Origin of the sequence: Nocardia sp. XZ_19_385, assembly GCF_015355755.1 — a bacterium.
Classification (GTDB): domain Bacteria; phylum Actinomycetota; class Actinomycetes; order Mycobacteriales; family Mycobacteriaceae; genus Nocardia.
In genome coordinates this window covers 1,080,632-1,137,788 of record NZ_JACVEE010000001.1, presented here as the reverse complement: position 1 = coordinate 1,137,788, position 57,157 = coordinate 1,080,632, and the positions used below count along the sequence as shown (strand labels likewise).

Annotated in this window: 53 protein-coding genes (2 of these 53 cut by a window edge); 31 read left to right on the top strand and 22 right to left on the bottom strand. The window is 66.3% G+C overall.

Annotated features, from left to right (window positions below):
* The 6 genes in view from IBX22_RS05290 to IBX22_RS05270 are tightly spaced (at most 25 nt apart) and all read right to left on the bottom strand, a layout consistent with a single transcriptional unit that may run on beyond the window.
* Window positions 1-504: the 5' portion of a DUF4157 domain-containing protein gene (locus tag IBX22_RS05290; RefSeq protein WP_194814237.1), read on the bottom strand. 360 nt of this gene lie to the left of the window's left edge; 504 of the gene's 864 nt are visible here — the first part of the coding sequence; the start codon lies at window positions 502-504; its stop codon lies beyond the left edge, outside the window.
* 25 nt (window positions 505-529) lie between these two features.
* Entirely contained in the window at window positions 530-730 is a 201-nt protein-coding gene (locus tag IBX22_RS38475) for a DUF6760 family protein (protein WP_375540202.1), read from the bottom strand.
* Window positions 673-1,038, bottom strand: coding sequence for a phage tail assembly protein (locus IBX22_RS05285; protein WP_194814236.1), 366 nt, complete (start codon window positions 1,036-1,038; stop codon window positions 673-675). The genes IBX22_RS38475 and IBX22_RS05285 overlap by 58 nt, the downstream gene beginning before the upstream one ends.
* A 3-nt stretch (window positions 1,039-1,041) precedes the next feature.
* Window positions 1,042-1,512, bottom strand: coding sequence for a phage tail protein (locus IBX22_RS05280; RefSeq protein WP_194814235.1), 471 nt, complete (start codon window positions 1,510-1,512; stop codon window positions 1,042-1,044).
* Between the two features lie 8 nt (window positions 1,513-1,520).
* On the bottom strand, window positions 1,521-2,657 hold the full coding sequence (locus tag IBX22_RS05275) for a phage tail sheath subtilisin-like domain-containing protein (protein WP_194814234.1): 1,137 nt from the start codon (window positions 2,655-2,657) through the stop codon (window positions 1,521-1,523).
* A 24-nt stretch (window positions 2,658-2,681) separates the two neighbouring features.
* Window positions 2,682-3,500 (bottom strand): Pvc16 family protein, encoded by an 819-nt coding sequence (locus IBX22_RS05270; RefSeq protein ID WP_194814233.1) that lies wholly within the window; start codon window positions 3,498-3,500, stop codon window positions 2,682-2,684.
* A gap of 234 nt (window positions 3,501-3,734) precedes the next feature.
* Between IBX22_RS05270 and IBX22_RS05265 the strand changes: the two genes are divergently transcribed.
* The 5 genes from IBX22_RS05265 to IBX22_RS05245 all read left to right on the top strand — a co-directional run bounded on the left by IBX22_RS05265 (window position 3,735) and on the right by IBX22_RS05245 (window position 11,665).
* Window positions 3,735-5,837, top strand: a complete 2,103-nt coding sequence (locus tag IBX22_RS05265; RefSeq protein ID WP_228538204.1) for an ATP-binding protein — start codon at window positions 3,735-3,737, stop codon at window positions 5,835-5,837.
* Window positions 5,834-8,746 carry a DUF4157 domain-containing protein gene (locus IBX22_RS37300; protein ID WP_228538203.1) on the top strand — a complete coding sequence of 971 codons (2,913 nt, stop codon included), beginning with the start codon at window positions 5,834-5,836 and terminating at the stop codon, window positions 8,744-8,746. Before IBX22_RS05265 ends, IBX22_RS37300 begins: the two co-directional genes overlap by 4 nt.
* Before the next feature lie 15 nt (window positions 8,747-8,761).
* On the top strand, window positions 8,762-9,121 hold the full coding sequence (locus IBX22_RS05255) for a hypothetical protein (protein WP_194814231.1): 360 nt from the start codon (window positions 8,762-8,764) through the stop codon (window positions 9,119-9,121).
* Between the two features lie 310 nt (window positions 9,122-9,431).
* Entirely contained in the window at window positions 9,432-11,051 is a 1,620-nt protein-coding gene (locus tag IBX22_RS05250) for an FAD-binding oxidoreductase (protein WP_194814230.1), read from the top strand.
* A complete protein-coding gene (locus IBX22_RS05245; protein WP_194814229.1) occupies window positions 11,048-11,665 on the top strand; it encodes a TetR/AcrR family transcriptional regulator in 618 nt (205 codons plus the stop codon). Before IBX22_RS05250 ends, IBX22_RS05245 begins: the two co-directional genes overlap by 4 nt.
* Window positions 11,666-11,674: 9 nt before the next feature.
* Here the strand turns inward: IBX22_RS05245 and IBX22_RS05240 are convergent, their stop codons facing one another.
* Window positions 11,675-12,469 (bottom strand): alpha/beta fold hydrolase, encoded by a 795-nt coding sequence (locus tag IBX22_RS05240; protein ID WP_228538202.1) that lies wholly within the window; start codon window positions 12,467-12,469, stop codon window positions 11,675-11,677.
* A gap of 239 nt (window positions 12,470-12,708) precedes the next feature.
* Here IBX22_RS05240 and IBX22_RS05235 point away from each other — a divergent pair, with 239 nt between their 5' ends.
* Complete coding sequence (locus tag IBX22_RS05235) at window positions 12,709-14,037, top strand: MFS transporter (RefSeq protein ID WP_309234575.1); 1,329 nt, start codon at window positions 12,709-12,711, stop codon at window positions 14,035-14,037.
* Here the strand turns inward: IBX22_RS05235 and IBX22_RS05230 are convergent.
* From IBX22_RS05230 to IBX22_RS05220, 3 genes are read right to left on the bottom strand one after another with little or no spacing between them, the layout of a single operon-like run.
* Window positions 14,034-15,005, bottom strand: a complete 972-nt coding sequence (locus IBX22_RS05230) for an alpha/beta hydrolase family protein (RefSeq protein ID WP_194814227.1) — start codon at window positions 15,003-15,005, stop codon at window positions 14,034-14,036. The genes IBX22_RS05235 and IBX22_RS05230 overlap by 4 nt on opposite strands.
* A gap of 38 nt (window positions 15,006-15,043) precedes the next feature.
* Complete coding sequence (locus IBX22_RS05225; RefSeq protein ID WP_194814226.1) at window positions 15,044-15,742, bottom strand: DUF6875 domain-containing protein; 699 nt, start codon at window positions 15,740-15,742, stop codon at window positions 15,044-15,046.
* Window positions 15,739-19,695, bottom strand: a complete 3,957-nt coding sequence (locus IBX22_RS05220; RefSeq protein WP_228538201.1) for a non-ribosomal peptide synthetase — start codon at window positions 19,693-19,695, stop codon at window positions 15,739-15,741. Before IBX22_RS05220 ends, IBX22_RS05225 begins: the two co-directional genes overlap by 4 nt.
* A 235-nt stretch (window positions 19,696-19,930) precedes the next feature.
* Here IBX22_RS05220 and IBX22_RS05215 point away from each other — a divergent pair, with 235 nt between their 5' ends.
* Entirely contained in the window at window positions 19,931-20,653 is a 723-nt protein-coding gene (locus tag IBX22_RS05215) for an ABC transporter permease (RefSeq protein ID WP_228538507.1), read from the top strand.
* A 71-nt stretch (window positions 20,654-20,724) separates the two neighbouring features.
* Here IBX22_RS05215 and IBX22_RS05210 read toward each other — a convergent pair whose 3' ends face one another.
* A complete protein-coding gene (locus IBX22_RS05210; RefSeq protein WP_194814224.1) occupies window positions 20,725-21,369 on the bottom strand; it encodes a TetR/AcrR family transcriptional regulator in 645 nt (214 codons plus the stop codon).
* Window positions 21,370-21,462: 93 nt separating this feature from the next.
* On the opposite strand from IBX22_RS05210, the gene IBX22_RS05205 reads away from it, so the two are divergent.
* Genes IBX22_RS05205 through IBX22_RS05190 form a run of 4 tightly spaced genes read left to right on the top strand, consistent with a single transcriptional unit; the run spans window position 21,463 to window position 24,961 of the window.
* Window positions 21,463-21,954 (top strand): VOC family protein, encoded by a 492-nt coding sequence (locus tag IBX22_RS05205; RefSeq protein ID WP_309234430.1) that lies wholly within the window; start codon window positions 21,463-21,465, stop codon window positions 21,952-21,954.
* Window positions 21,945-23,345 (top strand): FAD-binding protein, encoded by a 1,401-nt coding sequence (locus tag IBX22_RS05200; protein WP_194814222.1) that lies wholly within the window; start codon window positions 21,945-21,947, stop codon window positions 23,343-23,345. The genes IBX22_RS05205 and IBX22_RS05200 overlap by 10 nt, the downstream gene beginning before the upstream one ends.
* Window positions 23,342-24,460 carry a Rieske 2Fe-2S domain-containing protein gene (locus IBX22_RS05195; protein ID WP_228538200.1) on the top strand — a complete coding sequence of 373 codons (1,119 nt, stop codon included), beginning with the start codon at window positions 23,342-23,344 and terminating at the stop codon, window positions 24,458-24,460. The genes IBX22_RS05200 and IBX22_RS05195 overlap by 4 nt, the downstream gene beginning before the upstream one ends.
* A 9-nt stretch (window positions 24,461-24,469) precedes the next feature.
* Window positions 24,470-24,961 carry a nuclear transport factor 2 family protein gene (locus tag IBX22_RS05190; RefSeq protein ID WP_194814220.1) on the top strand — a complete coding sequence of 164 codons (492 nt, stop codon included), beginning with the start codon at window positions 24,470-24,472 and terminating at the stop codon, window positions 24,959-24,961.
* 2 nt (window positions 24,962-24,963) lie between these two features.
* Here the strand turns inward: IBX22_RS05190 and IBX22_RS05185 are convergent, their stop codons facing one another.
* The gene (locus tag IBX22_RS05185) at window positions 24,964-27,516 is read right to left on the bottom strand and encodes an ABC transporter permease (RefSeq protein ID WP_194814219.1); all 2,553 of its coding nucleotides are present in this window, start codon (window positions 27,514-27,516) and stop codon (window positions 24,964-24,966) included.
* A gap of 3 nt (window positions 27,517-27,519) precedes the next feature.
* A complete protein-coding gene (locus IBX22_RS05180; RefSeq protein ID WP_194814218.1) occupies window positions 27,520-28,278 on the bottom strand; it encodes an ABC transporter ATP-binding protein in 759 nt (252 codons plus the stop codon).
* Window positions 28,279-28,450: 172 nt separating this feature from the next.
* Between IBX22_RS05180 and IBX22_RS05175 the strand changes: the two genes are divergently transcribed.
* Window positions 28,451-28,990, top strand: a complete 540-nt coding sequence (locus tag IBX22_RS05175; protein ID WP_194814217.1) for a hypothetical protein — start codon at window positions 28,451-28,453, stop codon at window positions 28,988-28,990.
* A gap of 122 nt (window positions 28,991-29,112) precedes the next feature.
* Here IBX22_RS05175 and IBX22_RS05170 read toward each other — a convergent pair whose 3' ends face one another.
* Complete coding sequence (locus IBX22_RS05170) at window positions 29,113-29,814, bottom strand: GntR family transcriptional regulator (protein ID WP_194814216.1); 702 nt, start codon at window positions 29,812-29,814, stop codon at window positions 29,113-29,115.
* Between the two features lie 75 nt (window positions 29,815-29,889).
* Here IBX22_RS05170 and IBX22_RS05165 point away from each other — a divergent pair, with 75 nt between their 5' ends.
* From IBX22_RS05165 to IBX22_RS05115, 11 genes are all read left to right on the top strand, one after another.
* Complete coding sequence (locus tag IBX22_RS05165) at window positions 29,890-30,321, top strand: VOC family protein (protein ID WP_194814215.1); 432 nt, start codon at window positions 29,890-29,892, stop codon at window positions 30,319-30,321.
* Between the two features lie 154 nt (window positions 30,322-30,475).
* Window positions 30,476-30,829 carry a PadR family transcriptional regulator gene (locus IBX22_RS05160; protein ID WP_194814214.1) on the top strand — a complete coding sequence of 118 codons (354 nt, stop codon included), beginning with the start codon at window positions 30,476-30,478 and terminating at the stop codon, window positions 30,827-30,829.
* A 177-nt stretch (window positions 30,830-31,006) separates the two neighbouring features.
* Entirely contained in the window at window positions 31,007-32,218 is a 1,212-nt protein-coding gene (locus IBX22_RS05155) for a hypothetical protein (protein WP_194814213.1), read from the top strand.
* The gene (locus IBX22_RS05150) at window positions 32,218-33,444 is read left to right on the top strand and encodes an MFS transporter (protein WP_194814212.1); all 1,227 of its coding nucleotides are present in this window, start codon (window positions 32,218-32,220) and stop codon (window positions 33,442-33,444) included. The genes IBX22_RS05155 and IBX22_RS05150 overlap by 1 nt, the downstream gene beginning before the upstream one ends.
* Window positions 33,441-33,761: a ferredoxin gene (fdxA, locus tag IBX22_RS05145; protein WP_194814211.1), complete on the top strand. Its 321-nt coding sequence runs from the start codon at window positions 33,441-33,443 to the stop codon at window positions 33,759-33,761. The genes IBX22_RS05150 and fdxA overlap by 4 nt, the downstream gene beginning before the upstream one ends.
* Before the next feature lie 127 nt (window positions 33,762-33,888).
* Window positions 33,889-34,629: a class I SAM-dependent methyltransferase gene (locus IBX22_RS05140; protein ID WP_309234429.1), complete on the top strand. Its 741-nt coding sequence runs from the start codon at window positions 33,889-33,891 to the stop codon at window positions 34,627-34,629.
* Between the two features lie 90 nt (window positions 34,630-34,719).
* Complete coding sequence (locus tag IBX22_RS05135) at window positions 34,720-35,814, top strand: serine hydrolase (protein WP_194814209.1); 1,095 nt, start codon at window positions 34,720-34,722, stop codon at window positions 35,812-35,814.
* A gap of 49 nt (window positions 35,815-35,863) precedes the next feature.
* The gene (locus tag IBX22_RS05130) at window positions 35,864-37,519 is read left to right on the top strand and encodes a bifunctional 3'-5' exonuclease/DNA polymerase (protein WP_194814208.1); all 1,656 of its coding nucleotides are present in this window, start codon (window positions 35,864-35,866) and stop codon (window positions 37,517-37,519) included.
* Window positions 37,520-37,622: 103 nt separating this feature from the next.
* Window positions 37,623-38,594: a DMT family transporter gene (locus IBX22_RS05125; protein ID WP_194814207.1), complete on the top strand. Its 972-nt coding sequence runs from the start codon at window positions 37,623-37,625 to the stop codon at window positions 38,592-38,594.
* Between the two features lie 115 nt (window positions 38,595-38,709).
* Complete coding sequence (locus IBX22_RS05120) at window positions 38,710-39,318, top strand: hypothetical protein (protein ID WP_194814206.1); 609 nt, start codon at window positions 38,710-38,712, stop codon at window positions 39,316-39,318.
* A gap of 71 nt (window positions 39,319-39,389) precedes the next feature.
* Entirely contained in the window at window positions 39,390-40,526 is a 1,137-nt protein-coding gene (locus tag IBX22_RS05115) for a serine hydrolase (RefSeq protein WP_194814205.1), read from the top strand.
* 8 nt (window positions 40,527-40,534) lie between these two features.
* Here IBX22_RS05115 and IBX22_RS05110 read toward each other — a convergent pair whose 3' ends face one another.
* Window positions 40,535-41,155, bottom strand: coding sequence for a response regulator transcription factor (locus tag IBX22_RS05110; protein ID WP_228538199.1), 621 nt, complete (start codon window positions 41,153-41,155; stop codon window positions 40,535-40,537).
* Window positions 41,155-41,751 carry a TetR/AcrR family transcriptional regulator gene (locus IBX22_RS05105; protein ID WP_194814204.1) on the bottom strand — a complete coding sequence of 199 codons (597 nt, stop codon included), beginning with the start codon at window positions 41,749-41,751 and terminating at the stop codon, window positions 41,155-41,157. The genes IBX22_RS05110 and IBX22_RS05105 overlap by 1 nt, the downstream gene beginning before the upstream one ends.
* A gap of 89 nt (window positions 41,752-41,840) precedes the next feature.
* Between IBX22_RS05105 and IBX22_RS05100 the strand changes: the two genes are divergently transcribed.
* Together IBX22_RS05100 and IBX22_RS05095 are read left to right on the top strand one after the other, a co-directional pair.
* On the top strand, window positions 41,841-43,310 hold the full coding sequence (locus tag IBX22_RS05100) for an alpha/beta hydrolase (protein ID WP_194814203.1): 1,470 nt from the start codon (window positions 41,841-41,843) through the stop codon (window positions 43,308-43,310).
* A 114-nt stretch (window positions 43,311-43,424) separates the two neighbouring features.
* Window positions 43,425-44,888, top strand: coding sequence for a glyceraldehyde-3-phosphate dehydrogenase (locus IBX22_RS05095; protein ID WP_194814202.1), 1,464 nt, complete (start codon window positions 43,425-43,427; stop codon window positions 44,886-44,888).
* 55 nt (window positions 44,889-44,943) lie between these two features.
* Here IBX22_RS05095 and IBX22_RS05090 read toward each other — a convergent pair whose 3' ends face one another.
* Window positions 44,944-45,753 carry a class I SAM-dependent methyltransferase gene (locus tag IBX22_RS05090; RefSeq protein ID WP_194814201.1) on the bottom strand — a complete coding sequence of 270 codons (810 nt, stop codon included), beginning with the start codon at window positions 45,751-45,753 and terminating at the stop codon, window positions 44,944-44,946.
* A gap of 143 nt (window positions 45,754-45,896) precedes the next feature.
* On the opposite strand from IBX22_RS05090, the gene IBX22_RS38210 reads away from it, so the two are divergent.
* The gene (locus tag IBX22_RS38210) at window positions 45,897-46,664 is read left to right on the top strand and encodes a cutinase family protein (RefSeq protein WP_309234428.1); all 768 of its coding nucleotides are present in this window, start codon (window positions 45,897-45,899) and stop codon (window positions 46,662-46,664) included.
* Between the two features lie 18 nt (window positions 46,665-46,682).
* Here the strand turns inward: IBX22_RS38210 and IBX22_RS05080 are convergent, their stop codons facing one another.
* Complete coding sequence (locus IBX22_RS05080) at window positions 46,683-47,183, bottom strand: hypothetical protein (protein ID WP_194814200.1); 501 nt, start codon at window positions 47,181-47,183, stop codon at window positions 46,683-46,685.
* 157 nt (window positions 47,184-47,340) lie between these two features.
* Between IBX22_RS05080 and IBX22_RS05075 the strand changes: the two genes are divergently transcribed.
* Both IBX22_RS05075 and IBX22_RS05070 read left to right on the top strand, forming a co-directional pair.
* Complete coding sequence (locus IBX22_RS05075) at window positions 47,341-49,083, top strand: amidohydrolase family protein (RefSeq protein WP_194814199.1); 1,743 nt, start codon at window positions 47,341-47,343, stop codon at window positions 49,081-49,083.
* The gene (locus IBX22_RS05070; RefSeq protein ID WP_194814198.1) at window positions 49,084-49,701 is read left to right on the top strand and encodes a TetR/AcrR family transcriptional regulator; all 618 of its coding nucleotides are present in this window, start codon (window positions 49,084-49,086) and stop codon (window positions 49,699-49,701) included. It abuts the gene before it with no gap.
* Here the strand turns inward: IBX22_RS05070 and IBX22_RS05065 are convergent.
* The 3 genes from IBX22_RS05065 to rox form a co-directional block, all read right to left on the bottom strand.
* The gene (locus IBX22_RS05065) at window positions 49,682-50,824 is read right to left on the bottom strand and encodes an acyl-CoA dehydrogenase family protein (protein ID WP_194814197.1); all 1,143 of its coding nucleotides are present in this window, start codon (window positions 50,822-50,824) and stop codon (window positions 49,682-49,684) included. The genes IBX22_RS05070 and IBX22_RS05065 overlap by 20 nt on opposite strands.
* Window positions 50,825-50,928: 104 nt before the next feature.
* Window positions 50,929-51,939: an AraC family transcriptional regulator gene (locus IBX22_RS05060; RefSeq protein WP_194814196.1), complete on the bottom strand. Its 1,011-nt coding sequence runs from the start codon at window positions 51,937-51,939 to the stop codon at window positions 50,929-50,931.
* A 29-nt stretch (window positions 51,940-51,968) separates the two neighbouring features.
* The gene (gene rox / locus IBX22_RS05055; RefSeq protein WP_194814195.1) at window positions 51,969-53,390 is read right to left on the bottom strand and encodes a rifampin monooxygenase; all 1,422 of its coding nucleotides are present in this window, start codon (window positions 53,388-53,390) and stop codon (window positions 51,969-51,971) included.
* 324 nt (window positions 53,391-53,714) lie between these two features.
* Between rox and IBX22_RS05050 the strand changes: the two genes are divergently transcribed.
* Complete coding sequence (locus IBX22_RS05050) at window positions 53,715-54,911, top strand: glycosyltransferase family 4 protein (RefSeq protein ID WP_228538198.1); 1,197 nt, start codon at window positions 53,715-53,717, stop codon at window positions 54,909-54,911.
* A 76-nt stretch (window positions 54,912-54,987) separates the two neighbouring features.
* Here IBX22_RS05050 and IBX22_RS05045 read toward each other — a convergent pair whose 3' ends face one another.
* A complete protein-coding gene (locus IBX22_RS05045) occupies window positions 54,988-55,911 on the bottom strand; it encodes a cation diffusion facilitator family transporter (RefSeq protein ID WP_194814194.1) in 924 nt (307 codons plus the stop codon).
* Between the two features lie 106 nt (window positions 55,912-56,017).
* On the opposite strand from IBX22_RS05045, the gene IBX22_RS05040 reads away from it, so the two are divergent.
* A complete protein-coding gene (locus IBX22_RS05040; protein ID WP_194814193.1) occupies window positions 56,018-56,524 on the top strand; it encodes an HXXEE domain-containing protein in 507 nt (168 codons plus the stop codon).
* Window positions 56,525-56,623: 99 nt separating this feature from the next.
* Window positions 56,624-57,157, top strand: partial view of a DUF1963 domain-containing protein gene (locus IBX22_RS05035; protein ID WP_194814192.1) — the 5' portion only. Its footprint extends 252 nt past the window's final position; 534 of the gene's 786 nt are visible here — the first part of the coding sequence; it begins with the start codon at window positions 56,624-56,626; its stop codon lies off the right edge, out of view.

The window sequence follows — 57,157 nt, the reverse complement described above, 5'->3', positions numbered from 1 at the left end:
GGAGCCGGTGGCGCGCTGCCACGCCACTCCCGGCGTGAGCATCTCGGCGACATGGGTCGCTTCGTGGGCGAGCAGGGCGAAGCCCTCCGGTCGATGCGGCTCGTATCGGCCCTTGCGGAAGTACACGTCGCGCCCGTAGGTGACCGCGTCCGAGCGGTGCGCGTGTGCGAGCAGGTCGGCGTGAGTGTCGTTGTGCACGCGGATCTTCGCGACATCGGTGCCGGTCACCGGCCGCAGGCGGGCTTGGGTTTCGCTGTCCAGCGCGGTGCCCGCGATGCTGCGGGCCGGAGCGTGCTCGGGCGGGATCGGGAGGGGGACAGCGCCGGTCGTCTCGATGCGTTCGAACCGCGACGCCAGCGGTTCGGGCAGCGCGGCGACATGCTCGAGCAAGTCGCGCAGCGGCTGCAGCCACGAAAACTGGGGTGCCCGCGCCGAGATCAAGGCTCGCGCGTACCTGTCGAGGCGCAGGCCGAGAGTGTCCGGTGCGGGCGGTTCCGTAGTCACGGATCTCCTTGGGCGGAATTGCGATTCATGCCTGTTGCGTCTGTGCGAGGACCTCGTCGACCCAGCGCAGGCGTTCGGCGTGGTCGAGGGTCAGCACCTCGGTGAGGGTCCAGTGGGCGTGGCGGCCCAGAATGGCTACTTCCTGATAGACCCGATCGACGGGGTAGCCTAAAATCCCCCCAACGGCGGCACCTCCACCTCGTGATCGCGCTCGCAATGCGGACATCGGGTGTGGATCACGTGGCTGCTCAACCCGTTGACCCGGTTGTACATGTCCTGCAAATAGGTCAGGTCTTCGGAGAACAGGCCCTCGATGACCCCGGCGTTGACTTCGGTGAGCCCGCCGAGTTTCGTCACCACCCGTGCCAGCAGCAGCACGATGAGGTAGGCGGGCCAGTTCTGCACCCGCGGATCCTTCAAGGGGTAGATCTCGTCGGCCGCGGTCGCCAGGCGCATCACACCCTTCGAGTGCAGCGTGCCTTCGGGATCCACGTACCCCTTGGGTAGCTGGAAGTCGAATTCCGTTACCAGCACGGCTCATACCTTCGTTGTGGTGAAGCTCGTCAGTCCCTCATGCGCCAAAACCAGGGTGGCGATGGCGATGTCGCCCTTCTGGCTGAGGGCGGGACCCTCCCACTTCGACGGCCACGCGTTGACGAAGTTCCAGCGCGCCACCTCGGTGTGGTTGTCCAGGTCGAACACCACGATGGAACCGTTGCGGCGCACCACTTTTCCGTTCACGATCTGCTGACGCCAGTCCCACAGTTCGGTCGAGTCGGTGACGCCCCACTTCAGGGTGATGTCGGTGAAGGTCGTCTTGCCGGGTAGCCGGGTGAGGCCGCCGCTGCCGCCGCCGGCGCCGCCGATCGCGCGCGGGCCGTCGATGACTTCCGTCGTCGAACCCAGCCCGCTGCACTCGGTGAAGCTCACCGGTTCCTTCAAACCGATGACGGTGACGATGAAATTGAATGCGCGATACGGGTCTACCCGCCGCCCTGTCTGAGCCATGCCGATTCCTAACCTTCGGTGATCTGTGCGCCGCCATCCCACATGCCGACGCGGAAGATGACGTATTCGGCCGGATGTACCGGCGCGACCCCGATTTCGCCGAAGAGCTGGCCCTGCGCCTGGATATCGGGCGGGTTCAGTTCCTGGTCGATCTTGACGTAGAAGGCCTCCGCCGCGGTCGCACCGAAGAGCGCACCGGATTGCCAGACCCGGGTGAGGAACTCGGTGATGGACAGCTCGAGCCGCTTCCACAACGCGATGTTGTTCGGTTCGAACACGGCCCAATTCGTGCCCGCCACGATCGAGTCCTCGATGAACGACATCAGCCGCCGCACGTTGAGGTTGCGCCAGGCGGTGTTGTCCTTGGGTGCGGTGGTTCGCGCACCCCACACCATCGGCGGGCGGCCCGGAAACGTGCGCAGCCCATTGATGTTCAGGTTGTTGAGCACGCCGTGCGTGGTGTTGTCGAGCAGGAAATCCAGCGCCACCGCGCCGCGGATCACCTCGTTGGCCGGCGCTTTGTGCACACCGCGTTCGGTATCGCTGCGGGCGATGATTCCGGCGATGTGCCCCGACGGCGGGATTGCGAGCAGCTCACCGGGCTTCTTCGGATCGATGACCTTGATCCACGGCCAGTACAGTGCCGCGAAGCCGGACTTCGACTCCAGCAGCCCGCGCTGGGTCTGTAATGCCCCATCGGCTTTCAGGGGCGTGGGGTCGGCCGCGCCGTCCAGAATCGCCACACGGTCGGCCAAGGTCTCACACTCGGTGATCACTTTGCGCTGCAGGCTACCGTCGACGACGCCGGGCAGACAGACCAGGCTGATGTCCTGCAGCGGCCGCAATGCGGCCAGCGCCGTGTCCAGATCGCCGGTGTCCTTGTAAGCGACCACGTAGGCCAGCGTGCCGCCGTTTTCGAAGAAGCCGCGCACGGCGAAGGGCAGTGTTTTCGTCTTGTCGTAGTCGCCGAACTGCTCGACGAAGGTAGTCCAATTCGTCACCGCGGCCGGTGTGTTGAGCACCGCATTGGCTTTCGAGACGGTGCCGATGAAGGCCGCGGTACTGGTTCCGGTGCCCGCGATCGGCCCGGTCGGCGTGATCTCGTCGATGTACACACCCGGTGGTGTTTTCGTCACGTCGATCATCGGTGCTCCGTCCGAGAGAAGGTTTCAAGAAAGGAAGATGGGATGGATCTGGGCGGTTTCCCGATACGTGACCGGGTGCGTGACCTCGGGCCGGCCCGGCACCTGGACGCGCAGTGTGTAATCGCCGAAAGGCAACTCGCGGAAGCGAAATCGGCCTGCCGCGTCGGTGCTGGTATCGAGGTTTCGGTCGAGCACTGAGACGGTCGCACCCGGCACTGCCGCCAAACCGGCGTCGAATACTCGGCCGGTGAGTTCGGGGTGGGTGCGGGACATGCCCTCGATATCGATCTTCTCGACGCGGCCGATCGGTTCGAGTGGGCCAGGAGCCTGGATGCCGATGGTGATGGTGAGGGTGAGGGTCGGACGCGGTGTCGTGCCGAGCGCGCTCCACAGGTGCGCCAGGCTCTCCTCGGGCGTCGTCATCGCCAGTGCGGTCGGCACCGGATAGCGCTGCGGCGGTTCCTTCAACGATCCCACCAGGGCGGTATCGGGAATGACCCGGAATGTACTCAGCCACAACAGGGTTGCGCCGAGAAGTTTGTGTTCCGTGGCGATCTTCACTTCGCCGGATTGGTTCGACCACGCGGTGATCAAATAGGTGCAGTCGACTCGCATGGGTGGGGCGCCGGGAAGAAAATGATCATCGACGCGGTCCATAATCGGCACGCTGCTTCGTAGCTCACGGTTCTCTGAAATGGCGTGCAGGAATAGGTTGACCGTCGGTGGCGTCGGAGTGAAGTCTTTGTCGGGTGTCCGGAAACTGATCTCGGCAGCCCGCAGTTCGGCAGGCGCCGCGGCATTCGACAATAGCCCGGCGAGGGTGGCGTCCAAGTCGTGAAACATAAACCACGCCTTAGGAATTCGGGGAAACCGTGATCATCTCCGAAGCTGCCTTTCACATGATCTTGTGGCTACCAGCAGGTGCGGAGCGCCGAGGTGTACTCACTCACACGGTTTTTCCGAGACCCCCGAGATCTCGACTCCACTTGATCGAAAACGCGCAGCTCCAAGTTTACGACATCGTTGCCCCGTTTGGCTCTACAATGAGCACACTTGTCCGCGGACCGATGTGCGGAGATGCCGGTGTCCGAAAAGGCGACATATCGTGAGACTGTCGGTGCCGCCGACACCGGCTCGGCGGAGCTCGGCGCCGCCCTGCGCCGGCTGAATAGAATTCTCGCCCAGGCCTTGGCGACAGCCCGTGAATCGTTCGGCCTGGAAATGGCGGGCGATCCGTTCCGCGGCCTTTATATCGATGCCGAGGCGGCGCAGCGGGCGTTGCGCGATGCCGGGGAAGTCCACGGCGGCGGGGACATCGAGCCGGCCTGGCAGCACATCCTCGCCGAGGACGCCGGGTGGGTGTGGCTGGCGCAGACCTACGGGCTCACCGAATTCGAGCTCGATGTCGTATTGATCGCGCTGGCGCCGGAGGTCGATCTGCGCTATGGGCGGGTGTTCGGGTACCTGCACGACGATATCGGCCAGCGGCAACCCACCGTGGATCTCGCGCTGAACGTGCTGACCCGTTCGCAGCCGGAGAAGCTGGCTCGCCGCACCGTGTTCGGGACGGCCGCGCCGCTGTCGCGCGGCCGAATCCTCACCCTGACCGCGGAGGGCAGGCTGCCGATGTCGGCGCAGACGCTGCACCTCGATCCGCAGATCGTCGACGTGTTGCTCGGCCAGAACGGGCTCGATCGACGGCTCGCGGGTTGCTGCCGGTTGAGTCATCCGCGACCGGGCGCTGAGGAAGTACCGGTCGGGGAGTCGCTGCTGCGATCCGTGCGTGCGGCGTGGCGAACACGCCCGCTCACAGCCTATTTCGAGGGTCCGGCGGGCACTGGGAAAGGTGCGTCGGCTCGTGCACTGGCGGCCGAACTCGGGGTGCCCATGCTGGTCGTCCGGGCCGGATCGCTGCCGCGTGACGAGACCTTCGCCGACATTCTCGCCGTGGTGCTGCGGGAGGCATTGCTGCACGGGGCGTTGCTGGTCCTCGAGGAATTCGACGAACTTCGCGGTGCGGACGAAATGAGCAGGCGCGCAACACTGGCCGATCAGCTGCGGGCACATTCGGGCGTCACCGTTATCACCGGCAGTGGGTCGTGGATTCCGTTGAGCGCCGACGAATTCGACGTGGTCGTGGTGCCTTTCGCGGTGCCGGACTCGACGCGCCGTCGTCAGATGTGGGCCGCCGCGCTGCGGCAGGCCGAGGTGCGCGTCGAAGCCGCGGATATCAGCACGCTGGCCGGCCGCTTCCGGCTGAGCGACAGCCAGATCCGGGACGCCGTTCGGAGCGCGGTGCTGAGTGCTTCGGACCGCGCGCCGACGGTAGCCGAATTGTTCGCCGCCGCACGGGCGCACTCCGGGAGTGAATTGGCGTTGGCGGCGCGCAAGATCACCCCGATATACGGCTGGGACGACATCGTGTTGCCCAGCCATGCCGCCGGGCAATTGCGGGAGATCTGCCGCCGCGTCGTCTATCAGGATCAGGTGATGGGGGAGTGGGGCTTCGGCCGCAGCATGTCCCACGGGCGAGGAATCAGCGCGCTGTTCGTCGGCCCCCCGGGGACCGGGAAGACGATGGCCGCCGAGGTGGTCGCGCATGAGCTCGGCGTCGATTTGTACAAGATCGATTTGTCCACCGTGGTGAGCAAGTACATCGGGGAAACCGAGAAGAATCTGGAGCGTATTTTCACCGTGGCCCCACGGGCGAATGCCTGCCTACTGTTCGACGAGGCGGACGCGATATTCGGAAAGCGTTCCGCGGTACACGATTCGCACGACCGCTACGCCAATATGGAGATCTCCTACCTGCTGCAGCGGATGGAGCAGTACGACGGATTGGCGATCCTCACCACCAATATGCGAGACAACGTGGACGAGGCGTTCGTGCGGCGGTTGCAGTTCATCGTGGAGTTCCCGCTCCCGAGTGAGTCCGATCGGGCGCGCATCTGGCGGACGCGGCTTCCGGCGGGTGCGCCGCGCGAGACAATCGACTTCGACCGTATGGCAAGGGATTTCGCGTTGTCCGGGGCGAGTATCAACAATATTCTGCTCGGTGCCGCCTTCTGCGCGGCCGCCGAGGAGGTGCCGATCGGTACCGGCCACTTGCTGACCGCTGTCGCCAGTGAGTACCGGAAGATGGGCAAGGTTGTTCCCGACGCGGCAGGGGGACCGGCATGAAGTCGTCGAAAATGGCACCGGAGGGCCAGCGCGGGAAGGCCGAGAAGAACGGTTCCGCGCGCCGCGCGCGCGAATCCCGGTCCGGGTTACTCGATTTCGCGCATGCGGCGGGCAATCAGGCGATGGGCAGTCGGCTCAGTCCGGCGGTGGCTGAGTCGATGCGAGAAGCGTTCGGGCACAACTTCTCCGACGTCACCATTCACACCCATGCGGCCGCGGCGGCGAGCGCCGACGCCATGGGTGCGAGCGCCTACACAGTGGGGCGGGACGTGGTCTTCGGGTCCGGGCAGTTCGAGCCCGGCACGCCCGAGGGGCGAATGCTGATCGCGCATGAGCTGACTCACGTTGTCCAGCAGCGTGATTCGACTGCGAAGGGTGGTGGCCGTAACGACGCCGCCGAAGCCGAGGCCGATGCTGCCGCGGCGCGCGTCGCCCTGGGTGGCGGCCCGGTCCGGGTGGCGGTGCGTGCGCCGATGGGTGTCGCGAAGGCGGAGAAGGGGTACTTCGAACGCGCTCGGGCGTTCAAGGATGATGCGTTCGCGAAGGCGGAAGCCGCCAAAGCCGCAGCCTTCGCCCGCGCGCGTGCGGTCGAGGAGCAGCTGCGCGCGGCCGCGCAGGTCGCCAAAGAAGCGGTCGTCAGCACGGTTCAGCAGGTCACGCCCGCCGTAGTCGCGGAGAAGGCGCAGGCGGTGGTACAGGCCCAGACGAAGGCTGTCGCGACGGCGAAGAAGGCGATGCCAGCGCTGAAAAAGCAGGCGAAGGTCCAAGCCCGCGATGCGGTCAAGGGTTACTTCGGCACGGCCGAAGGTGTGTGGCTCGAGGCCGCGAACCTGATCGACACCGGCGTCTGGGCGGTGTCCAAAGTTGGTCAAACCGAGGACATGGCTTTCGGAAGTCTGGACGACGCCGCCAAGCACGTGGGTCTCGGCGAAACGCAACGCAAGGTGCTGAGCACCGCCGTGCGGGGCACGGCAATTGTGGTGTCGGGCGGCACCATCGGGCTCACCGGACCGCTCACCCGACAGCTCCGGGAAGCAGCGGAACAGGCCCCGGTGGACCCGGAGACCGGTGTGTCGATCGCGATCGACCCCATAACGAAGGCGCCGATGATCTCCGGGCTTGTCAGTAAGGCCTTCGACAAAGTCGAAGGGGCCGTGGACAAATCCGGGGCCTTCGAAGGAGCCGCCCCGGACGACGGCATGCTCACCGCGCGCGAAAAGGCCCAGATCGCAGGCAGTGTGGGGTCGCAAGTCGGGCTGGCGGTTGTGGGCGGCGAGGAAGTAGCGATCCCTCTGAAGATCGTTGCCGCGCTCGGTTCCGCGAAATCGATCGAGGTCGCGGTGCGTAAGGGCGCCACCGAGGAGGACCCGACCGCGTTCGTGCGCACCCGGGATTTCTGGTTCGCGATCGGCAACATGGTGCTGTTCATCGCCGGCCTGCGGGCGGCGAAGGGTGGGCGAAAACTGTTGCCCCTCTTCATCGATTTCGCGATGGTGGCGCTGGCCACCGCACAACCGGTACTGCAATACGCACACGATCTGCAGCACGCGCACGGGCCCGATCGCGACAAGATCCTGCACAAGGATCTGGCCGCCGTCGTGAAAGCCGGACTGGACGCGCTGCGGCAAGTTGTTGCGCACCAGATGAATTCGCAGAAGCCCGGTGCAAAGTCGGGGAAAGCGGCCCCGACGCCCGAGCCCGAACCCGCCGTCATGGTCAAGGTCGGTCCGGCCGAACATGTCGGGGGGAACAAGCCCGCTCCGGCCCCTACGCCCAAACCGGTGCCACAGCCGCCCGACCAGGGCGGCCATCCCTTCCGGCGACCCGATCCGCCCGCACCCGAGCCGGTGACCTTTCCGCCTCCCATGCCGAGACCGGTGCCGAAACCGGTTGCGCCGCCACCGTCGAAGACCCCCGAGTTGCCTCCGAAAACCCCGGCGCTGCCACCCCGCGAGCCAGGCGTGCACCCGGACTGGCGTCGCCGTAAGGATCCGAGCCCGTTCCACGAATCGCCCGTCGAGGCCCCGCCGAAACGCCGGGAATTCGAGCGTCCGCCGGATGAGAAGATGCCGGACCCCCTCAAAAAGGCTGCGCCGCAGCAAGACCCGGCGCTCGTGGAACCCGTCAAAAAGACTGCACCACAGCAAGAGCCGGAGTTGGTGGACGCCGATGCGCCACCCGCCGTGCATGCCGCCGCGGCGGAAGCACCTTCCGCGGTACATGAGTCGGCGTTGCCCGCGCCGGCGCTGGTGATCGCGGGTGACAGTGGAGTCACACCACCACCGGCGGTGCCGCCGCCGGTGAAAGCCAGCGCTGGCGGGCGCGGGCCGACGGCTCCCGACCCGGTGCGACCGCCCTCCCCCGACATGATCAAAACCGCGCGCAGCGCGAGTGAGGTGACGCAGCCCGGGTACGGCAAGAAGCCCGAGCTGCCCGTCACCGGTGTGATGTACGGGCCGAGGAAGCCGAGCCCTCGGGACCGCCGCTCGGCAATCGCCAAGAGCGCGAAGGGGTTCGAACCCGAGGTGGAGGCTCCGTTCGACGCGGCGTATCCAGGCGGCACGAGTAGTCAACTGGCGATCATGAACGGAGCGGTAGTCAAGAGGGGGACACCCGGTGCCGGGATACTCGATACTGTCGTGCATCCGCTGAAACTCTCCATCGACGCGAAGCAGTACCTGACGACGTTGAAGAAGAATCCCGACGCCTTGATCAGTGCCGTCGTCAGGCAAGCCAAGCGCCGGATCGCCGACAAGCATCTCCCGCCCGGCTATCAGCAGGCCGTCGCGATCGATGCCCGCGGACTGAAGCTGACGGTCGCCGAGGGCACCTACATCATCGACGGCATCGTCGCCAGATCGGGCGGCGCGATCAAAGCCCAGCACATCTGGATCTGGAGCGACGACTAACGGGGAGCGACCACCATGCCATTCGTTCTGGTCGTGGGCGCGACCATCAAATGCGCCCACGGCGGCACGCTGCCAGTGATCGCCGGTGACCCGCTGCACACGGTGAACGGCAAGGGAATCATATTGTCAGGCAAGGAAATCGGCCTGCAATTCCTGGCCCCCGCCCCCGGCGTGCTCTCCCCGTGCCCCGCGAACAACAACGGCGTCGCCGCCCCGTGCAAGACCACCAAGGCCACCACCGGCATCGCAACATCCTTCTTCATCGGAGGCATCCCAGTCCTGCTCGACACCGCCACGGGCGCCACCGCGAGTGCCGCTGGACTGGGCACCTGGTCGGTGTCCAGCGCGGGCCAGACCAAACTGACAGCAAGATGACAAGCCGCGTCACAGAACCCCGACGGTTGCAATCGACCCGCCGTTCTACGGCCCCGGGGGATTCGGTTCCCCGCTGGCTTTGTCTTCTCGGGGCAGTTTGGCGAGCGCCTTCGCGGCTTGGTTGCGCAGTCGTCGCCGTGTGGCATCCCGGGATAGTTGAAGACAGCTGGTCCCGAGCGTTGCCCGGTCGGTGAGTCAGAGTTCGTGGTTGTCATCGAACTCATCGACCAGCTTCCGCACACCCCTTGTAATTGACTCTGAAGTAAATTACCTTCTGGTCAATTGCTGAGTCGGTCGAGAGGAGGCGGCTGTGACGCGGTCGTGGTGGGGTTGGGGGAACGTCGAGGACGCTGTGGTCGGTGCGGAGCGCGCTGCACTCACTCGTCGGGTGGCAGACATCATGCCGGGTGCGGACTTATCTGTGCACGAGCCACCCGAACTCGCCGAGCTAACGGTTCCCGACTGCCGGATCGAGCCGCCGAAGGCGTTGGCGGCGTTGGCTTCTGGTGATCTCGCCGACCGTGTCGCGCACGGGCACGGGCAGGCTTTTCGGGACGTGGTGCGGATGTTGCTCGGGCGCGTGGATCATGTGCCGGATCTGGTGGTGCGCCCACGCACCGAAGGTGATGTGGTGGATGTACTCGACTGGTGTGCGGGGGCGGGGATCGCGGTAATCCCCTTCGGCGGAGGCACTTCGGTGGTGGGTGGGGTGGAGCCGCGTGGTGTCGGCGATTACGCCGGGACGGTGTCGTTGGATCTGGGGCTGTTGAACCGGGTGGTGGAGATCGATCCGGTCAGCCGGGCGGCGCGGATTCAGGCGGGGATGTTGGGGCCTGTGTTGGAGCGGGCCCTGCGGCCGGAAGGGTTGACGTTGCGGCACTTTCCGCAGTCGTTCGAGTTTTCAACGCTCGGTGGCTGGCTGGCTACTCGGGCGGGCGGACATTACGCGACCGTTTACACCCATATCGACGACTTGGTCGAGTCGATGCGGGTGGTGACGCCGATCGGGATCAGCGAGTCCCGCCGGTTGCCGGGGTCGGGCGCTGGTCCGTCGCCGGACCGGATGTTTCTCGGTTCCGAAGGCATTCTGGGGGTGATCACGGAGGCGTGGATGCGGGTGCAGGTTCGCCCGCGGTGGCGGGCGGGTGCGTCGGTGATCTTCGACGACTACAGCGCTGCGGTCGCCGCGACTCGGGGTATCGCGCAATCCGGGTTGTTCCCGGCGAACTGCCGGTTGCTGGATCCGGTCGAGGCGTTCCTCAACGCGGGTACGCCCACTTCCGGCGGCGTGCTGGTGCTGGGCTTCGAATCAGCGGATCATCCGGTCGACGAGCCGCTGTCGTGGGCGCTGCAGATCTGCCGTGACCATGGCGGCAGGGTCCCGGAAGGGGTCCGATCCACCGACTCCGAAGAGGACCCGGCGCGCTCCGGGGCCGCTGATACCTGGCGGTCCTCGTTCTTGCGGATGCCGTATCAGCGCGATGCGCTGGCCGCGCAGTCGATGATCGTGGAAACCTTCGAAACCGCCTGCACCTGGGATCGTTTCGACGAGCTGCGAGCGGCGGTGCACGCGGCGGCGACGAAGGCTTTCGAGGCGCTCGGCATCACCGGAGTGGTGACCTGCCGGTTCACGCACGTCTATCCAGATGGTCCCGCACCATATTTCGGCATCTACGCCGCCGGCCGTTGGGGGCAGACTGTCGAGCAGTGGGACGAGATCAAATCTGCTGTCTCACAGGCATTGTCGAGTTCCGGCGGAACTATTACCCATCATCATGCCGTCGGCCGTGACCACCGGCCCTGGTACGACGGGCAGCGCCCCGAACCGTTCGCGCACGCGCTGCGGGCGTCGAAATCGGCGCTGGATCCTGCCGGGATCCTCAATCCCGGTGTCCTGATCGATCCGGTGCGGAGCGGTGCTGTCCGATGAGCGGGGCCGGGACCAAGGGCGTACCGCGTGAGCAACGCGAACTACAGATCCTCGACATCGCCACGGCCGAGTTCGGCACCCGCGGCTACGCTAACGCCTCCCTTGCCGATATCGCTACCGCCGCAGGGGTTTCCAAGCCGCTGATCTACACCTACTTCGGTTCCCGGGACGGTCTGCACACCGCCTGCGTGCAGCGCGCGGGCGAGAGTCTCGTCGAGGCTGTCGCTCGCGCCCAAGTTGTCCACGGCGCGCAAGGCAAAGCACTGGCCACCCTCACCGGGATTTTCCATGCCCTGGACGGACGTACCCAGAATTGGCGGATCATTTACGACGGCACCCTGCCCCGCCCGAGTCCTGCTTACGATCGCGCACGCGCCTATCAGGACGCACTCAACACCATGGGTTCCGACGGCGTGGCCGAAGTCCTGGGCGGCGCAGGAACTTTCGACCCCGAGGATCATTCGCTGCTGCGGGCGTGGTGGTTCAGCATCGTGTCCACCACCATCTCTTGGTGGAGCGACCACCCCGGCCATAACCCTGCGGAGATGGCCGACCGCTGCCTGCGCTTACTCACCGCGATCCGGCACCCCCAGCAACCGATCGCCGCCTCATAGGACAAAGCCTCAGCGGCAGAATTCGGCGATTCGATGGGTCCATGTCTTGATGTCGTCCACCGAGTGCGCGATCTGCAAGCTCGAGTTCGGTAGGTGTTCGTCGAGGCGCTGTGCCGTCGACACCGGATGGAGTGGGTCGGTCTCCCAGGCCAGGATGAGGGTCGGGTGCGAGAGGGCTGCGAGGTCCTGTGGCGCCGGGAGGTCGGCCGAGCCCACGCCGTGCAGCACCGGTGCGAGTAGGTCGTTCGGCACATCGGGAGTGAAGCCGAATTGCGGGTAGTCGGCGAAGATCGGTAGCGGGTCGCCCTGCGCCCACTCTTCGAGCCATGCGGGCGCGCTGATGTTTTCGATGCGGTCGGCCGTGTCGTGGTACCACTGCCGCGCCGGTTTGCCGTCGGTGTCCCACGCCGCGGGCGGGATTATCAACACCAGGCGGCCGAAGCGCTCGGGTGCCGCCAGGGCGGCATAGAGCGCCGCGGCGCAGCCGAGGGAGGATCCGACGATATCCATGGGCTCGTCGAGACCGGCTTCGTCCATGAGCGCCAAGAGATCGTGCGCGACGTTTTCGAACCGGTAGTCCTCGGCCACGGGCCGGCCCGTCGATCGGCCATGACCGCGCTGATCGTAGGTGAGCAGCAGATGTTCGCTTGCCAGCTGATCGAAATCGAACAGCTCGAGGCGGCGCACGGCGTCCCGGCTCAGCAACACCCCGTGCGCATAACCGAGCGGTGATCCGGATCCGTTGAGCTGGTAGGCGATTCGCGCGCCGGCGCGAGTCAGAAAACTGTCCTGGGACATCGACATTCACTCGCTTCCATCTGTGGAGCCAGGAGATAAATACCCTTAGGGGGTATATCGAAGAGGCTACTCGGCCGCGGCGAGGGTGGCAATGCTTTGCTGTGGCGCAGCGGGACTTCACGGTTTGCTGCCGATATGCTGACGGAATCGACTCATCGCAGAGTTCAGGGGAATTCACCGCCGTCGGGGAGCGGGCCGACGGCGAGAGAGCCGCATGGCTTTCGTTCACCGGCTGCCTGATCGCGGTGTTCATGCAGATGATCGATGGAACGATCGTTACCACCGCGCTGCCCAGCATCACCGCGGATCTGGCGGCGTCGCGGCAGGCGCAGTTGCTGGTGGTCTCGGGCTACGCCCTGGCTTTCGCCTGCACGCTGCTTACGGCGGCCCGGATCGGTGAGTTGTTTGGGCGGCGCACCATGTTCCTGGCCTCGGTGGTGGCGTTCACCGTGGCCTCGGTGTGGTGTGGAATGTCGGGTAGCGCAAGCGAACTCGTGGTGGCGCGGGTGGTGCAGGGTGCGGCCGCCGGCGGGATGGCGGCGCAGACCATCGCCATTGTCACGGCCAGTTTTCCGCGCAGCCGCCACCAGCAGGTGTTCGCGATCTATGGCGCGATGGCAGGGTTCGCCGGAATGGTGGGGCCCATTCTCGGTGGGGCGCTGGTCATGGCGGATCTCTTCGGACTGGGGTGGCATTCGATCTTTTTGATCAACCTGCCGCTCGGGCTGATCACGTTCGGGCTGGCGCTGCGGTATCTGCACCTGGGTCGTCCACCACGGCGCGAGGGGCTGGATCTCGTCGGGGCGGCGCTGTCCACGGTGACGCTCTTCGCGCTGCTCTACGCGCTCACCGATATCCAGCAGAACGGTTGGCGGACAGCGCTGTTGGCAGTACTTGCCGGGGCGGTCGGCTGCGCGGTGGTGTTCCTGGTGCAGCAGCGCCGGGAGGTGCGGCGCGGCCGGGTTCCGCTGGTGCGCTTGGACCTGTTCGCCGACCGCCGGTTCGCCGTCGGGTCGGTGCTGGTGACCGTATTCTTCGGCCTGTTCACCGCGTTCGTGTTCGCGGTGTCCATCACCCTCCAAGAGGTGCTCGGGTTCTCGCCCTGGCGCACCGGGTTATTGATGACGCCGTTCGCGGTCGGCGCGTGCGTGGGTGCGCTTGTCTCGCCGATTGCGGTGCGGCGCTGGGGGGTTCGCGCCCTGACGCTGGGCGTCACCGCTTACGGAGTGCTCGTCGCCATCGGAGCCGGCTATCTGCACCTGACGGACGGTGTCGTGTCTGTTCCCCTGGTGGTGGGGCCGGTCTTCCTGGCGGGGCTCAGTGTCGGATTGTTCTTCGTGCCACTGCAACCGATCATGCTGTCCGGGCTGGAGCAACGGCAGATGGACGCGGCTTCGGGCCTGCTACCGACGATCGAGCAGATCGGAAACGCGTTGGGGCTGGCGCTGTTGAGTGCGCTGTTCTTCCGCGCGCACACGCTGGCCGGCAGCGTCACCATGTTCGCGGCGATCGCCGTGGTGGCCCTCGGTATGGGTGCGTTGACACTCGCGCTGCGCGAACCGGCGCAGCGTTAGACCCCGAGCGCGGCCGCGAACAGCGGCCAGGAGTCGTGCAGATCGTCCTGCCAGTAGGGCCAGGCGTGGGTGCCGTTGCGGTGGATGACGGTGGCCGGAATGCCGAGGGCGGCCAGCCGGTCGGTCAGGGCAGTGGTGCAGGCGAGCACCAGCGATTCCATGGTGCCGCCGACCGCCATGCGATCCGCGAGCCGGCCCGCGTCACCGCCGATCGAGGGATCGGAGAGGGTGTCGTGCACCCCCGCGGCGCCATTGCCAGCCGAGATGTACAGGGTCGTGCCGCGCAGCCGGTCGGCGTTGTGGACGGGATCATGGGCCGCCCAGGCGGGGTTGCCGACCCCGCCCCACATATTGCCGGCGTTCGCGCCGAACAGCCCCAATTGGGAATACACGTAAGCGCTGGCCAGCGGGTCGCTGGTGCGTGGGCAGCCGCTGTAGGAGCCCACCGCCTGATAGTGGCCGGGCGCCTCGATGGCGAGATTCAGTGCCGAAGTCGCCGACATCGATGTTCCGGCGACGGCATTGCGGCCGGTCATGCCGAAGTGCCCCTGCAAAAGCGGCGGCAGCTCGTTGATCAGGAAGGTGGACCACTTGTTCCGTCCGAGCGTGGGATCGTCGGACAGCCAGTCGGTGTAGTAGGAGGCGCGCCCGCCGATCGGCTGGATCACATTGACCGGTTTGTCGGCGAAGAACTGCGCGGCATCGGTGCGATTGGTCCAGGGACCGCCCGTTTCGCCGCCGTCCACCGCGTTGAGGAGATACAGCGCGGGCGCGGGCCCACCCGGGTGCGAAACCCAGATCGGGATCGCCCTGCCCATGGCCGCCGAATAGACGACGACCTCGTACTGCCGGCCACCGAGGGGGCGTACCTCGAGAATCCCCGCGCCCGGGTCGGCGGTTGCCGGGAATGGCAACAGCGCAGCGAATGCGGCGATCAGGACTACCAGGCAGCGCGGAAGCCGGTGCATGGTTGGAGTATCCCTCGGTTGGTCGCGCTTGCCGTGGATCAACGGGCGTGTTCGTCGGCCGAATGTATGCGCAGCTCGGTGATCTGACCGGCCTCCGGGCCGTCGACCTGCATTCGCTCGGCAATAGCCCAACGCAACTTGCGAGGCAGGTCCGGCGCCGACTGGGTGAGATAGGCGTACAGCCACTCCGTCCGGGCGACCAGGAACGGAAAGTCGGTGCTCATCATCGCGCGCAGCACCAGCATCGGCACCGGCGCGTCCAGGGGATGGAAGTCGCGATTCCACAGCCCGGGAACCGTGCAGCCCGGATAGAACTGACCGAGCATCAACCCCTCCCGGACCACCTCGGTCTTGCGTTCCTGGTGTACGGCATCGATCAGTTCGTAGCGCGTCAACTCCGGAAACACCGTGATCAGCGTCAAACGCCGTGCGTCCGCGGGGCTCTCCCGCAGCAGGTCGCGGTACACCTCGAACGAGTCGTCGAAGATGTCTTGTATCCGCTGCGCTGTCAATGCGTCGCCGCCCACGGCGGAACCGGCCCAGACCAGTCCCTTCTCGGCGCTCTGCCGCACGAAAGGGCACACCGGACCCGGCCGCCCCAACTCGGGATGCGGCCGGGATAGATAGTCGGTCATCCACCGCAGCAGCGTCGTGGCGGTCGCGCCTTGCCGCTCCCACTGCTCGGTGTCCGCGTACACATTCCACCAGTGCACCGCGGAGCGTGGCCCTGTCCTCATCGGAGATCCTCCCGCTCCATGTGCGTGGCGAGCAGTGGGCCGATGACGGCGACGACGTCGGCGTTGACCATCTGGGCATGGGTGGTGTCGACGGGATGCTCGATGAGCGCGCCGGTGACGTAGGGCCGCCACATCTGCGCGTCGAGGAATTCGGTCTGCCCGTGGGTGGCCGAGAAATACAACAGGTCACCGTCGAAGACGCCGGGGCGATAGCTGTGCGACAGGCGCACGCCGTCGGCGTAACCGCGATGCAGGCGAGTCAACTGGTCGGCGGTCAGTCCGGTGCCGAAGGAGGCTGCGGCGCTGGCTAATTCGGCTGCTGCCTGGTCGGCGGTGAGGTCTTCGAGGGCGTCGCCGTCCGCGGGTTCGTCGCCGAGTAGGTGGGTGAGCAGATCACGCATGCGGGGCGTCGGCGGGGGCGGCATGCCGTCGGGGAAGATGACGCTGTCGAGCAACGCCAGCGTCGCGACCCGCGCGCCGCGTTTCCGCAGCCGCACGGCGATGGCGTGCGCGATCTGCCCACCCAGGGACCAGCCCAGCAGGTGGTATGGGCCTTCGGGTTGCACCCGCAGTATCTCCTCGACATAGCCGGCGGCGAGGTCGTCGATGCCGGCGCCGGAACGCGGTTCACCCGTCAGCGTCAACGCTTGCAGGCCGAAGACAGGTCGGTCGGTGAGTTGACGGGCCAAGCCCGCATAGCACCACGCCAGCGGGACAGCTGAGTGCACGCAGAACAGCGGTGGACGGAATCCGTTGCGGCGCAAGGTGAGCACTACGCCGAGGGCGTCGTCGGTCGTGGTGCTGCCGTCGTGGTCGGCCAGGCGTGCGGCCAGTTCCCGCACGGTCGGGGCGGTGTAGAGCCAGCGCACTGTCACCGGCAGCCCGGTCGCCGCGGCCAGTTCGGCCGAAAGTCCCACGCCCAGCAGGGAATTGCCGCCGAGCTCGAAGAAGTCGTCGTCGAGCCCGGCGCGCGCTGCGGCGGTCGCCGTTGCGAAGTGGTCGGCGACCAGGCGTTCCAGGTCGGACTCGGGGGCGCGATAAGGCCGTTGAACGGCCGCCGGCGTGGGCAATGCGGCCCGATCGATTTTGCCGTGCGCGGTGACCGGCAGCCGGTCCAGCTCGACCAGCTGCGCGGGTACCAGGGCTGCGGGCAACAGCTCGCGCAGGCGCCGAATGAGATCGGCGTGATCGAGTCGATGCTCTTGGGTGGCAACGACATATCCGATCAAACGGCCGCCGCCCGGCCCCTCGTGCGCGGTCACCACGGCGTGCGCTACCCCGGGCAGTCCCGTCAGCGCGGCCGCTACCTCCGCGGGCTCGGTGCGTCGGCCGCGGACGCTCAGTTGGTCGTCGGCCCGGCCCAGGAATTCCAGGGCGTCATCTGCTGCCGAGCGCACGAGATCGCCGGTGCGATAGACGCGTTCGCCGGAACCGAATGGGTCGGCGACGAAACGCTCGGCCGTGGCGCTCGGGCGGCCGTGGTAGCCCTGTGCCAGGCCGGGGCCGCTCAGGTACAGCTCACCTTGTCCGCACGGGGGTGCATGGCGCAGCCGATGGTCGAGGATCAGCGTTCGCACCCCGGGCAGCGGCGGTCCGATCGACACGGGTTCACCCGTTGTCAATGCACGGGATTGTGTTGCCATGACAGTGGTTTCGGTCGGGCCGTAGCCGTTGAACAGCCGCAGTGCCGGTGCCCAGCGATGGACCAGGTCGGCGGGGCAGGATTCGCCGCCCACCACCGCGACCCGGAGTCCGGGCACCTGCTCCGGGGTAAGGGTGGCCAATACCGCAGGGGTGGTGAGGAAGTGGGTGATCGCGGACTCGTTCAGGAGTGCGGCGAGCGTTGGTCCGGCCACCACCGATGGCGGTTCGACGATCAGTCGAGCCCCGCCCGCGAACGCGGCGAGCAACTCGAGCAGATGCGCGTCGAAGGAGGGGGCGTGCGCATGCAGTACCCGGGAATCTCCATCTACGCCATAGTGATCGACGATGTAGTCGGTGAGCGGACCGAGGCCGCGGTGGGTGACGACGACACCTTTCGGGACGCCGGTCGTGCCCGAGGTATAGATCAGATAGGCGGGATGATCCGGGTGTAGTGGCCGGGTCCGATCCCGTATGGGTGCACCGGACCGCTGCTGGATCCGCGCGAGGGTGCGCGCGTCGTCCATCGCCAGCCAGGACGGTTCCGGTGGCAGGTTGTCGCGGACGGTGGTGACGGTCATTCCCAACAGCGCACCGGAATCCGTGGCGACCGTCGCCGATCGGCGAGCCGGATCTGTGGGGTCGATCGGCACGAAGGCGGCTCCGGTTTTCGCCACCGCCCACAGCGCGATCACCGACTCGGCTGATCGTGGAATTGCCAGCAGTACGAATTCGCCTGGGCCCACGCCTGATTCGATCAACTCGCGCGCCCACTGCGAAGATACTTCGTCCAGCTCGCGGTAGGTCCAGGTGCGAGTGCCGTCCTGTAAGGCAACCGAATCGAGCGCGTTCAGGGGGCTTTGGTCGCCGATCAGCTGGGCGCGCAGGAGATCCGGCAACAGTCGATCGGTATCCACCGCGACTCCGGTAGCCTCCGCGCGGCTCGGATCCAATGCCCGCACCGGCCGTTGCGGATCCTCGAGGAATCGGTCGAAGTAGGCCAGGAACTGCTGGTGATGTCCGGCCAGCGCGGTCGCGGAATACAGCTCCGAGTTGGCCTGCATGTCAATGGTGACCTCGGACCCGAGCTGGTAACCGTTGACCAGTAGATCCTCCACCGGTCCCAGCGCCAGGAGGTGCACGTGCACGGTGAGTTGCGCCATCTGCACTCGCTCGACAGCTCCGAGCATATTCACCACCGGACCGAAACTGCCTCGCGCGGTGTGGTTTTCACCCCGATCACGTTGGATATCCTCGTATCGGTACCGCTGATGGCGTAGCGCGCCGACCACGCGGGCCCGCACCTGCTGAACCACTTCCGCGACCGTGGCATCGCGAAGCGCGCGCAGTCGCAACGGCACGACATTGGACACCGAGCCCGCCGACCGGCGCAAGGCCGCCGTGGGCCGTGCCGCCACCGGCAGTGACAGCACTATCTCGTCCGTGCCGGTCATGGCGGCGAGATAGCAGGCGAAGGCCGCGATGGTCAGCTCCGGGAACGTATGTTCGCTGCTCTGACGCCACGCTGTGAGCCGCTCCGCGGTACGGTCCGGCACCGTGGCCGCTACTCGATGCGGCGGGCGGGGGCGGACCGCCGACCGCCCAGCCAGGCGCACCGGTTCGGCCATGCCCGCCAACTGCTCCGACCAATACTCGCGATCGGTGCGCGCCCGCACCGAATCGGCGTAGCTGTGATCCTCTTCCAGGAGTTCGGCGATGGTCAGCGGACTCCGCGATTCGCTGCCATTTGCCACTTCGGCCGCCGAACCTATTGCGGTGGCGTACAACTCGACCGTGCGGCGTAGCACCACGGCGGCACCGAGCCCGTCCAACACAATGTGATGGCTGCGTAGATACAACAGATGTACGTCCGGCTCGATGCGGAAGGCAGTGGCGCAGGTCAGCCGATCGGTGCGCAGATTCAGCGGCGCGCCGTAGTCGCGTGACATCCATTCCAGCGCGTCACCCGCCGGGTCGGGCCGACCGGTCAGATCCTCGAAGCCCATCGGCGCGAACGCGTCAGGGTCCAGAAACTGCCGCGGATAACCATCGGCGAGCCGGAACCGCACATGCGGGGACTGCAACTCCCACGCAGCGCGCGCAGCGGACTCCCGCAACAGATCCACCCGCAGCGGCCCGCGCACCTCCAGATACATGGCGACGGTATTCGGAATCTCCGGATACAGCTCCTGAGCCACCCACCAGCGCAATTGCGTCGCGGACAGCGCAAGCCCACGGTCCGGAGCGACGACGACCCGGCCGGCCCCCGGCGCGGTTCGTGCCAACCCCGGCTCTCCATCGGCCAACGCCAACGTGCCTCCTTACGCCCCGAGCCGCACCGATCGAACCGTCCGGTCTGAACCTACTGCATCCACCCACACCGATTACGGATGAACCGCCGTGCGCTTGGTACTGTCACCATCGTTTGAGCCGTCGCCGGGCGATCGAGCGTCGCTTCGCGTGGCGGGCTCGGATCAGAGGGGAATGACGGTCTGCGCCCCGCTTGAACGTGGGAGGCGCGGTGTGAACACGGTGGTGACGCCGGGTATGGGGCTGGCGGTCCTGTGTCTGGTGTTGGTGGCAGCGGCGGCTTTGGTCTATCGAGTTGCTCGACTCGGGCCGGTGACTGTCGCGCCCTTCGCGGCTGGGCGGGCTGTGCTCCAACTGGGCTGTGTCGCAGTCGTTCTCGCCGCGGCATTGGCGCATCTGTGGTTGTCGGTGCTTGTCTTGCTGGTCATGTTCGGGGCGGCGGTGTTCACCGTGGTGCGGCGGGCACGCGCCGGCTGGTCGGCGGTGTGGCTGACGGTGGGTCTCGGGGGAGGGCTGTTGGCGACACTTCCCCCGATGTTGTTCAGCGGAGTTGTCCCGCTGACCGGAGTCGCGCTGGTGCCGATTGGGGGAATCTTGTTGGGCGGCACCATGACCGCGACCTCATTGGTCACGCGGCGGGCGCTGGATGCCTTGTCCGAACGGTATGGTGAGGTCGAGGCGGCGTTGAGCCTCGGTTTCACCGATCGGGATGCTCGGTTGGAAGTGATCCGCCCGACCGCCACCGACGCCTTGCTGCCTGGCGTCGATCAAACTCGCACCGTCGGATTGGTCACGCTGCCGGGCGCTTTCGTGGGTGTGCTGCTCGCCAGTGGCTCTGCGGTGCAAGCGGCCGCCGTGCAGGTGTTGGTGCTGGTGGGTCTACTGCTGGCCCAATCCTGCGCTGTCGCAGCCACGATAGAACTCGTCGCCCGGGGCCGGGTGTATCGACCTGCCCCCTGACCTCGAATCTGTCGGCGAAGACTTTCAGTCGTGACGGGCGGCCGGACAGCGCCGCAGGCCGACCGCATGGTTCAGCTGTCGAAGTGAGTTGCCGCCGCGCCGCCGCCGGACGTCGTAGCGACCGGGGTCGGGGCGGTGGCGAGTCCGACGAGCATCGCGACGATGTCGGCGGTGGCGTCGGGGAGGTCGCTGTGTGCTTCGATGCGGCGTTCCTGGTCGGCGAGGAGTGCGAACATCGCTGTTGCCATGGACTCGATGCGGTGGCGGGAATGCGGTGCGGGTAGGGCGGCGGCGAGCCGGGTGGTGATGATGCGGACGGCGCGGTGGCCGGGGGCGTCGAGGCGGGTGAAGTCGGCGATGGCGGGTTGGGTGCGGACGACTTCGAGGAATCGTGAGTAGTGCGTGCCGTGGCCGGTGCGGGCGATGTCGATCATCGGGCGGACCAGGATGTCGACCAGTTGGTGCAGGTCGTGGCCGGTGCCGTCGGCTTCGTGCTGGGCGAGCATGTCCAGGCGCACGGTCTCCAGGACGCTCATGCGGCGCTCGATGACGGCGTCGATGAGCCCGGTGCGCGAGCCGAAGTAGTAGTGCACGGCGGAGTTGTTGCGCTGGCCCGCTTCGGTGGCGATATCGCGCAGCGGTACGTCGATCCCGCGTAGGGCGATCAGTCGTTCCGCGGCATCCAGCAGTGCGTTGCGCGGGTCAGTGCTGGTCATCGTCCGAGCATAAACGAGGAGATAAGCCAATGTGTTGATGATGTTAAGCGGATGTGCTTAGAATCGGAGCCGGTAGACCTAGGAGCGATCCACGTGAGCATTATCGAAGGACCGATCTTCCAGGTGGCGTGGGTGATCCACGATATCGACGCGGCCGAGAAGCGATTCACCGACGACTTCGGCGTCGAAAAGTGGCTGCGCATACCGGGGGTGCGCTTCGGGCCCGAAACCTGCACTTACCGTGGGCAACCCGCCGATTACACCATCGACGTCGCGCTCGGCTACGCGGGCGGCCAGCAGTTGGAACTGATCGCGCCGGTATCGGGCACGAACGTCTACACCGAATTTCTGGACCGTGCCGGACCGGGCTTGCATCACGTCGCCTGGATACCCGCCGACTACGACGCCGTCCTCGCCGGCTCCGACATCGTGCAGCAGGGCGAATTCGAAGGCGTGGGAATGGAATTCGCGTACATGGAGGGCGGTCCGATCGGCTCCTATGTCGAGGTGATGCGGCTCTCGTCCGATATGCGGGCGATGTTCGACTACCTGATTCCGGAAGGACACCGCAATCCATGGCAGTGAACCAGAGCCATGCGGACGTGGTGGTGGTAGGCGGCGGGATAGCCGGGGCGTGTGCGGCGATCAGCGCCGCCGAGGCGGGCGCGGAGGTCGTGCTGCTGGAGCGATCCGGCAGCACCGGCGGCACTTCCGCCCTGGCTGCCGGTCACTTCTACCTCGGTGGCGGCACGCCGGTTCAGGTCGCGACCGGATTCGAGGACACCGTCGAGGCGATGTTCGACTACCTGATGGCGGTCACCCCCGAGCCCGACGCGACCAAGATCCGGGCCTACTGCACGGACAGCGTTGCCCACTTCCACTGGCTGGAAGCGCACGGTGTCGAGTTCGAGCGCACCTTCTATCCCGGAAAAGCCGTGGTGCAGCCGGGTACCGAAGGTCTGATGTGGACCGGCGACGAAAAGGTCTGGCCGTACCGTGATCAGGCGAAGCCCGCGCCGCGCGGCCACAAGATCGCCGCGCTCGCCGAGCAGGGCGGCAGCCAGGTCATGCGGGTGATGGCCGCCGCGCTCGAGCGAGCGGGGGTGCGGGTGCGATGCGAGGGCAAGGTCACCGACCTGCTCACCGACGAGGCCGGAGCGGTCGTCGGCGTCCGCTGCCGGGACGAATCGATCGTGCGCGCGAACGCCGTGGTGCTCGCGACCGGCGGATACGTGATGAACCCCGAAATGCTCGAGACCTACACACCGGTGCTCGCCGCGAACGCCGTGCCGCTGGGTACGCCCACCGATGACGGATCGGGAATCCTGTTGGGGCAGTCCGTCGGTGGCGCGCTCGCGCATATGGACGGTGCGTTCCTGACCGCGTCGTTCTATCCGCCCGCCGATCTGCTCAAAGGCATCGTCGTCAACGCCGAGGGTGTGCGATTCGTGGCCGAGGATTCCTATCACGGCCGCATGGCCGCCGCGGTCATGGGAGAGTCCAGGGCATACCTGATCGTCGACGCCGCCACCATGGCGTGGCCGGAGCTGCCGATGATCAAGTTCATCGACGGTTGGGAGACGATCGCGGAAATGGAAGCGGCCCTGGGGATTCCGGATGGCGAGCTGGCGGCGACGCTGCGCGACTACAACGCGGCCGCGGCCCGCGGCGAGGACCCTGTGCTGCACAAGCACCCGGACTGGCTCGCGCCACTCGATACCGGCCCGTGGGCGGCATTCCATCTCACCCCGCCCGAGGCGACCTATGTGGGGTTCACCCTCGGTGGGTTGCGCACCACGGTCGATGGTCAGGTGTGCCGGGCGGACGGCAGTGTCATCGACGGGCTGTATGCGGCCGGGGCGTGCGCGTCCACGATCGTGCAGGACGGCTCCGGCTATTCCAGCGGAACATGTTTGGGCGAGAGTTCCTATTTCGGCCGCAGGGCAGGCGCGCACGCAGCGGGAGGATCGGCATGAACGTTCGCGAAATCGACACCGGGGCAACGATTACCCGCTACGCACGCGGTTGGCATTGTCTAGGACTCGCCGAGACTTTCCGGGACGGAAATCCGCACTCCGTCAACATCTTCGGCACCAAGCTTGTGATATTCGCCGATAGCGCGGGAGCTTTGCAGGTCCTCGATGCCTACTGCCGCCATATGGGCGGCGACCTGTCCATGGGCACGATCAAAGGCGATGAGATCGCGTGTCCGTTCCACGACTGGCGCTGGGGCGGCAACGGGAAATGCGCCAAAATTCCCTACGCCAAACGGGTTCCGCCGCTCGCCCGGACCCGCGCCTGGATCACCCTCGAACGCAACAAGCAGCTGTTCATCTGGCACGACGCCGAGGGCAACCCGCCGGACGCATCCATCCCCGAGATCGACGGCATCGAAACCGGCAGGTGGAGCGACTGGACCTGGAACTCGATTCTGATCGAGGGCTCGCACTGCCGCGAGATCATCGACAACAACGTCGATATGGCGCACTTCTTCTACATCCATTACGCGTACCCGGTGTACTTCAAGAACGTGTTCGAAGGCCACGTCGCCTCGCAGTACCTGCACTCCAAGGGGCGGCCGGATATGGCTGGGGCGTCGAACTATTCGATCGAGGACGCCATGCTCCGGTCGGAGGCGCACTATTACGGGCCGTCCTACATGATCAACTACCTGCACAATGATTTCGGCCCATACACCGCCGAGGTCGTGCTCATCAACTGTCATTACCCGGTCACGCAGGACTCCTTCGTCCTGCAATGGGGCGTGAGCGTCGAGCGGATCGAAGGGCTGCCCGCCGAGAAGTCGGCGAAATTGGCTGGGGCCTTCGCCAAGAGCTTCGGCGTCGGATTCCTCCAGGATGTCGAGATCTGGCGGAACAAGACCGCCATCGAGAACCCGCTGCTGTGCCAGGAGGACGGCCCGGTGTACCAGCAGCGCCGCTGGTACGAGCAGTTCTATGTGGACGCGGCCGAGGTCACCACTGATATGACCGCGCGCTTCGAGTTCGAAGTCGATACCACCCACGCCAACGAAGCGTGGCGGGCCGAGGTCGCGGCCAACCTCGAAAAACGCGCGACCGCAAGCGATTAGGAGTCAGCGATGGGTCGATTCAGCCGGGCAGAACTACAGCGGGCACTCGAAAACTACAACGAGGTGGTCGACAGGTGTTCCGAGACGGGTGACTGGAGTCCGTTCGCGGACCTGTTCACCGAGGACGTGCACTATGTCGAGCACGCATACGGCATCATGGATGGCCGAGAAGCCGTGCGCCGCTGGATCATCGACGTCATGGCGCCGTTCCCGCAGATGCGATTCGAGCACGACTGGATCGCTTTCGACGACGACAACGATGCCGTCGTGATCGGCATCAAGAATGTGCTGGACCACCCCACCGAGCCCGGCGTGCAGTTCGGATTCCCGAATGTGACCCGAATCGTGTACGCGGGCAACGGATTGTTCTCCTCGGAGGAGGACACCTACAACCCGGCCCGCGACGCGGCCCGGGTTGTCGGCGCCTGGATGCAGGCGGGTGGCACCATGCTGTGCGCGCCGAAAGTCACGATGAAGCACGTGGTGCTGGGCGCGGCCTGACGTCAGGCCCTGGCCAGGGCTTCGAGGATCGGGATCCGCGCGGCCCGGCGGGCCGGGCGGATGGCGGCGATCACCCCCGCCGCCAGTCCGACCAGCACGATGAGGGCCAACTGCGCGGCCGGGACGGTGAACGACGCGGTGCCGGTGGCCGCGATCGTCACGGCACGCGACAGTGCCCAGCCGAGGGCGGCGCCGAGAACCATGCCGCCGAAGGTGCCGAAGGCCGCTATCACCGCCGATTCCCAGCGCAGCGCCGACTTGATCTGTTTGCGGGTCGCGCCGACCGCGCGGAACAGGCCGAACTCCCGAATTCGCTCGTATACGGCCAGTGCGAGCGTGTTGGAGATGCTCAACAGGGAAATCAGGATCGTCAGTGCCAGCATGACGTAGACCATCGCCAGTTGCTGGTCGAGGGCGGCGCCCTGCGCCTCGGCGAATTCGGTCCGATCTTGAATGTTGGCCTGCGCCCCGAAGTTCGACACCGCCTGCTCGACGGCGGCGCGGCCCGCTGTGATGTCGACGCCGGCGCGCAGGTCGATCAGGACGGTGCGGTCCAGTCCGACTGGATCGTGCGGGACCAGCAGGGATCGGTGCAGCAGCGTGGATCCGATCAGTGGGTTCTTCTGGTAGATCGCGCCGACCGTGACGGTGCTGGTGGTGCCGTCTGCCAGTGTGATCGCGACCGGTGATCCGATCGTGAGGGATCGCGCCGCCGCGGTGTCCGCGTCGACGGCGAGCTGGTCGACGGAGAGGTCGGCGAGTGAGCCGCCGGCCAGGTTCACGCTCAGCACCCGCTCCAGCGCAGTCGGGTCGGCCGCCGACACCGGCTCGTCCCGGCCGTCGACAAGCACGTTGCCCCAAGCGATCCCGACCGCCGCGCCTACTTCGGGCAGGGTCGCGAGCTCCGCGCTGATCCGCGGGGCATATCCCGCGTACGGGTTGTCCGCGGCGCTGTTCAGCGCCAGATCGCCACCGAAGGCGCGTTCGGCCTGGTCGGTGACGGCGGTTTTCAACGCTGTGGACATCAGCGTCAGGACCGTCACCGCGGCGACACCGATCATCAGTGCGGTCGCGGCTCCTGCTGTGCGGCGCGGGTTCCGAGTTGCGTTGCGGCGCGCCATCTTTCCCACCACGGGACGCAGCCGTGCCGCGGGAGCGCCGAGTATTGCCGCAGCCCACCTCGCGGCATCCGGGCCGAGCAGCACCATGGCGGCAATGCCGGGAATCGCCGCTAGGCCGGCGAACGGCACCGCCGCGGCGGCAGGCACGAAGACCGAGGCGGCGAGCAGACCGGCCGCGAGGACTGCGAGCACGAGTCCGCCGATCCGGCGCGCCGGTGGGATCGCGGGTCGCGCGATCTCCATCATCCGCAAGGCAGTGATCGGTGGGATCCGCGACGCCCGCAGCGCCGGGAACACGCACGCGAGCAGTGTCACGCCGATCCCGGCGGCCAGGGCGATCACCACGGTCACCGGGGTGATGGCCAAGCCGTCGGCGGGCAGCGCCAGACCGAAGGCGCTGAACAAGAGTTTCAGCAGGACCGTGAATCCGGCGCCGCCGAGCACACCCGCACTAGCGGCGATCGTTCCGATGGTCAGTGCCTCGACCACGACCATTCCCAGAACTTGGCGGCGGGTCGCACCTATCGCGCGCAGCATCGCCGACTCCTCGGCCTGCTGCGCCACAATGATGGAGAAGGTATTGGCGATCGTGAAAGTGCCTACCAGCAAGGCGATTCCGGCGAACACCAACAGGAAGGTGCGGAAGAGCGCGATAAACGAGGCGTCGACCGCCGCGGCCGCGTCGGCGGTAACCTGCTCGCCGGTGACCGCTCGTGCGGGCGGCGACAGTACGGCACTCAGCCTGCGGACCAGCTCATCATCGGAGACACCGCTCGCCGCGCGCACCGCGACACTGGAGATCCGATCGGGCGCGGGCGCGACGAGCTGCTGTGCCTCGGCCAGTCCGAACGCGATGAACGAGGATCCGCCGAAACCGTCCTGCGAACCGAACTTGCTGAGGCCGACGATGGTGACCGGAATCCGCGCTGTGGTCAGCACCGCCGTGGTGTCACCGACCTCGAAGGTCCCCAAATCGGCGAGAGCCTTGTTGATCACCACCTCGCCGGGACCGCTGGGCGTCCGGCCCTCGACCACGTGATAGGGGTTCAAACCGGGATCGGTGACCCAGTTGCCCGCCAGCCGGGGTCCCTGAACATCAAGTGGCACACCATCTTTACCGAGCAGCTGGCCCGGCGCCTGGATGAGTGGCACGGCCACGGCCACGCCGTCGGTGGCGCGCACCGTGTCCAGCACCGAACTGTCGATGCTGCCGCGCACCGTCAACGCGTCGGTGGCCACCTCGGTGCTGTTGCGCACCAGCACATCCGTTCCGGAATAGGCCTGATCCAGGAACCGGTCCACGCTGCCCTGCAAGGTGTCCGCGAGCATCAGTCCGCCGGACAGGAACGACACTCCGAGGAAAACCGCCAGAAAGGAACCCACGAGCCTGCTCTTGCGCGCCCACAGGCCGCGCAGTGCGAGTGTGCCGATCATGGTTCAGCCCTGCCCGAGGGTTCGCATCCGCTCCAGCACCGAATCGGCGGTGGGCGAGGATATCTGGTCGGCGACGCGGCCGTCGGCGATGAACAACACCGTGTCCGCGTAGGCGGCGGCGCGCGGATCGTGGGTGACCAGCGCGATCGTCTGGCCGAGGTCCTCGACCGTCCGGCGCAACAGCTCCAGGATCTCGGTGGCCGCCCGCGAATCCAGGTTCCCGGTCGGCTCATCCGCGAAAATTATTGCCGGCCTGCTCAATACGGCACGGGCGACAGCGACCCGCTGCTGTTCACCACCCGACAGCTGCGACGGCCGGTGGGTGAGCCGGTCGGCCAACCGGACGGTCTCCATGATCGTGTCGAACCAACGCTCGTCGACCGGTTCACCCGCCAGCGCGAGCGGCAGCGTGATGTTCTCCCGCGCGGAGAGTGTGGGAATGAGGTTGAACTGCTGGAAGACAAACCCTATCCGAGCCCGGCGCAGCAGCGTCAACTCCTGGTCGGACAGCCCGCCCAGCTCGGTCTCGCCGATGAAAACCTTTCCGCTGGTTACGGTGTCGAGCCCAGCGAGACAGTGCAGCAGGGTCGATTTACCGGCCCCCGAGGGACCCATGATCGCGGTGAGGGAACCGGCCGGAAAGCTGACCGAGACGCCGTCCAGTGCGCGCACCGAACCGGCCGAGCCCGGGTAGACCCGGTCCACCGCCTCCGCACGAGCGGCCGGGGTGCGGCTCGGATCAATGGTCGAATGGAGAGTCATCTGCGCCTACTTCGAATAATGGGCATAATCAGTCAGTCTCGAATGCGGAGGGTCCCGCGTCGTCCGCCCAGAGGCGTGGTGCGCCCTACGCGTACCCGCGTATTGACATGCCGGGCCGCGTGATTCGTCGCGTACCCTGTAACAAGGGGAACGATCTGATTCCGGGGGAACAATGATCTACGAAGAGCGATACGGCTTCGACTCGAAAACAGCACTCGTACTGGTGATTTCCGGCGTCTTCGTGGCTGTGGCGATTCTCTTGCCCGACATGTCGGCGGTAGTGCGAATCCTGACTCTGGTGCTGTTCGGCGGCGGCGGTCTGCTGATGCTGGCGGCCGCACTGTCGCGCAAGGTGGCCATGCGGGTCGATCAGTCCGGCATCACTTTGGGCGGTTCACCGCTGCGCTACCGCCAGACTACCCAGCACGTCCCGTTGCCGGACATCGAAGCGGTGGTCCTGTGGCGCCAGCACACCGCCGCCAACATTCCCTGGATCGGAATCCTGCGCCGCGCCGACGCCCCGCCACCGAGTCCGGTGCCCACCGGCGGCCGCCGAGCCATGAACTCCACGGCCGCAGCCCTGAGCGGCGCACCGGACGAGCGACTCATGCAGTGCGCCACGGCAATCAACGGCTGGAAACTCGACACCGCCGAGTTGAAGGCAGCTTTGCAGGAACTCGCTCCGCACGTCCGAGTGGATGACCACCGCTGAACCAGCTCATATCGCCGGGTCACTTCAGCGGATGACCCGTGCCACCTCGTCACATGCGCCGGTATCGGCGAATTCGTAATGGCCGCAATCTGGTTCGCCCGCAGATGCGAGGCGGGGAAAAGTCAGGCCCGTTTGCCCGGTGCGGGGTGTTCGGACGGGTAGGTAGGATCCTCCGGTGTGGTCACGATGTCGACGGCATGGCCGCGATGTACGGCGAACAGGTGTATTGCCTCCTCAGCGTTCCGGGACCGCAACGCGGCGGCCAGTTGGCGGTGTTCTTCCGCCACATGAGGCAGATATCCCTCGGTACTGACGCCGATCCGGGTCAGCAAGAGCAGGTGGACCTGCGAGCGGATCGCGTGCCAGGCATCCTGTAACCGCTGATGCCCGGCTGCGGCGTAGACGGCGTCGTGAAATGCCATGTCGCAGCGAACCATCTCGTGTTCGTCGGTGACACGGTCCATGGCTGCCGCTGACCGCTCGATTTGCGCGATGTCCTCGTCGGAGGCATGGGCAACTACTTGCTCCACGGCCAGCCGGTCCAATGCGCCACGCAGACTGCTCAACTCCGCCACGTCCGCGGCAGTCAATGTCACCACCGTGGCACCGCGATGCCATTCGCTGCGCGTCATACCTTCGCGTTCGAGTCGCAGCAGCGCCTCGCGGACCGGGCCACGGCTGACTTTCAGCGCGGCCGACAACTCCACTTCGCGGATCTGTTCTCCGGGCGCGTAGACGCCGGTGAAGATGGCTTCCCTGATGTTGTCGGCGACCTCGTCGGCCAGTCCGCGCCGACGGGCGGGACTCACTCCCTGCGTGCCCATCTTCCGCTCCCTTTCGTCATGTCCTAATGTTAACATCGCGACATCAGGTGGCGGCACGACGAAGGATGTACTGCGATGGCGGTTCTCGATTCCCCGATCCCACGGTTCCATCTGGCCATGCCTGTGGACGATCTGGACGCTGCGCGGGCGTTCTACGGCGGGACTCTCGGCCTGCCGCAGGGGCGCAGCTCCGCCAGTTGGGTGGACTGGAACTTGCACGGCCATCAATTCGTCACTCACCTCGCGCCGACCCGGGCACAGCGGATCCACAACCCCGTCGACGGCCACGATGTGCCGGTTCCGCACTTCGGTGTAATTCTGACGATTCCTGAATTCCATGAACTCGCGGACAGGCTGCGGGCTGCGGAGCTGGATTTCGTGATCGAGCCGTATGTGCGTTTCGAGGGAGAATCAGGGGAGCAGTGGACCATGTTTTTCCTGGACCCGTCGGGTAATGCACTGGAGTTCAAGGCATTCGCTGACGACGAAGCCGTATTTCAAGCCTGAACAACGTTAAGCGAATGTTTAGGTTTCGAATACGCTGGCAGCGTGAATTGCGGAGCGCGACTGGATGATTGAAACTCGGGTCGGAACACTTTGATGAGAAGTGCCGAGATTCGGGCGCACTGCCTCTCGGCATGAAATAGGGGAGGCACACGTAATGATTCCGGCAATAAACAGCCATATTGTCGACGGTGCGCTATTGCTGTTGCTGGCCGAGCGGGCCGACCATGGATATTCGCTGCTCAGCAGGCTGGAGGGGCTGGGGATCCGAGTGCTCGACGGCCCGGGTGCGTTGTACCGGCGGTTGCACGCGCTCGAGCGCAAAGGCCTTGTGGTGCATGAGGTCGGTCGCTCCGACAAGGGTCCGCGGCGCAAGATATACACCACTACGCCGCTGGGCTCCGCGGCCCTCAACGAGCGGGCAATATCGCTGCGCGACGCGCGTAACACCATCGATCAATGGCTGCATCTGCACTCGAATCTCGCTGGACTGCAGGGCGCGAGCAGGTAAGTGCAATCTGCACTTACTGCGCCCCGGAACCACATGATTTGTTTGTGGTACGGCCGTACCTGTCCGTGGGGTGGGTCCGGTCGTTCCGTTGAGATTTAGGGGAATCAGGTGGCACGTCGGAAAGTAATACTGGGTTGCGCATCGACAGGCGCGAAGTTCACACCAGGGAATCATCGTTTGACGGGGGATACGGTCCTGGATGGTATCTGCACCGGCGCGACTATCAGAACGGCCCAGGATGCCTTGGTTGCCGAGGCCGAGTCGCTGTACGAGCTGGGATGCCGCTATTACCACTATCACGCGCGGAACCCGCTGACCCGCGAGCAGACCACCGATAATGCGCTCTACGAGGAGGTCAGCCGAGGGATCCAGCGAGGCATGGACGGGCTGATGATCAGCTTCGGCGCGAGCCGCAACGGCGGTGAGGTCCGCGATCGGATCCGCAGGTACGGCGAATGGGAGCGAGTCAGCCAGTGCGCGTTGCCACTACATCTGGGCGGGGCACACTTCGTCACGATCCAAGCAGCGGTGGAGTTGCAGATCATCACCGACATGGAGCGGCAATTCGGTGAGCTGGATCTAGATCTCGTGTCCAGTCCGCGATTCCTGGAGCTGATGGCCGCACATGAGCCCTCGAGCAATCTCCAAGACGCTCGGCTGGACACGTACTCGACTACGAACGGAGCTGTGTACGGCAAGACCTCGCCCATGATCCAGTTCGAGGTCTACTCGAACGCCATCGCCGCTCGACGCAGACTCAATCTGTTCCACGAAGTCGAGTGGGTGCAGCTGATGCGTAGCTACGCGATGACCCGCTATGCCATCGAGCATCCGGCGATGCGCCTGGGGAGCTCCGGCCAGCTGAACATCACGTTGCTGTTCGGCTTCTCGCCGCGACTGCCGTTCCCCGAGTCCTATGCCGAGTTTCAGCGCGTGGTCGATCTAGCCAAGAGTCTGGAGTACGACCTCGGGGAGCCCGGCGCCAAACGGCGGAATGTCACCATCTCCGTCGGGGCGGCCGTGATCCCGCAGCAGGCTTCGGAGCACTTCCGTCCGCTCGATGTGGGACCGCGCCGCGGCGAGAATGCCTGCGCCCTAAGACGATTGGTGACCTATGCGGCGCAGCCGGGCAGCCGGGTCGATCTCGTGCGAGTAGGGATGGAGGACACGCCATACGCCGTGGATGGGGACGGTCGGGTGTGTCCCTCCGACAACGTGGAGCTGGCGGCGATCGCAAAACGTGAGCTGGAGGCGAATGGTGTCGATCTCGAACTCGACAGTCATGGCGTATTCGATCGGCTGGGCATGCGGTTGATCCGTGATGATCTGATGACGCGGCACCTGAGTTCGCCGCTCGGCCGCTTCGACGACGAACGGGCGGTTGCGTGATGGTCGTAGACCCAGATACTCGGGCAGCGCAGGCATCGTCCTATCGGTGGGTCATTCTGCTGATCGCAACGGTGACCCAGGCGGGCGCGTGTTTTTTCGTCCAAGGAATCGGGGCGATCGGCGGGTATATCCAGAACGATCTGCATTTGAGTTCCACGCAGTTGGGGCTGCTGGTTTCGGCCGCGCAGTTGGTCCCCATCCTCGGATTGCTGGCCGCTGGTGAACTTCTCGATCGTTACAGCGAACGGCTGGTGGTGGGGGTCGGCACCGTGGTGGTAGCGGTCGCGCTGCTGCTCGGAACTGTGGTGTCCGGGTACACGGCCTTGCTGCTGGTGCTGGTGCTGGTAGGCGCCGGATACAGCACCGCGCAACCCGGCGGCAGCAAGTCGGTGGCGCAGTGGTTCGGTCCGGCGCAGCGCGGCTTCGCGATGGGTATCCGGCAAGCGGGTCTGCCGCTCGGAGGTGCGATCGCGGCTTTGACCCTGCCGATCATCGCGGTGAGTTTCGGGTGGCAGGCCTGCTTCCTGGCCGGCGGTTTGGTAGCGCTGGCGGGTGCCTGCATTTTCATCTACTTCTACCGCTCGCCGGGTGCCCCGAAGACCACCGGCAATGCCCCGGCCGCCTCGATCAAGGCGGGGGTCGGGGCGCGCCTCGCCATGGTGCGCAGTCCGTCCATGGTGCGGATCGCGATCTCCGGGGTTGCGCTGATCGCAGTGCAGTGGGGTGTGCTGGTCTTCACTGTCCCGTATCTGCATTCGGTTGCATCGATCGATCTCGGTCGTGCGGCACTTGTTCTCTTTGTCGCCCAGGTGGCAGGTGTCGCCGGTCGAATTCTGCTGGCCGCGTGGAGCGATCGCAGCCGTGGCGGACGGTACATTCCGGTGCTTACCTGCCTCGCCGCGGTGTCCGCGGGACTGCTGATGCTGATATTCCTTCCGCTGCACAACATTTGGATTGCCGCGGTACTGCTGGCCTGGATCGGGTTCTTCGGTTTCGGCTGGTATGGGCCCTGGGTCGCTTATGTGGCCGAGTCGGCCCCACCGGACAAGACCGGATTCGCGCTGGGCCTCGCGATGGCGATCAATCAGATCTTCATCGTGGCTGTCCCGCCCGCGCTCGGGCTTCTCAACGACATGACCGACAGCTATCTGTGGGGGTGGGCCGGTCTGATGCTCGCCAGCTTGGTGGCGATGGGTGTCACGTTGCGCAAGAGGAGAATTCAGTGACCTACGTGATCACCGAAAGTTGCGTGGACATCCTGGACCGGGCGTGCGTTGAGGAATGTCCGGTGGACTGCATCTACGAAGGCAACCGCATGATGTACATCCATCCGGTCGAGTGCGTCGAATGTGCCGCATGCGAGGTTGTTTGCCCAGTAGACGCGATCTATCACGAAGACGATGTGCCCACTCCGTTGGTGGGCTACGTCCGCGCCAACGCTGAAGTGTTCAGCCACCTTGGATCTCCAGGTGGCGCTGGCACCACAGGGCCGATCGGCCGCGACGCCGACATAGTCGCGAATCGGCCGGAGCCCGGCGCATAGCGGCTCGCCGGGCTCTGGTGCGCTCCCATTTCCGGCTTTCCGTCCGAGATAAGGTCGTTTGCCCTGGTCCGGCGTGCCGTGTCCGAGGGACTACTGCTGGTGTGGCACGCGATCGATGGAGGAATACGTGGACTGGGAGTCGTGGCAGGGGAGTTGGGATCGGCAGCAGGAGTTTTATATGTCCGATCGTGAGGAGCGGTTTCGGGTGATGCTCGATGTGGTGGAGGCGGCGGTGGGGCCGTGTCCGCGGGTTTTGGATTTGGCGTGTGGGACGGGGAGTATCAGCCGGCGGTTGTTTGCTCGGCTGCCGCAGGCGAATTCGGTTGCGGTGGATATGGATCCGACGTTGCTGGCGATTGCGAAGGGGGCGTTCGAGGGGGATCGGCGGATCGTTTTCGTGACGGCGGATTTGTCGGAGCCGGGGTGGCTGGACGAGTTGTCGGCCGAGCCGTTCGATGCGGTGCTTACTGCCACGGCACTGCATTGGATGCAGCCCGAACCGCTCGCGCGGTTGTATGCGGACCTGGCCAAATTGGTGCGACCCGGTGGCGTGTTCGTCAATGCCGATCACATGCCGGATCCCGGTACACCAATGCTCAATGCCATCGACGAGACCATTCAGCGTGGCTATCAGGCGCGAGCGCGGGCGGCGGGTGCGGTGGATTGGGAGCAATGGTGGGCGCTGGTTGCCGCCGACCCGGGGCTGGCCGACGAATATGCCGCCAGCCGTGCGATTTTGGACGAGCACGTCCAGGGTGTGACGCATCCAATTGCGTGGCACACCGCCGAGCTGACCGCGGCGGGATTCCCCGAAACCGGTGTGGCGTGGCGGTCGATCACCGATGCGGTACTTGTCGCGATGCGGTAAGCGAAATGTTCGGGCGGCGCGAACTCACGTCTTGGGATAACGCCAGCGTGTCGCCGGTATCGGTGGCGCATTCCCAGTACTGTGCGCGAAATGCGTCGAGTGCTGCTCGTCCTGTCTGCCGCGATATTGTTCGCGGGATCTGTCGAGACCCCTGCCGTCGCTGAGGCGGGCGCCTGGCAGCGCGCATTGGATGAAATCGTCGCGCTCGGGGCGGCGGGTGTGCAAGCGCATGTGCAGACGCCCGCGGGTGTTTGGGATGGCTCGGCGGGGGTTGTGCAATTGGGGCGGCCGGAACCGATTCCGGCGGGCAGCCGCTTTCGCATCGGCAGTATTACCAAGACGATCACCGCGACCGCGTTGTTGCAGCTTGTCGGGGACGGCCGCATCGGGTTGGACGATTCCGTGGCCGGTTGGCTGCCCGATTACGGGATCGACCCGCGGATTACCGTGCGGATGATTCTCGGCCAAACCAGTGGGCTGCTCGACTATCTCAATGGCGGGGCAGGGTTCGCGCCGATGGTGGGGGATACCTACGCCGATATTCGCCGGACATGGCAGCCGCCCGATTTCGTGCGATGGGCGACGGGCAAACCGCTGAAGTTCGCTCCCGGTAGTGGCTGGGGGTATTCCAATACCAACTACATCGTGGCCGGGATGTTGATCGAGCGAGCTTCTGGGCTGCCGTATCACTTCAATGTCTACGCCCGGATCACCTTGCCGCTGCTCATGCTCCGCACCGGTGTTCCGCAGACCTTCGACCACATTCTCGGCCCGCACGCCCACGGCTATTACGACTACGGCGGTGGTTTGATCGACGTCACCGATCAAAACCCTTCCTATGTCTGGGCGGCCGGTGGAATCGTCTCCTCCACCCGGGACCTGCACACGTTTCTCACCGGCCTGCTGGGCGGCCGTCTACTGCCACCGCACCTGCTCGACGAGATGCGCGCTGTCCGGCACGTGAACGATTCCTACGGTTACGGTCTCGGTCTCTACGAGTTCCGCCTGAACGACCACGGCTGCGTCGCCTACGGGCACAACGGCTACGTCAACGGGTTCAGCTCACTCGCCTTGCGCAGCCCGGACGGGCGCCACAGTCTCTCGCTGTCGGTTACCGACGCCGCGAGCGGCAACTTCAGCGCGGCGCTGGATCGTTTCGTCGAGACGGCCATGTGCACGCCCTGAAACGCTCGCATGGGGGAACCTGTCGGTGCCCGGTGCGAGACTCTGCGACATGAGGTGGGCGGTCGCGGAGACGGGGGAAGGGGGCGCGTGTCTGTGTCCGCTCGATCAGGACGGCCGGCCCGCGGGTCCGGTGCTGCGCGAGGCGTCGCTGGCCGAGGCGGTGCGTTCCCGGCCGGAGGTCGAGCGGTGGGTGTGGCGTTCGACCGGCGAGATCTATCGGCAGTTGCTGGCGGCGGGGGTGCGGGTTGAGCGTTGCTATGACGTGGAGGTCGCGGAGGGGCTGCTGATCGGTCATGAGGAGGGGCAGTCGGGGCAGGCCCGTTCGTTGCCGGCGGCGTGGGCGCGACTGCACAACCTGCCGGTACCGGCGGACGCACCCGCGCGGGCTGCGGAGACCCAGCCGTCGCTGTTCGAGTCCGGCCCGGCGCCGCTACCGACCGGCACGGACGAGTTCACCGCACTGCTGGAGGTCTACGCGGAGCAGGTCGCGCGCACGGCGAAAACCGAGCACCCGGAGCGCATGCGGCTGCTGGTGGCCGCCGAATCGGCGGGCATGCTGGTGGCCATGGAGATGTCCCGCGCCGGGATCCCTTGGCGCGCGGACGTGCACCGCGATTTGCTGGAACGGATGCTGGGCGAGCGCATCGCGGGCGGGGAACCGCGCCGGATGGTGGAGCTGGCCGATGAAGTGTCGCGAGCCTTCGGGGCGCGGGTCCGGCCCGATCTGCCCAACGAGATCATCAAAGCCTTTGCCCGCGCGGGGATTCTGCTGTCCTCCACGCGAAAATGGGAACTGCAGGAGATCGATCATCCCGCGGTGGCGCCGCTGCTGGCCTACAAGTCGCTGTACCGCCTCTACACCGCGAACGGCTGGTCCTGGCTCGAGCAGTGGGTGCACGAGGGCCGCTTTCGCCCCGAGTATCAGCCCGGCGGTACGGTCACCGGTCGCTGGACGACCAATGGTGGTGGGGCGCTGCAGATTCCGAAGGTGGTCCGGCAGGCGATCCGCGCCGACCCGGGCTGGCGATTGGTGGTGGCCGACGCCGACCAGATGGAACCCCGGGTGCTCGCCGCGATCTCGCGGGACCCGGGACTGATGGAGGTCGCCGGTCGCGGCGAGGATCTGTACGCGGACCTGGCGGCCCGTGCCTTCGGTGGTGATCGCGCCCAGGCCAAGCTCGCGATGCTGGGCGCTATCTACGGCCAGACCTCCGGTGACGCGCTCACCCACATGGCCGAACTGCGGCGCCGTTATCCGGCGGCGATGGCCTATGTCGACGACGCGGCCCGCGCCGGCGAGGAGGGCCGCCTGGTGCGAACCTGGTTGGGCCGCACCTGCACTCCGCTCTCGGCCGACGAACCGGACTATGACCCGGGAGCGCCCAGCGGATATGGCAGCACTCCCAGGGCGCGCGCTCGTGGCCGGTTCACCCGGAACTTCGTCGTCCAAGGCAGCGCCGCCGACTGGGCGCTGCTGGTCCTGGCGGGCTTGCGGCACACCATGACTCGCGCCGGGCTGCAGGCCGAGCTGGTCTTCTTCCAGCACGACGAGGTGATCGTGCACTGCCCGGCGGAGGAAGCCGAGACGGTCGCCGCGGCCATCGCGACAGCGGCGGAAGCCGCGGGCCGGATCGCCTTCGGACCGACACCGGTCCGCTTCCCGTTCACGACGGCGGTGGTGGAATGCTACGGGGACGCCAAATGACAACAGATTCGACACACCGCCGCGCGACACGCCGCTAAACTGGCAGAATATTGATGGCCGGAAATCTCTTGCCGTCCGCAATTATTCGTTCTATTTTCGTCAAATGGTGGAAAGTGTTCGGTCGAGCGGCCGGTGGGCCGTTGTCGCCGCCGCGGTCACGGTGGTGCTCTGGGCTTCGGCCTTCGTCTTCATTCGATCGGCGGGCGCCGAATTCTCGCCCGGCGCACTGGCATTGGGTCGCCTGCTGAGCGGATCCATTGTGCTCGTGGTGATTCTGGCCATCAACGGCGCCGGTCTGCCGCCCCGTGGCGCCTGGCGCGGCATCCTGATCTCCGGTGTGCTCTGGTTCGGGGTCTACATGGTGGCCCTGAACTGGGGTGAGCAGCATGTCGACGCCGGCACCGCCGCCATGGTGATCAACGTCGGTCCCGTGCTGATGGCCCTGCTCGGCGGATTCCTGCTCCGCGAAGGCTTTCCGGCACGCCTGATGGCCGGGATCGCGGTTTCGTTCGGCGGCGCGATCGTGATCGGATTGTCCAACACCGGTGGCGGTAGCTCCGGCTTGCTCGGCGTGCTGCTGTGCCTGCTCGCCGCGGCCACCTGGGCGATCGCGGTAATCGCGCAGAAGCCGGCCCTCGAGCATGCCTCGGCGCTGCAGGTCACCACCTTCGGCTGTCTGATCGGTACCCTCACCTGCCTGCCGTTCGCCGGTCAACTCGTCACCGAGGCCGCCGCCGCACCACTGTCCGCCACCCTCAGCCTGATCTATCTCGGTGTCTTCCCGACCGCGCTGGCATTCACCGCGTGGGCGTACGCGCTGGCCCGCACCACTGCCGGGAAGGCGGGAGTCACCACCTACGTGGTGCCCACCTTGGTGATCCTGATGGCCTGGCTCGCCCTGGGGGAAGTCCCGACTCTCATGGCCGTTCTCGGTGGCATTCTCTGCCTCGTGGGCGTCGCCATCACCCGGTCCGGCCCCAAGGATTCGCAAACGCCCAGTGACGCAAGCGAAATCGAGTCGAACACGAACCCCGCCGCGGTCAGCCCGCCGCTACCGGGCAGATCGCGCACCTGAACGGATGCTGCCCGAAATGTGGGAAATTGGTCGATAAGCAACGTCGAGAACGGGAATAACGATCACAGTAGTACCGGGCGATGAGGGTGCCGGGCGGTGAAGTGAGGTGATCGTGATGCCTAAGCAGCCTCGGTCGGCGGTGCGCATATGGCAGTTACGACCGTGGAATACCAGCCCGCTGATGCGGGCTTCGGATCGGTGGGAAGCGCTCGTCTGGATCCTGGCGGTCATCGCGGTCCTGGCTGCCGTCCCGATGGCCGGAGCCATCGGCACCGCGAGCTATACCGCCGCCGCGGCCCGGATCGATGCTGAGAACGCCGCGAAAGTCGCTGTCACAGCCACACTCACCGAGGAACCGCAGCAGGTGGCCGCCGCGATGAACCGGAACACGGCGACCCTGGACATCTATACCGCGCCGGTGCGCTGGACCTGGCAGGACCGGTCGGGCACCGCGACGGTAAACGTCCCCGGCGGGGCGGCCCCCGGTGACCAGGTGCGAGTCTGGCTCGGCCCGGACGGCAATCCGGCCCCCGGGCCGCTGCCCTCCAGCGCCGCCGCCACCGAAGGTATCGGCGTGGCGTTGACGGTACTGTCTGCGATCTGGGGCAGCGCCCTGGCCGGCGTCTGCGTCACCGCCTGGCTGCTCAGTACGCGCCGCGCCGCGCATTGGGAGCGGGAATGGCTCGAGATCGACCACCGGATCGGCGGCGAGGACCGGCGGTAGCGTCTGCGCTACCCGATATTCGGGTGCTGGCATGATCGTTTGCCCCGCTCGCCGGCAATAGCGTTACCGGCGTGAACCCTCGACAGTCGTTCGTACTCGCCATTGCCGCAGCACTGCTCACGACCACAGCGGCGTGTGGTCGCTCCGACGAGCCCGCACCCGCCCCCTCGGCCGAGTTCACGCAGGCGATGGATAGCCTTCTGCGGCAACAGATTCCAGGTGTTCAGGTGGTCAGCACCGCGGACGGCAAGGATACCTTCCATGCTGCCGGAGTCGGGAATGTCGAGACCGGTGCACCGATCGCCGAGGACGCGCACATCCGTATCGCGAGCAATACCAAGAGTTTCGTCGCCACGGTCGTGCTGCAACTCGTCGCGGAGGGCAAGGTCGGGCTCGACGTTCCGGTCGAGCGATATCTGCCGGGAGTGGTCGCGGGTAACGGTTACGACGGTAATCGGATCACCGTGCGAAACCTGTTGCAGCACACCGCAGGACTGCCCAACTATATCGACCCGGAGAAGATGGCGAAGAGTCTCGGCAATCGCTATCGCCAGCCATTCGACACCGAACAGGTGGTCCGCGAGACGCTGCGGGAAAAAGCTCCGCTGGGGGCACCCGGCGCGAAGGTGGAGTACTCGAACACGGGTTATCTGCTGGCGGGCCTGGTCGTCGAACGGGTCACCGGCCGGTCGATCGGGACCGAGCTCAGCAAGCGGATCATCGAACCATTGGGCCTGGCCTCGACCTATTACCCCGCACCCGGCGAGTCGACGCTTCGGGCACCACATCTCCACGGCTATGACATGGTCGACGGAAAGCTCACGGACGTAACGGAACTGGATGACTACGGCATCGGCGGCGCCGACGGCGCACTGGTCTCTACCGGAGCGGACCTGAACAAGTTCTTCATCGCACTGCTGGGCGGCCGCCTGCTCACACCGCCCCTTCTCGCCGAAATGAAAAGCACTGTGCCGGCCGACCTGCCGCTCCCGGGCCTGCGCGGCGTTGGTCTCGGGTTGTTCCGCTACCAAACCTCGTGCGGGTCGGAGTTCTGGGGACATAGCGGCGGCGCCCCTGGTTTCGGGACGGTGGGTGGCGTCATACCGGACGGCCGCGCGGTGACCCTGACCGTCAATTTCCTGCCCCCCTCGGAGCAGGTGCTGACGGCCATCGGCGCCGCCCGCGACATCGCCCTCTGCGCGAAGTAATTGCGATGTCAGGCGTTCAAGTAGGCCAGGACCGCCTGTACCCGGCGATGCCCGCGATCCTCGCCGGTCAGGTCGAGCTTGGCGAAGATGGCGCGAATGTGCTTGTGCACGGCGGCCTCACTGACCACGAGCCGTTCGGCGATGGCGGCATTGTTGTGGCCTTCGGCCATCCGTGCCAGGACCTCGCGCTCCCGGGCGGTCAGGCCGACCAGCGGGTCGCGGCGGCTGTTCAGGATCGCGGCGATCACCTCGGGATCGAAGATCGTCGCCCCGCCCGCGACCCAGCGCAGCGTGTCGATGAACTCCGCGATCGCACCCACCCGTTCCCGGCGCAGGCAGCCGACACCGCCGCTGCGGTCGGCGAGCAGTTCACCGACCCCGTCGACGTTGTCGATTCCGGACGACAGCACCAGCACCGGCAACCCGGGATGGCGCTGCCTGGCCCGCAACGCCGCACAGCGTGCGTCATCGGTGATCACCACATCCGGGCGGTCCGCGACGGCGGTCAGCAAATCGGTGCTGTCGCACACCGCCGTCACCTCGAATCCCCGGGTATTCAACAGCGCGGCAAGTCCTTCCCGCAGCAGGGCATCGGCCGCGCTGATCACGACCCGCAAAGGCGCGGTCATCAGAGGATCAGCGCGGTCAGCGCCCGCATCGACTCGGCGATGTACTCCACACTCACGTCGTCGATGCCGAGCGCGACCTGCTGGGACATCCCGCTCATCAGGCTTTCGACCGCGGGCCGCAGCCGCTCGGCCTGCTCCGGTGTCGTCACGGCGCCGGACGCGTCGATGCGCCGTCCGGTCAGCAGGTTCGTCATCGCGTCGGTGAGGTCCTGGGCCTGGATCGATGCCATCAGTTCCGGCTCCCGGAACGCGACCGCCAGCGCTTCCAGCTGGAAAGCGACCTGTATCCCGCTCTGGTCCGCGGTAGCGAGCCGGTGGGCGTACGCGGCCAGCCCGTCGAGGACGCCGGTCAAGGAGAGCTCGGGATCAGCCAGCGCTACAACGGCTTCCACCTGCCCGTCGATCACCCGCTGGCTGGCGGCCAGCAGCAGGCCGCGTTTGCTCCCGAAGATGGAGTAGATCGCGCCGGTGGTCAGATCCGCGCGGGCGGCGATGTCCTCCAGCCGGGCAGCCTGATAACCCTTCGCGGCGATCTCGGCGACAGCCGCGTCCATCAGCGACTCCCGGTTGCGCTGCCGCGACTCGTCTCGGCGCATGCACTTCTCCACTCGTCCGGCAGCCGGGCGCGTCCCGGCTTGTGATAATCCTATTACGATAATAATCAAATTACGAAAGAAGGTCGACAATGCTGCGTCGCGCCATCGTGAGCGCTGCCCTGTTCGCATCGGTGCTGGCGCCGGGTTCGGCGGCGGCGGCGGACACCGGGCTGGATCGGTTCTACGACCAGGCTCTGGACTGGAAGCCTTGCGGCACAGCCGATCTCGATGACGCGGGCGCCCAGTGCGCTGATGTCACGGTGCCCTTGGACTACGCCGATCCGCAGGGCCGCACCATCACGGTGACGATCTCCCGGCTCGCCGCCACCGACCCGGCGCGCCGGCGGGGGATCATGTTGTCCAATCCGGGCGGCCCGGGTGGACCCGGTCTCAACATGCAGCTGGCCTTCCGGCCGGACTACTCACCGGATGTGCTCGCCCAGTACGACCTGATCGGCATGGATCCCCGCGGAGTCGGCCGGTCGACTCCGATCACCTGCCGCTGGCCCGTCGCGGGCCTGCGCTCCGCGGGCGCCGACGCCGCCGACTACGCCGAATCCGTTGCCACCCAAGCAGATCTGGCGCAACGCTGCCGCGACACCACCGGCGCCGCGCTGCCGTATTTCAACACCCGCAACACCGCGCGGGACATGGACGTGATTCGCGCCGCGCTCGGCGAACAGCGGATCAGCTACCTCGGCGGTTCCTACGGCACCTACCTCGGTGCGGTATTCATCCAGATGTTCCCGGAACGCAGCGACCGCATGGTGCTCGACAGCGCGGTCGACCCGCGGCGGTACGGCGACGCCATGCTGCGGGATATGGGTCCGGCCAACGAGTCGGCGCTCGATGCCTGGGCCGACTGGACCGCCGAGCGGGACGGCGAGTACCGGCTCGGCACGGACCGCGGCCGGGTGCGCGCCGCTGTTACAACGCTGATCGAGCGGGCGCACCGGCAACCGATCCGGATCGGCGCCCATCAGGTCGACGACGAGGTGCTGCCCGCGCTGCTCTTCGATCTGGTGGCGAACCCGAAGACCTACGGAGTGCTGGCGGCCCATCTCCGCCAGCTCACCGATGCCGCCGACGGCCTGCCGGTGCCGCCGAGCCCCGAACTGGACGAAGCCCTCAACGGCCGGCTCGCCGGTCAGCCGGACGACGCCCAAACCTGGGCGATCATGTGCAACGACGTCCCGGCCCCGCGCGACCCGCTCGGCTACTGGAACGCCATCGAAGCCAGCCGGTCGACGCTGCCGGTCTTCGGGCCGTTCGTGCACAACATCCGCCCGTGCGCGTTCTGGGCCGACCCGATCGAAACGCCCACCGACGTGCACAACGCGTCGCCCGCGCTGATCCTGCAGGCCACCGGCGACCCGCGCACGGTCTACGAATCCGGCCTCGCGCTGCACCGCGCGATGCCCGGATCCCGGCTGATCACCGTGCCGGACCAGCGCATTCACGGCGTGTTCGGAACGGTGCCGTGCGCGACCGCCGCGACGAACACCTACCTCGCCGACGGCGTCCTGCCGGAGCGCGACTTCACCTGCGAAACGAACTGACGCCGGGGCGGCAAGGGTAGTGAAGATCTCACCGGTGGGGATCCGGCGTCGGTGAATTTTCGGCGGTTACTAGCATCGATGCGGCGAACTTATCGACGAACCCGAGGATCTGTGTTGACAACCGAACAACTTGACCGCTGGAACGCTCAGGAAGCTGCCGCGGAGGCGATGATTCCCCTCATCGGCACGTTGTATCGGGGGAAGGGTGTGACGACCCTGCTGCACAGCCGCCCGCTGGTGAACAAGTCGGTGATCAGCATCCTGCGCACCCATCGTTTCGCGCGCCAGATCGAGGGCACAGAGCTGTCGGTGGACGAGACCCTGCCGTTCTTGCAGGTGCTCGGTGAACTGGATCTGGGTCCCTGCAAGATCGATCTCGGTCATCTGGCTGTGGGCTACCGCGCCGACGACCGCGGGCTGTCGATCCGCGAGTACGCCGAGACGGTGCTGGCCGATGTCACCAACGGCAACAAGGCGCAGTCGGCGGGTCCCCGGGATGTCGTGCTCTACGGCTTCGGCCGGATCGGCCGCCTGGTCACCCGGCTGCTCATCGAGAAGGCGGGCTCCGGCAACGGGCTGAACCTGCGGGCCGTGGTGGTGCGCAAGGGCGGCGACGACGACCTGATCAAGCGCGCGTCGCTGCTGCGCCGGGATTCGGTGCACGGCAAGTTCGACGGCACCATCAAGGTCGATGTCGAGAACGAGACGATCACCGCCAACGGCAACGTGATCAAGTTCATCTACAGCAACGACCCCACCGCGATCGACTACACCGAGTATGGGATCAAGGACGCGATCCTGGTCGACAACACCGGCCGGTGGCGCGACCGCGAGGGCCTGGAGCAGCATCTGCGGCCCGGCATCGCGAAGGTCGTGCTGACCGCGCCCGGCAAGGGTGACGTCCCGAACATCGTGCACGGCGTCAACCACCGTGAACAGGACCTGTCGCAGCAGATCTTCTCCTGTGCCTCCTGCACCACGAACGCGATCGTGCCGCCGCTCAAGGCGATGGAGGACGAGTTCGGGATCGTCCGCGGCCACGTGGAAACCGTGCACTCGTTCACCAACGACCAGAACCTGCTGGACAACTACCACAAGGCCGACCGTCGCGGCCGCTCCGCGCCGTTCAACCTGGTGCTCACCGAGACCGGCGCCGCGTCCGCGGTGGCCAAGGCGATGCCGGACTTCAAGGCCAAGATCACCGGTAACTCGATTCGCGTTCCCACCCAGGATGTTTCGATCGCCATCCTGAACCTGCAGTTGCAGCGCGAGACGACCAAGGAAGAGGTGGTGGCCTACCTCCGTCAGGTCTCGCTGTCCGGCCCGCTGAGCCGCAACCTCGACTACACCACCGCCACCGACGCCGTCTCCAGCGATTTCATCGGCCACCGGGCCGCGTCGATCATCGACGGCAACGCCACCATCGTCGAGGGCGACACCGCGATCCTGTACTGCTGGTACGACAATGAGTTCGGCTACTCCTGCCAGGTCGTCCGGACCGTGCAGTTCATCTCGGGCATCGAATACCCGACCTACCCGCAGCTGGACGCTCGCGTGCTGACCGGCGCCAGCGCGTAATTTCGCACGACTGAGACACCAAGGCCCCCCGCCGATTCGGCAGGGGGCCTTGGCGTCAGAGCCAGATGTATTCCTCGGCTTTGGTCAGCTCGGCGTTGGTGAGCTCGGTGGTCGCGATCGACAGGCGCTCGCCGGGGGCGAGCCGGCCGTCCTGGGAGATCCGGGGTGCCCGGGCGATGAATTCCGCACGGAGGTCGTCGAGTTCCCCGGGGGCGAGTAACGCTGTGTCGCAGTACTTCTCGACCGCGGTCTCCCACACCTCTGCGGGCAAGCCGGGTGTGCCCAGGGTGATCTGCTCCCAGTGCACCACTTCCAGGCCGGCTGGAGTCAGCAGCTCGCTCAAGCCATCCTGGGTGCAGGGTTCACCGAACCGGGGGAGGGGTCGCTCGGGACGGGTGGCGGCGAAGTGCGGGCGCGTCAGCGATAGAAACAGGTCGTACCCGCTGGCCGGTTCGGGGCGCGCGGCCAGCGAGGCCACGAATCGGCCGTTCGGGATCAGCACGCGGGCCGCCTCCGCGATGACCTGCTCGACGTCCGGCATCTGCAGCAAGGCCAGGTGTGACACGACCGCGTCGAAGGTGTTGTCGGCGAATGGAAGTTGCTCGGCGGTACCCAGATACAGTGCGGCAGCGGCCAGTTCGGGCCGGGCGTGGGCCGAGGACAGCTCGCCCTCGGACGCGTCAACGCCCGCAAGCTGTTTCGCGCCCTGACCTGCGAGCAGCGCGAGCAGGGAGCCGTCGCCGCAGCCGAGATCGAGGAACCGCTGCGCACCCGCTACGCGCTCGGCCAGCAGGTGATAGCTGGCGCGGCCATCGGGGAGCGGGTTCGTGTGGACGCCGGCGGAGGCTGGGCACGCGGACTGCATGCTGACAACCTAGCTGCCCGCGCTGTCGAACAGTATTGATGCGGTAAGGATTTCAGCTACACCTAACATTCCCGTCGAACTGCCGGGCGCCGTCGGGTGCGGTGCCGGGCGCCGCGGACGCGCGAGAGCTGTTCTCCGCGAGTGTGACCCGGGACACGGGGCGAATCTCTCGTTATGGCCAAACAACTCTGGTCGATGTAACTGTTTCATCAGGAAACAAGAACGTCAGCAATTTTCGGGAACACCCTGTTCAAGCCGGGCACGACCCGGAGGCTCGAAAATTAAGAAGTTCTATTATGCGTAGAGCAACGGCGCTCTTCGCCGCATTACTGTTGGCCATCCTCCTTTCCATCTCGCAAGCGACACTGCCGAAGGCGAACGCCGATCCCTGTCTGGGGGAGTGGGCGATCGGCGTCGGCGGGCTAGGGGACAACACATCGTCGGTGTTCGTCCCCTTCGTGAATCAACCTGTCGGCTACAACTCCGCCGATGCGATGTCCGGGTTGAACGAACTCAACCGGCTGTTCTGGTGGCACCGCAACCAGTGCCCGGGCGATCACATCCGGCTGATCGGGCACAGCCAAGGTGCTGCCATCGTGCACGCCTGGGTCAGCGCGAATCAGTACGTCGACAACGCGAATGCCATTCTCCTGTCGGATCCCAAGCGTGCCCCCGGGCCCGGTTGGGGCGGTTTGTCCTCGACTCCGGGCAGCGGGGCCGTCGGCTATCCGCTGGCCGGTGTGGATGATTGGTTCGGGCCGTTCCCGACCCTGACCGTGTGCAACCGCGACGACCAGATCTGCGACACCTCCGCAGGCTGGTGGGGCTACCTCTTCGGAGGTGCGCACAGCCGCTACGATTTCAACGTATGGAATTACGGCTCTTGGGATTCCGGAGTCTGGTACCGGTAATCACTGAATCGATGGGGATCAGTAGCCGTGTGGCACTGGTCCCCATTGGCTGAACCCGTGCCCCATCGATGTGCACACGGCCACACCCTTGAAGGTGATTTGGCAGGTTGCTCCGGCATGGGTGACCGAATACTGCGGATCATGCTGGCCGACGGCCACGATGCGCGGCAAGGGGGGATTCCCGCCCGGCAATGTGTGACTGCCGTTGGAGTTCCATTGCGGGCGTGCGGGCAGGGCCGCGGAATCGATAATGATGGCCGGTACGTTCGGTACCGGCACCTGCATTCCGGCGTAGAGCACATTCATGGTCGCGGCCGGGACGGCCAGATCGCAGCCCACCGCGCCGTTTCCGGCGATCGAGCAGTTCCAGCCGCCGAGCGCGAAATACACACGGTCGCCGACCACTGCCGGGCCGGGCGCTTCCTGAGCCTGGGCGGCGACCGCCCCGAAGAGGCACGCGACGACTCCGAAAATTACTCCGCAAACTCCTGCGGCGGCACCCTGTACAGCCCTGGACACCGGAATCTCCCTCTGGCAAAAATGAGTATTCGGCCTTGTCGGCTACAGAGAGAAATTATCACTTTACGGCGCAAAAGTAATAGTGATGTCCAGGGTCCTTTCCACTTTTCGCGGACAACTCTTGACACTTAGTGACCGATCGGTCACGATGTTCGGTGTGAGCTACGACACGATCATCAAGGGCGGCCGTTGGTTCGACGGCGCCGGTTCCCCTTCCGCCATTCGCCACCTGGGCCTGCAGGGAGATCGTGTCGTCGCGGTCTCCGCGACTCCGCTGGCGGAAGTCGGCTGCCCGAATGTCATTGACGCCGAAGGCAAATGGGTGCTGCCGGGCATGCTCGACATCCACACCCACTACGACGTCGAAGTGCTGAAGGAACCCGAACTCGCCGAATCGGTGCGGCACGGCATGACCACCATCGTGCTGGGTTCGTGCTCGCTGTCGACCGTGCACGTCGGCCCGACCGACGCCGGTGATCTGTTCGGCCGAGTCGAGGCGATCCCGCGTCCCTACGTCATCGGGACTGTCGAGGAGACCAAGACCTGGACCAGCGCGCGCGAGTACATCGAGGCGTTGGAGCGGCTGCCGCTGGGCCCGAATCTCGCTGCCATGATCGGACATTCGGATATCCGGACCGCGGTGCTGGGGCTGGATCGCGCGACCAGCAAAGCGGTCCGGCCCACCGCGGCCGAGCAGGCGAAGATGGAGGCCGCGCTCACCGAAGCCCTCGACGCCGGGTTCGTCGGAATGTCGGCCCAGCAACTGCTGTTCGACAAGCTCGACGGCGAGGTGGCGCGCTCGCGCACCCTGCCCTCGACCTACGCCGGCTGGCGGGAACGGCGGCGGCTCAACGCGATTCTGCGGCAGCGCGGCCGGTTGCTGCAGGGCGGGCCCGATATCAAGAATCCGCCCCGGCTGGCCGCGATGATCTTCGCCAGCGCGGGCCTGTTCCGCAAGCGGCTCAAGACCACCCTGATCTCGGCGGCCGACCTCAAGGCGAGCCCGCTCATCGTCTACCTCATGAGCGCCCTCGCGCGCACCGCCAACGCCCTCAACGGCGACTTCCGCTGGCAGCACCTACCGGTGCCGTTCGAGGTCTACGCCGACGGCATCGACCTGGTCATCTTCGAGGAGTTCGGTTCCGGCGCAGCCGCTTTGCACCTGGCGGATCAGGTGGAACGCAACGCGCTCATGCAGGACGAGGCCTACCGCCGGCGTTTCCGCAAGGACTACGACTCCAGGTTCGGGATCCGGGTCTGGCACCGGGACTTCTTCGATGCCGAGATCGTGGAATGCCCGGACAGCAGCGTCCTCGGCAAGACCTTCGGCCAGGTCGGGGTGGACCGCGGCGGCGTGCATCCGGTCGACGCCTTCCTCGACCTGGTGGTCGAGCACGGCACCAAGATGCGCTGGCGCACCACGATTTCCAACCATCGCCCCGACATCCTGAACAAGCTGAGCGTGAATCCCGGTGTGCAGCTGGGCTTCTCGGATGCGGGCGCGCACCTGCGGAACATGGCGTTCTACAACTTCGGGCTGCGTTTCCTGCGGCGGGTCCATCGCGCCGAACAAGCCGGAATCCCGTTCATGACACTGGAACACGCGGTGCACCGGGTGACCGGCGAACTCGCCGACTGGTACGGCGTCGACGCCGGGCACCTGCGCGCGGGCGACCGCGCCGATCTGGTCGTCATCGACCCGGCGGGCCTCGACGACTCACTCGACGCCTACGCCGAATCCCCGGTCGCCATGTACGGCAACCTGCCTCGTATGGTCAACAGGAACGACAAAGCCGTTTCGGCCGTGTTCGTCGGTGGCCAGTACGTATTCGGCGACGGGAAGCCCGCCGCGGTCCTGGGCGCCCGGCGCACCGGCCGCTTCCTGCGAGCCGGAGGGTAATTGACTACAGCGCGACGAACGCAAGCCGAGCGCAGCGCCGCTACCATCGCCAAGCTGGTCGACGCCACCATCGAGGCGATCGAGCAGGTCGGCTATCACAGCACCTCGCTCGGTGAGATCAGTACTCGCGCGGGTGTTTCCAAGGCCGCGATCTTCCGGCACTTCGACTCGCGCATGGATCTGGTGGTGGCGGCGGCGGACGAGGTCCGCCGCCGCCACATGGCCGCCGTCGCCGAGCTGCGATTGCCCGAGAACACCACGGGTCCCGTCGATCTGGTGGCGCTGATCCAGCTGGCGCGCACGCAGATCCGCAGCGACATCAACACGGTCTGGCTGGAACTGCTCGTCGCCGCGCGCACCGAACCCGAGCTCCGGACTCGGATCGCGCCGGTGCTGCGGGAGCTCTACGACGAGGTGGAGGAACTGGGGATCAGCGCGCTGGCCCCCGACCTGCCGCCCGAGGCGGCGCGGCTGCTGGTCACCTCGCTGATCCACATGTTCGACGGCGAGGCGATCCTGCGCACCACCTATCCGCGGCCCGAACTCGAGGAGGCGCGCATCGAGTACGTGGCCGCGGCCTACCGGACGCTGACGGGGCCTACAGACCCCGGCCGATGATCAGCTTCATGATCTCGTTGGTGCCGCCGTAGATCTTCTGGATGCGGGAGTCGGTGTACATCCGCGAGATCGGATATTCCTCCATGTAGCCGTAGCCGCCGAAGAGCTGCAGGCATTCGTCGACGACCTTGCACTGCTGCTCGGTCAGCCACCACTTGGCCTTGGCCGCGGTGGGGATATCCAGTTCGCCGCGTTGGTGTTTGGCGACGCAGTCGTCCAGGAAGGCCCAGGCGACGGACTTGATGGTGTCGGCTTCGGCGAGGGTGAACTGGGTGTTCTGGAAGTTCAGGATCGGCTTGCCGAACGCCTCGCGCTCCTTGGTGTAGGCCAGGGTCATCTCGACAGCGGTCTCGATGGTCGCGGCCGCGATGACCGCCAGGATCAGCCGTTCCTGCGGCAACTGCTGCATGAGCTGGATGAAGCCCAGGCCCTCGGCGGCGCCGAGCAGGTTCGACTTCGGCACCCGCACCTGGTCGAAGAACAGTTCGCAGGTGTCCTGGCCGTGCTGGCCGATCTTGCGCAGATTGCGCCCGCGCCGGAAGCCCTCCCGGTCGGTCTCCACCACGATCAGCGAAACCGTGTCCGCGCCTTTGCCTTCGGAGGTTTTCGCGGCCACGATCACCAGGTCGGCGAGCAGGCCGTTGGAGATGAAGGTCTTGGCGCCGCTGATCACGTACTCGTCGCCGTCGGCGACCGCCTTGGTCTTGATGTTCTGCAGGTCCGAACCGGTGCCGGGTTCGGTCATGCCGATGGCGCCCACGATCTCACCCGAGGCCATCTTCGGCAGCCAGGCCTGCTTCTGCTCCTCGGTGCCGTAACTGTTGATGTAGTGCGCGATGATCGTGCTGTGCACGGGGTTGCCCAGGCTCGGGGCCAGCGCGCGGACCTGCTCGATGCCCACCACCGCCTCGTGCCGGAAATCGCCACCGCCGCCGCCGTACTCCTCGGGGATGCTCAGGCAGAGCAGACCCAGTTCACCGGCCCGGTTCCAGACCTCGCGATCCACATGCTGCTGCTGACCCCAGCGTTCTTCGTGGGGCGCGCACTCCTTGTCGAAGAAGCGGCGCGCGAGATCGGCCAGAGCGTCCAGGTCCTCATTCATCCAGGACGAGCGGTGGGCCACGGGAACTCCTTTGTTCGGCAAACGGCTGGCCTTTCGACGGTAGGCCGTCGAATCGCCGCCGCCGATGACCGTGCCGATCAGATCGTTGACCGGACCGCTCGAGTTCAGGGCTGGTAGGAACCGGGCGGGCTGCCCGTCCAGCGCCGGAACGCGCGGGAGAAGGCGCTGGGTTCGGAGAAGCCGAGCCGCCGCGACAGGGCCGCCACGGTTTCCTCGCCGCGCACCAGACTGGCGATGGCCGCGTCGCGCAGCATCTGCTCGCGGATCTGGCGCAGGGACGCGCCCTCCTCACCGAGTTTGCGGCGCAGTGTCTGCGGGCTCATGGCGAGCTCGGCGGCGATGTCCTCCACGCCGGGCCAGGCGCCGGTGAGGCCGCGTTCGAGAATGCGGCGGACGCGTGCGGCCATCGACAACGAGAAGTCGCGCCTGCCCATCACCCCGGCCGGGGCGTTGGTTAGAAAGCGCATCAGGTCCTGCTCGTCGCGCACGAGCGGGGCCTCGAAGACCTCGGCGTCGAACACCAGCGCGGGTGCGGGGGCGTCGAAAACCACTGGCGCGCCGAACATCTGGCCGTAGTCGTCGAGACCGGGAATCGGGGAGTAAGGGACCTCCACCCGGCGCAACGGCAGCCACTTCGCGGCGGCCCAGGACGCGAAGCGATGGCAGGCCGCCAGCATGGTGTCGATCGGCAACGCGACCGGTGCGACGACCTCGCTGATATCGAACGAGACCCAGACCTCGTCGCCGATCTCGCGCACGGATACCGGCGGGACACCGGGCAGCGAGCGCTGAAAGTTGCTGTACCGCACCGCCGCCGCGCGCGCCGTCGGTGCGCCGAGCAGGCCGAAGCAGACCAGCCGGAAGGTGCCGAGCGGGACCGGTTGCAGCCCCAGCCCGAGCAATTCGTCACCGGTCTCGCGCCACAGCCACTGCACGATCCGCACGGCCTGATCGAGGGTGACCCGGGAACCGCCCTGCGCCAGCAACTCCGGCGCGACACCCGCGGCGGCGAGCGCGGCGGTGATATCCCAGCCTTTGCTCGTGGCGACCTCGATCAGGCCCTGTACGCGCTGGATCGGCAGCGTGTACTCGACGTCGGCGGGAGCGGGTGGCACACGCCTGACCGTACACAGCGCCCGGTTTCCTAGCCCGCGCCGAACCACCGGGGGAGATGCTCGAGCAGATCCTGCTGGTCGTCACCGGCCCACGCCACGTGACCATCCGGGCGCAACAGCATGGCGGGCGCGTCCAACTCCTCGCTGACATCGACGACGTGATCGACCCGGTCTTCCCAGCCCCCCACCGAGAGACGACCGGTCTGGTCGAGCAGGAGCCCGCGGCCGTCGTGCATCAAGTCATAGAGACGACCCTTCTTCAGCGGTAGGTCCCGCAGGCGGCGACCGAGCAACTCGTGCCCTTCGCCGAAGTCGTAGCGGATCCCGATCGCGGTGATCTTCTCGGTCAGAAACCGGCTCACCTCGTCGAAGTCCATCAGGTCCGACATCAGCCGGCGCAGCGCCTGCGAATTCGGATCCGTGGCCAGCAGTTGCATCTGCGCACGAGTGTTGTCCAGTACGTCGGCCGCGACCGGGCGGCGCTCGGTCTGGTAGCTGTCCAGCAGACCTTCCGGCGCCCAGCCCGCGAGCTCGGCGGCCAGCTTCCAGCCGAGGTTGAACGCGTCCTGGATGCCGAGGTTGAGGCCCTGCCCGCCCATCGGCGGATGGACGTGCGCCGCGTCGCCCGCCAGCAGGACCCGGCCGGCCCGATAGCGTTCGGCCAGCCGGGTACTGTCGCCGAAGCGGGACAGCCAGCGCGGGGAGTGCGCACCGAGGTCGGTGCCGGCGGTCGCCCGCAACTGCTGCTTGAACTCCTCGAGCGTGGGCGGGATCGAGCGGTCGTCGGCCACCCCCGCCGCGGGCACCACCACGCGGTATCCGCCGTCCGCGAGCGGCCCTGCGCCGAACCGCAATTGGGTCTTGCGGATTTCGGTGTTCAGGGCGGTGATGGTCTCGAGATCCGCGGTCAGCTCCAGCTCACCCAGCAGGGTGTCCACCCGGCTGGGCTCGCCGGGAAAGTCGATGCCGAGCAGCTTGCGGACCGTGCTGTGGCCGCCGTCGCAGCCGACGAGATAGCGCGCTTGCAGCTGTGTGCCGTCGGCCAGCTCGGCGGTCACTCCGTGTTCGTCCTGACTCAGCCCGGCGAGTGCGCAGCCGCGCCGGACCTCGGCGCCGGCCTCCAGCGCGTGCTCGTACAGCAGCCGATCGGTGATGTTCTGCGGGATGCCGAGCGTGTACCCGTGCGCGGTGTCCAGGCGCGCCGGTGGCGGCTTGGGGATGCCGGCGAAGAAACCACCCACCGGATACTGCGTTCCGTGCGCGAGGAATCGATCCAGCAGGCCGCGCTGATCCAGCACCTCCACACTGCGCGTATGCAGGCCGAGCGACCGGACGATCTTGGTCGGTTCCGCCGCCTGCTCCAGCACCACCACCTGCACACCGTGCAGTCGCAACTCGGCGGCCAGCATGCAGCCGGTCGGTCCGCCACCGGCAATGATTACGTCGATCATGAAAACCCCATTCAGGAACGCGGATTTCCGCTGGTTATCGGCTTCGGCCGACGATTCTGCGCCACCACCCGGGTCTTGCCGCAAGCCCCCGGGTGCGATATATGTTGAAGAGGGGAGGGGCTACGGGGGATTCCAGGAAACACCCCGGCCTCGGCGGTATTCGCGCATCCAAACCGGACTGTGATGGTTAGCTGAGTCTGTGCTGGGTATCTACATCTGCGGGTACATGCTCCCCTGATGAAGCTCCCGGAGTTCGCGTAATGCGGCGTATTTGGCGTCGCGTCCCGTTTTGGTCGCAGCTTCACACCGTTGAGGAGGCAGTCCATGATCAGCACGCCGTCCGGTTCCGGTTCCTTGATTTACAACATCAGGGAATCCGGTGCGCCACTGAATATCGTCATGGTGGCCCCACCGTATTTCGAAATTCCACCCGCCGGATACGGCGGCGTGGAAGCGGTGGTGGCCCAGTTGGTGGACGCACTGGTGGCGCGCGGGCACCGGGTGACGCTGCTCGGCGCGGGCCGGGCCGGAACCACCGCCACTCGCTTCATCCCGGTGTGGGACAAGATCCTCGCCGACCGGCTCGGCGATCCATTTCCCGAGGTGGTCAACGCGCTGAAGGTGCGCGAGACCATCATCGAACTGGCGCGCACCGAACACATCGACGTGATCCACGATCACACCTTCGCCGGACCCTTGAACGCGCCGGTGTATCAGGCGCTGGGCATCCCGACGGTGGTGACCGTGCACGGTCCGGTCGACGGTGAGGAGCAGGCGTACTACGGCGCGCTCGGCGAATCGGCGCAGCTGATCGCGATCAGCGACCGGCAGAAGAGCCTGGCTCCCCGATTGAATTGGCTGGGGCGGGTTTACAACGCGGTGCTGCCGAGTGCCTGGCCCTTCCAGAAAGAAAAGCAGGATTTCGCCCTCTTCCTGGGACGCTACGCGCCCTACAAGGGCCCGGATCTGGCATTGGAAGCGGCGCACACGGCGGGTGTGCCCCTGGTGCTGGCGGCGAAGATGAACGAGCCCGCGGAAAAGGCGTACTTCAAGCGTTCGGTGCGGCCGCTGCTGGGCGAGCGGGATTTCGTCTTCGGCGAAGCGGACGCGATGGCCAAGCGGCTGCTGCTATCACAGGCCAGGTGCCTGCTCTTCCCGATTCGCTGGGAAGAGCCGTTCGGGATCGTGATGATCGAGGCGATGGCCTGCGGTACGCCCGTCGTCGCGCTGCGCGGCGGCGCGGTGTCGGAGGTCGTCGAGCACGGTGTCACCGGTTTCATCTGTGACGATCCCGCCGAACTCCCCGAGGCCATGGCCGCGGCGGCGCACCTCGATCCGGTCGCTTGCCGCCGTCGGGTGATCGAGCACTTCTCGGTCGATCGTCTCGGGGCCGGTTACGAGTCCTCGTATTACGCGGCCATGGATTCCGCTGATATGTCCCGTATTTCGACCGGCACACGCAGCAGTGCGACAACCGCTCGGGTGCTCGACCGGGATCTGTCGGTCGTAGCCAAGCGGTAGCGCAACCAGCACAACGGTCGATCTCGGCAAAGACGTGCCAGCTCTGGCATGCTTTGATCCGGGATCGACCGTTTGGCTACCAGGACATCTTTTCGCACTCCGAGGAGTCGGCGGCTAGTTCGATCTGGAGGGTGGCGTGGGGCAGCCGGTAGGTCTCGGTCAGGAGTAGCCGGGCCGCGCCGAGAACCGTCGCGGGGTCCGCGTCGTCGGCGATCACCAGGTGCGCCGAAGCGACCTCCATCCCCGAGGTCAAGGTCCACACATGCAGATCGTGGACCGAGCGGACACCGGCGACCTCGGAGAGCGCGGAATCGACCTGTGCCACATCCAGTTCCGCTGGGGCGTGCTGGAACAGGATGCGCAGGGCGTGCTTGCCCAGGCTGTAGGCGCGGGGCAAGACGAACAAGCCGATCCCGATGCCGATGACCGGGTCGGCGTAGCGCCACCCGAAGAACAGCGTCACCAGGCCGCTGACCAGGACTCCGATCGAGCCCAGCAGGTCGGCCAGCACTTCGAGGTAGGCGCCGCGCACGTTGAGGCTGTGCTCGGCGCCGCGCCGCAGGATCAACAAGGCGATCACGTTCATGACCAGACCGACGATCGCGACGAGGGTGACCGGCAGGCCCGGCACCTCCGGCGGCGCGGCGAGGCGGCCGATCGCCTCGTAGATCACCCAGCCCGCTACCGCGAACAGCAGCACCGCGTTGAACAAGGCGGCGAAGACCTCGGCCCGATACATCCCGTAGGAGCGGTCGGCGCGCCGAATCGCACCGCGCGCCAACAGGATCGCCACCAGCGCCATCGTGACGCCGAGCACGTCGGTGAACACGTGCGCCGAGTCCGACAGCAATGCCAGCGACGACGTCTGCAACCCGACGACCAGTTGAGCGACGAAGGTGACCAGGCCCAGCCCGATCGCGATCGCCAACCGCCGGACATACCGTGCTGACGCGCTCCCGGCACTTGCCGCCGACACCCCGTGATCATGGCCCTGACCCATAGCCGACCTCCCGATCTCCTCCGGCCGAATGTCTGTTCGGCCGCCTCGAACTCTGATAGATATTAACATGCGTATGTTTGCATATGAACGATGAGGGAGTCCACCGATGTCTGTACAACCCGCTCCGGCCGCGCAGAGCCCGAGTTTTCGCGCCTGGCCGGGCGAGGCCCGCGTGCTGTTCTACGTGCCTTTTGTGGTGTTCATCGTCCACACCCTGGAGGAAATGCCCGGCTTCGCGGCCTGGGTATCGGAACACTTCGCCCACCTGACCACCGAGAAGTTCGCAGTCAGCCACATCCCGCTGATCCTGCTGGTCCTGCTGTGTTCATGGCGCGCGGCCCGGCCGGACGCGGCCGTCGGCTGGGTGATCATGGCGGTCGCATTCCAGTGGCAGTTCGCGGTGAACGCGGTCTTCCACCTGAGCACCGCGGCGTGGTTCGGCGACTACTCACCCGGGATGGTCACCGCCGCGACCGTCGCACTACCGGCCACCGCTTTCGTCCTCGGCTGGGTCCTGCGAAACCGGATGCTGACCAGAACACAGTTGCTCCTGGCGCTGGCCATCGGCACCGCGATCGCCGCCATGGCGATCAGCGTCCTGTTCCTCGGCTAGGCCCTCCGATTCTGCTGGCGTGCAATCGCTTGCACGCCAACGGAAGTCGCCGCCGATCAGCCCCGTCGTCTGTCGGAGGCTGCTGGCAGGATTGCCCTCGTGACTGAGCCCGACCTCCGCGCGTTGATGCGGTTGCATATCCCCGAAGAGTTTCACGCCGATATGGAGTTGGCGGTCCGTGACAGTTTGCGCCTGCGGCACGCGAGTGCGGGTGACAAGGTCATCGGTTATTTCGGAGGCCTGCCCGAACTGCCGGACGGATTCGCCTGGCCTGGAGCCGATCACGGTCATTACGAACACGTCGCCTCCATCGATCTGGCCGAACTGCCGAAGCTGGATCTGAATCTTCCTGCGTCCGGCCGGATCTCGGTGTTCGGTGACACGAATGGATGGTCCGGCGCGTTCCTGTTCTTCCCTCCGGAGGTGGAATTGCGGGAGACGCCGTTGCCCCCCGATCTCGCGGAACGAAATCGCATAATCCGGCGCACCGACATGACTTTCGCGATGGTTCCGTCGATCCCCGACGGGCAGTGGCTTGAAGAGCACCTGCTCGGCTCCGATGACTACGACGACGAAGTCTACGAACGCTTCGAAGCTTTCAGCGATACCTACTTCGAACACTCCTGGGCCTGG

What these genes read in the sequence shown, in the direction of transcription:
- IBX22_RS38475 (WP_375540202.1), bottom strand. Translation starts at nt 730, where the DNA reads ATGTCCGCATTGCGAGCGCGATCACGAGGTGGAGGTGCCGCCGTTGGG.
- IBX22_RS05280 (WP_194814235.1), bottom strand. Translation starts at nt 1,512, where the DNA reads ATGGCTCAGACAGGGCGGCGGGTAGACCCGTATCGCGCATTCAATTTC.
- IBX22_RS05275 (WP_194814234.1), bottom strand. Translation starts at nt 2,657, where the DNA reads ATGATCGACGTGACGAAAACACCACCGGGTGTGTACATCGACGAGATC.
- IBX22_RS05270 (WP_194814233.1), bottom strand. Translation starts at nt 3,500, where the DNA reads ATGTTTCACGACTTGGACGCCACCCTCGCCGGGCTATTGTCGAATGCC.
- IBX22_RS05265 (WP_228538204.1), top strand. Translation starts at nt 3,735, where the DNA reads ATGCCGGTGTCCGAAAAGGCGACATATCGTGAGACTGTCGGTGCCGCC.
- IBX22_RS37300 (WP_228538203.1), top strand. Translation starts at nt 5,834, where the DNA reads ATGAAGTCGTCGAAAATGGCACCGGAGGGCCAGCGCGGGAAGGCCGAG.
- IBX22_RS05255 (WP_194814231.1), top strand. Translation starts at nt 8,762, where the DNA reads ATGCCATTCGTTCTGGTCGTGGGCGCGACCATCAAATGCGCCCACGGC.
- IBX22_RS05245 (WP_194814229.1), top strand. Translation starts at nt 11,048, where the DNA reads ATGAGCGGGGCCGGGACCAAGGGCGTACCGCGTGAGCAACGCGAACTA.
- IBX22_RS05240 (WP_228538202.1), bottom strand. Translation starts at nt 12,469, where the DNA reads ATGTCGATGTCCCAGGACAGTTTTCTGACTCGCGCCGGCGCGCGAATC.
- IBX22_RS05230 (WP_194814227.1), bottom strand. Translation starts at nt 15,005, where the DNA reads ATGCACCGGCTTCCGCGCTGCCTGGTAGTCCTGATCGCCGCATTCGCT.
- IBX22_RS05225 (WP_194814226.1), bottom strand. Translation starts at nt 15,742, where the DNA reads ATGAGGACAGGGCCACGCTCCGCGGTGCACTGGTGGAATGTGTACGCG.
- IBX22_RS05215 (WP_228538507.1), top strand. Translation starts at nt 19,931, where the DNA reads ATGGGGCTGGCGGTCCTGTGTCTGGTGTTGGTGGCAGCGGCGGCTTTG.
- IBX22_RS05210 (WP_194814224.1), bottom strand. Translation starts at nt 21,369, where the DNA reads ATGACCAGCACTGACCCGCGCAACGCACTGCTGGATGCCGCGGAACGA.
- IBX22_RS05200 (WP_194814222.1), top strand. Translation starts at nt 21,945, where the DNA reads ATGGCAGTGAACCAGAGCCATGCGGACGTGGTGGTGGTAGGCGGCGGG.
- IBX22_RS05195 (WP_228538200.1), top strand. Translation starts at nt 23,342, where the DNA reads ATGAACGTTCGCGAAATCGACACCGGGGCAACGATTACCCGCTACGCA.
- IBX22_RS05190 (WP_194814220.1), top strand. Translation starts at nt 24,470, where the DNA reads ATGGGTCGATTCAGCCGGGCAGAACTACAGCGGGCACTCGAAAACTAC.
- IBX22_RS05185 (WP_194814219.1), bottom strand. Translation starts at nt 27,516, where the DNA reads ATGATCGGCACACTCGCACTGCGCGGCCTGTGGGCGCGCAAGAGCAGG.
- IBX22_RS05180 (WP_194814218.1), bottom strand. Translation starts at nt 28,278, where the DNA reads ATGACTCTCCATTCGACCATTGATCCGAGCCGCACCCCGGCCGCTCGT.
- IBX22_RS05175 (WP_194814217.1), top strand. Translation starts at nt 28,451, where the DNA reads ATGATCTACGAAGAGCGATACGGCTTCGACTCGAAAACAGCACTCGTA.
- IBX22_RS05170 (WP_194814216.1), bottom strand. Translation starts at nt 29,814, where the DNA reads ATGGGCACGCAGGGAGTGAGTCCCGCCCGTCGGCGCGGACTGGCCGAC.
- IBX22_RS05165 (WP_194814215.1), top strand. Translation starts at nt 29,890, where the DNA reads ATGGCGGTTCTCGATTCCCCGATCCCACGGTTCCATCTGGCCATGCCT.
- IBX22_RS05160 (WP_194814214.1), top strand. Translation starts at nt 30,476, where the DNA reads ATGATTCCGGCAATAAACAGCCATATTGTCGACGGTGCGCTATTGCTG.
- IBX22_RS05150 (WP_194814212.1), top strand. Translation starts at nt 32,218, where the DNA reads ATGGTCGTAGACCCAGATACTCGGGCAGCGCAGGCATCGTCCTATCGG.
- IBX22_RS05135 (WP_194814209.1), top strand. Translation starts at nt 34,720, where the DNA reads ATGCGTCGAGTGCTGCTCGTCCTGTCTGCCGCGATATTGTTCGCGGGA.
- IBX22_RS05130 (WP_194814208.1), top strand. Translation starts at nt 35,864, where the DNA reads ATGAGGTGGGCGGTCGCGGAGACGGGGGAAGGGGGCGCGTGTCTGTGT.
- IBX22_RS05125 (WP_194814207.1), top strand. Translation starts at nt 37,623, where the DNA reads ATGGTGGAAAGTGTTCGGTCGAGCGGCCGGTGGGCCGTTGTCGCCGCC.
- IBX22_RS05120 (WP_194814206.1), top strand. Translation starts at nt 38,710, where the DNA reads ATGCCTAAGCAGCCTCGGTCGGCGGTGCGCATATGGCAGTTACGACCG.
- IBX22_RS05110 (WP_228538199.1), bottom strand. Translation starts at nt 41,155, where the DNA reads ATGACCGCGCCTTTGCGGGTCGTGATCAGCGCGGCCGATGCCCTGCTG.
- IBX22_RS05105 (WP_194814204.1), bottom strand. Translation starts at nt 41,751, where the DNA reads ATGCGCCGAGACGAGTCGCGGCAGCGCAACCGGGAGTCGCTGATGGAC.
- IBX22_RS05100 (WP_194814203.1), top strand. Translation starts at nt 41,841, where the DNA reads ATGCTGCGTCGCGCCATCGTGAGCGCTGCCCTGTTCGCATCGGTGCTG.
- IBX22_RS05090 (WP_194814201.1), bottom strand. Translation starts at nt 45,753, where the DNA reads ATGCAGTCCGCGTGCCCAGCCTCCGCCGGCGTCCACACGAACCCGCTC.
- rox (WP_194814195.1), bottom strand. Translation starts at nt 53,390, where the DNA reads ATGATCGACGTAATCATTGCCGGTGGCGGACCGACCGGCTGCATGCTG.
- IBX22_RS05050 (WP_228538198.1), top strand. Translation starts at nt 53,715, where the DNA reads ATGATCAGCACGCCGTCCGGTTCCGGTTCCTTGATTTACAACATCAGG.
- IBX22_RS05045 (WP_194814194.1), bottom strand. Translation starts at nt 55,911, where the DNA reads ATGGGTCAGGGCCATGATCACGGGGTGTCGGCGGCAAGTGCCGGGAGC.
- IBX22_RS05040 (WP_194814193.1), top strand. Translation starts at nt 56,018, where the DNA reads ATGTCTGTACAACCCGCTCCGGCCGCGCAGAGCCCGAGTTTTCGCGCC.